This window comes from Nocardia sp. NPDC058633, assembly GCF_042717045.1.
Taxonomy (GTDB): Bacteria; Actinomycetota; Actinomycetes; order Mycobacteriales; family Mycobacteriaceae; genus Nocardia.
In genome coordinates this window covers 57219-114889 of record NZ_JBHXRA010000006.1, presented here as the reverse complement: position 1 = coordinate 114889, position 57671 = coordinate 57219, and the positions used below count along the sequence as shown (strand labels likewise).

The 57671-nt window shown below is 67.2% G+C and carries 51 protein-coding genes and 2 pseudogenes (2 of these 53 cut by a window edge); 33 read left to right on the top strand and 20 right to left on the bottom strand.

What is annotated here, in order from left to right; genetic code table 11:
* The 4 genes in view from ACFWUR_RS09460 to ACFWUR_RS09445 are tightly spaced (at most 38 nt apart) and all read right to left on the bottom strand, a layout consistent with a single transcriptional unit that may run on beyond the window.
* Positions 1-227, bottom strand: the 5' end (the start) of a protein-coding gene (locus ACFWUR_RS09460) for an HAD family hydrolase (protein WP_378905002.1). Its footprint begins 580 nt before the window's first position; 227 of the gene's 807 nt are visible here — the first part of the coding sequence; the start codon lies at positions 225-227; its stop codon lies off the left edge, out of view.
* Between the two features lie 38 nt (positions 228-265).
* Positions 266-2905 (bottom strand): phosphoribosyltransferase, encoded by a 2640-nt coding sequence (locus tag ACFWUR_RS09455; RefSeq protein ID WP_378904465.1) that lies wholly within the window; start codon positions 2903-2905, stop codon positions 266-268.
* Positions 2902-4113, bottom strand: a complete 1212-nt coding sequence (locus ACFWUR_RS09450; protein WP_378904462.1) for an HpcH/HpaI aldolase/citrate lyase family protein — start codon at positions 4111-4113, stop codon at positions 2902-2904. Before ACFWUR_RS09450 ends, ACFWUR_RS09455 begins: the two co-directional genes overlap by 4 nt.
* A gap of 33 nt (positions 4114-4146) precedes the next feature.
* A complete protein-coding gene (locus ACFWUR_RS09445; RefSeq protein ID WP_378904459.1) occupies positions 4147-5229 on the bottom strand; it encodes a hypothetical protein in 1083 nt (360 codons plus the stop codon).
* 322 nt (positions 5230-5551) lie between these two features.
* On the opposite strand from ACFWUR_RS09445, the gene ACFWUR_RS09440 reads away from it, so the two are divergent.
* Both ACFWUR_RS09440 and ACFWUR_RS09435 read left to right on the top strand, forming a co-directional pair.
* Positions 5552-6127 (top strand): TerD family protein, encoded by a 576-nt coding sequence (locus tag ACFWUR_RS09440; RefSeq protein WP_378904456.1) that lies wholly within the window; start codon positions 5552-5554, stop codon positions 6125-6127.
* Positions 6128-6196: 69 nt separating this feature from the next.
* Entirely contained in the window at positions 6197-7306 is a 1110-nt protein-coding gene (locus ACFWUR_RS09435; protein ID WP_378904453.1) for a DUF475 domain-containing protein, read from the top strand.
* A 60-nt stretch (positions 7307-7366) separates the two neighbouring features.
* Here ACFWUR_RS09435 and ACFWUR_RS09430 read toward each other — a convergent pair whose 3' ends face one another.
* On the bottom strand, positions 7367-8743 hold the full coding sequence (locus ACFWUR_RS09430) for a hypothetical protein (protein ID WP_378904450.1): 1377 nt from the start codon (positions 8741-8743) through the stop codon (positions 7367-7369).
* A 170-nt stretch (positions 8744-8913) separates the two neighbouring features.
* Between ACFWUR_RS09430 and rpsF the strand changes: the two genes are divergently transcribed.
* From rpsF to ACFWUR_RS09345, 17 genes and pseudogenes are all read left to right on the top strand, one after another.
* A complete protein-coding gene (rpsF, locus tag ACFWUR_RS09425) occupies positions 8914-9201 on the top strand; it encodes a 30S ribosomal protein S6 (protein WP_056823926.1) in 288 nt (95 codons plus the stop codon).
* An 89-nt stretch (positions 9202-9290) separates the two neighbouring features.
* Positions 9291-9863 carry a single-stranded DNA-binding protein gene (locus ACFWUR_RS09420; RefSeq protein ID WP_378904447.1) on the top strand — a complete coding sequence of 191 codons (573 nt, stop codon included), beginning with the start codon at positions 9291-9293 and terminating at the stop codon, positions 9861-9863.
* A gap of 33 nt (positions 9864-9896) precedes the next feature.
* On the top strand, positions 9897-10148 hold the full coding sequence (gene rpsR / locus ACFWUR_RS09415) for a 30S ribosomal protein S18 (protein WP_056823934.1): 252 nt from the start codon (positions 9897-9899) through the stop codon (positions 10146-10148).
* Between the two features lie 17 nt (positions 10149-10165).
* Entirely contained in the window at positions 10166-10618 is a 453-nt protein-coding gene (rplI, locus tag ACFWUR_RS09410; protein ID WP_378904444.1) for a 50S ribosomal protein L9, read from the top strand.
* A gap of 583 nt (positions 10619-11201) precedes the next feature.
* Positions 11202-12584 carry a replicative DNA helicase gene (gene dnaB, locus ACFWUR_RS09405; RefSeq protein ID WP_266294617.1) on the top strand — a complete coding sequence of 461 codons (1383 nt, stop codon included), beginning with the start codon at positions 11202-11204 and terminating at the stop codon, positions 12582-12584.
* Between the two features lie 242 nt (positions 12585-12826).
* Entirely contained in the window at positions 12827-14191 is a 1365-nt protein-coding gene (locus tag ACFWUR_RS09400; protein WP_378904999.1) for a hemolysin family protein, read from the top strand.
* A complete protein-coding gene (locus ACFWUR_RS09395) occupies positions 14184-15215 on the top strand; it encodes a CNNM domain-containing protein (protein WP_378904441.1) in 1032 nt (343 codons plus the stop codon). The genes ACFWUR_RS09400 and ACFWUR_RS09395 overlap by 8 nt, the downstream gene beginning before the upstream one ends.
* Before the next feature lie 152 nt (positions 15216-15367).
* Positions 15368-15943 (top strand): TerD family protein, encoded by a 576-nt coding sequence (locus ACFWUR_RS09390; protein ID WP_378904438.1) that lies wholly within the window; start codon positions 15368-15370, stop codon positions 15941-15943.
* A 7-nt stretch (positions 15944-15950) separates the two neighbouring features.
* Positions 15951-16679 (top strand): annotated as a pseudogene (locus tag ACFWUR_RS09385) (PP2C family protein-serine/threonine phosphatase); the annotation flags it as partial.
* A gap of 88 nt (positions 16680-16767) precedes the next feature.
* Positions 16768-17238: an RDD family protein gene (locus tag ACFWUR_RS09380; RefSeq protein WP_378904435.1), complete on the top strand. Its 471-nt coding sequence runs from the start codon at positions 16768-16770 to the stop codon at positions 17236-17238.
* A 187-nt stretch (positions 17239-17425) separates the two neighbouring features.
* Positions 17426-17824 carry a MerR family transcriptional regulator gene (locus ACFWUR_RS09375; protein ID WP_378904432.1) on the top strand — a complete coding sequence of 133 codons (399 nt, stop codon included), beginning with the start codon at positions 17426-17428 and terminating at the stop codon, positions 17822-17824.
* A 128-nt stretch (positions 17825-17952) separates the two neighbouring features.
* A complete protein-coding gene (locus ACFWUR_RS09370; protein WP_378904996.1) occupies positions 17953-18330 on the top strand; it encodes a hypothetical protein in 378 nt (125 codons plus the stop codon).
* A gap of 202 nt (positions 18331-18532) precedes the next feature.
* Entirely contained in the window at positions 18533-20206 is a 1674-nt protein-coding gene (locus ACFWUR_RS09365; RefSeq protein ID WP_378904429.1) for a cutinase family protein, read from the top strand.
* A 313-nt stretch (positions 20207-20519) separates the two neighbouring features.
* Positions 20520-21446: a hypothetical protein gene (locus ACFWUR_RS09360; RefSeq protein ID WP_378904426.1), complete on the top strand. Its 927-nt coding sequence runs from the start codon at positions 20520-20522 to the stop codon at positions 21444-21446.
* 250 nt (positions 21447-21696) lie between these two features.
* Complete coding sequence (locus tag ACFWUR_RS09355) at positions 21697-23049, top strand: wax ester/triacylglycerol synthase family O-acyltransferase (protein WP_378904423.1); 1353 nt, start codon at positions 21697-21699, stop codon at positions 23047-23049.
* 44 nt (positions 23050-23093) lie between these two features.
* The gene (locus ACFWUR_RS09350; protein WP_378904420.1) at positions 23094-24212 is read left to right on the top strand and encodes an NAD(P)H-dependent flavin oxidoreductase; all 1119 of its coding nucleotides are present in this window, start codon (positions 23094-23096) and stop codon (positions 24210-24212) included.
* Between the two features lie 190 nt (positions 24213-24402).
* On the top strand, positions 24403-25839 hold the full coding sequence (locus tag ACFWUR_RS09345; protein ID WP_378904417.1) for a threonine/serine exporter ThrE family protein: 1437 nt from the start codon (positions 24403-24405) through the stop codon (positions 25837-25839).
* Here the strand turns inward: ACFWUR_RS09345 and ACFWUR_RS09340 are convergent.
* The gene (locus ACFWUR_RS09340; RefSeq protein WP_378904414.1) at positions 25828-26601 is read right to left on the bottom strand and encodes a GntR family transcriptional regulator; all 774 of its coding nucleotides are present in this window, start codon (positions 26599-26601) and stop codon (positions 25828-25830) included. The two genes, ACFWUR_RS09345 and ACFWUR_RS09340, sit on opposite strands and share 12 nt — an antisense overlap.
* Positions 26602-26901: 300 nt before the next feature.
* Here ACFWUR_RS09340 and ACFWUR_RS09335 point away from each other — a divergent pair, with 300 nt between their 5' ends.
* Entirely contained in the window at positions 26902-27726 is an 825-nt protein-coding gene (locus ACFWUR_RS09335; protein ID WP_378904411.1) for a hypothetical protein, read from the top strand.
* Positions 27727-27877: 151 nt separating this feature from the next.
* On the opposite strand, the gene ACFWUR_RS09330 is transcribed toward ACFWUR_RS09335, so the two are convergent.
* Positions 27878-30250 (bottom strand): YbhN family protein, encoded by a 2373-nt coding sequence (locus ACFWUR_RS09330; protein WP_378904408.1) that lies wholly within the window; start codon positions 30248-30250, stop codon positions 27878-27880.
* A gap of 162 nt (positions 30251-30412) precedes the next feature.
* Between ACFWUR_RS09330 and ACFWUR_RS09325 the strand changes: the two genes are divergently transcribed.
* Complete coding sequence (locus ACFWUR_RS09325) at positions 30413-31339, top strand: NAD-dependent epimerase/dehydratase family protein (RefSeq protein WP_378904405.1); 927 nt, start codon at positions 30413-30415, stop codon at positions 31337-31339.
* 38 nt (positions 31340-31377) lie between these two features.
* On the opposite strand, the gene ACFWUR_RS09320 is transcribed toward ACFWUR_RS09325, so the two are convergent.
* From ACFWUR_RS09320 to ACFWUR_RS09305, 4 genes are all read right to left on the bottom strand, one after another.
* Complete coding sequence (locus ACFWUR_RS09320; RefSeq protein ID WP_378904402.1) at positions 31378-32319, bottom strand: MBL fold metallo-hydrolase; 942 nt, start codon at positions 32317-32319, stop codon at positions 31378-31380.
* 91 nt (positions 32320-32410) lie between these two features.
* Complete coding sequence (locus ACFWUR_RS09315) at positions 32411-32803, bottom strand: RNA-binding S4 domain-containing protein (RefSeq protein ID WP_378904399.1); 393 nt, start codon at positions 32801-32803, stop codon at positions 32411-32413.
* 55 nt (positions 32804-32858) lie between these two features.
* Complete coding sequence (locus tag ACFWUR_RS09310; protein ID WP_378904993.1) at positions 32859-33425, bottom strand: C40 family peptidase; 567 nt, start codon at positions 33423-33425, stop codon at positions 32859-32861.
* Between the two features lie 330 nt (positions 33426-33755).
* Complete coding sequence (locus ACFWUR_RS09305) at positions 33756-34019, bottom strand: hypothetical protein (protein WP_378904396.1); 264 nt, start codon at positions 34017-34019, stop codon at positions 33756-33758.
* Between the two features lie 108 nt (positions 34020-34127).
* On the opposite strand from ACFWUR_RS09305, the gene ACFWUR_RS09300 reads away from it, so the two are divergent.
* From ACFWUR_RS09300 to ACFWUR_RS09290, 3 genes are all read left to right on the top strand, one after another.
* On the top strand, positions 34128-35309 hold the full coding sequence (locus tag ACFWUR_RS09300; RefSeq protein ID WP_378904393.1) for an AAA family ATPase: 1182 nt from the start codon (positions 34128-34130) through the stop codon (positions 35307-35309).
* 262 nt (positions 35310-35571) lie between these two features.
* On the top strand, positions 35572-36522 hold the full coding sequence (locus ACFWUR_RS09295; protein WP_378904390.1) for an alpha/beta fold hydrolase: 951 nt from the start codon (positions 35572-35574) through the stop codon (positions 36520-36522).
* Positions 36523-36712: 190 nt separating this feature from the next.
* Positions 36713-37003 carry a hypothetical protein gene (locus tag ACFWUR_RS09290; RefSeq protein WP_056824003.1) on the top strand — a complete coding sequence of 97 codons (291 nt, stop codon included), beginning with the start codon at positions 36713-36715 and terminating at the stop codon, positions 37001-37003.
* Between the two features lie 76 nt (positions 37004-37079).
* On the opposite strand, the gene ACFWUR_RS09285 is transcribed toward ACFWUR_RS09290, so the two are convergent.
* Positions 37080-38255, bottom strand: coding sequence for an acetyl-CoA acetyltransferase (locus tag ACFWUR_RS09285; RefSeq protein WP_378904388.1), 1176 nt, complete (start codon positions 38253-38255; stop codon positions 37080-37082).
* Between the two features lie 247 nt (positions 38256-38502).
* On the opposite strand from ACFWUR_RS09285, the gene ACFWUR_RS09280 reads away from it, so the two are divergent.
* From ACFWUR_RS09280 to ACFWUR_RS09270, 3 genes are read left to right on the top strand one after another with little or no spacing between them, the layout of a single operon-like run.
* The gene (locus ACFWUR_RS09280) at positions 38503-39342 is read left to right on the top strand and encodes a hypothetical protein (RefSeq protein WP_378904990.1); all 840 of its coding nucleotides are present in this window, start codon (positions 38503-38505) and stop codon (positions 39340-39342) included.
* 29 nt (positions 39343-39371) lie between these two features.
* Positions 39372-41294 (top strand): fumarate reductase/succinate dehydrogenase flavoprotein subunit, encoded by a 1923-nt coding sequence (locus ACFWUR_RS09275; RefSeq protein WP_378904385.1) that lies wholly within the window; start codon positions 39372-39374, stop codon positions 41292-41294.
* 2 nt (positions 41295-41296) lie between these two features.
* Complete coding sequence (locus tag ACFWUR_RS09270) at positions 41297-42043, top strand: succinate dehydrogenase/fumarate reductase iron-sulfur subunit (RefSeq protein WP_378904382.1); 747 nt, start codon at positions 41297-41299, stop codon at positions 42041-42043.
* A 321-nt stretch (positions 42044-42364) separates the two neighbouring features.
* On the opposite strand, the gene ACFWUR_RS09265 is transcribed toward ACFWUR_RS09270, so the two are convergent.
* The 3 genes from ACFWUR_RS09265 to ACFWUR_RS09255 are packed head-to-tail and all read right to left on the bottom strand — an operon-like array spanning position 42365 to position 43682.
* Positions 42365-42574 (bottom strand): DUF397 domain-containing protein, encoded by a 210-nt coding sequence (locus ACFWUR_RS09265; RefSeq protein ID WP_378904379.1) that lies wholly within the window; start codon positions 42572-42574, stop codon positions 42365-42367.
* On the bottom strand, positions 42571-42771 hold the full coding sequence (locus ACFWUR_RS09260) for a DUF397 domain-containing protein (RefSeq protein WP_378904376.1): 201 nt from the start codon (positions 42769-42771) through the stop codon (positions 42571-42573). Before ACFWUR_RS09260 ends, ACFWUR_RS09265 begins: the two co-directional genes overlap by 4 nt.
* The gene (locus ACFWUR_RS09255) at positions 42768-43682 is read right to left on the bottom strand and encodes a helix-turn-helix domain-containing protein (RefSeq protein WP_378904373.1); all 915 of its coding nucleotides are present in this window, start codon (positions 43680-43682) and stop codon (positions 42768-42770) included. The genes ACFWUR_RS09260 and ACFWUR_RS09255 overlap by 4 nt, the downstream gene beginning before the upstream one ends.
* A 182-nt stretch (positions 43683-43864) precedes the next feature.
* Here ACFWUR_RS09255 and ACFWUR_RS09250 point away from each other — a divergent pair, with 182 nt between their 5' ends.
* Positions 43865-44071, top strand: a complete 207-nt coding sequence (locus ACFWUR_RS09250; protein WP_056824023.1) for a hypothetical protein — start codon at positions 43865-43867, stop codon at positions 44069-44071.
* Here the strand turns inward: ACFWUR_RS09250 and ACFWUR_RS09245 are convergent.
* Positions 44068-45015 (bottom strand): DNA-3-methyladenine glycosylase family protein, encoded by a 948-nt coding sequence (locus ACFWUR_RS09245; protein WP_378904370.1) that lies wholly within the window; start codon positions 45013-45015, stop codon positions 44068-44070. The genes ACFWUR_RS09250 and ACFWUR_RS09245 overlap by 4 nt on opposite strands.
* Positions 45016-45042: 27 nt before the next feature.
* Complete coding sequence (locus ACFWUR_RS09240) at positions 45043-47859, bottom strand: FAD-binding and (Fe-S)-binding domain-containing protein (RefSeq protein ID WP_378904367.1); 2817 nt, start codon at positions 47857-47859, stop codon at positions 45043-45045.
* A 257-nt stretch (positions 47860-48116) separates the two neighbouring features.
* Between ACFWUR_RS09240 and ACFWUR_RS09235 the strand changes: the two genes are divergently transcribed.
* Positions 48117-50000, top strand: coding sequence for an ABC transporter ATP-binding protein (locus ACFWUR_RS09235; protein ID WP_378904365.1), 1884 nt, complete (start codon positions 48117-48119; stop codon positions 49998-50000).
* 306 nt (positions 50001-50306) lie between these two features.
* Here ACFWUR_RS09235 and ACFWUR_RS09230 read toward each other — a convergent pair whose 3' ends face one another.
* Both ACFWUR_RS09230 and ACFWUR_RS09225 read right to left on the bottom strand, forming a co-directional pair.
* Positions 50307-51302: an acryloyl-CoA reductase gene (locus tag ACFWUR_RS09230; protein ID WP_378904363.1), complete on the bottom strand. Its 996-nt coding sequence runs from the start codon at positions 51300-51302 to the stop codon at positions 50307-50309.
* A 116-nt stretch (positions 51303-51418) separates the two neighbouring features.
* Positions 51419-52510 (bottom strand): DNA polymerase IV, encoded by a 1092-nt coding sequence (locus ACFWUR_RS09225; protein WP_378904361.1) that lies wholly within the window; start codon positions 52508-52510, stop codon positions 51419-51421.
* A gap of 104 nt (positions 52511-52614) precedes the next feature.
* On the opposite strand from ACFWUR_RS09225, the pseudogene ACFWUR_RS09220 reads away from it, so the two are divergent.
* A pseudogene (locus ACFWUR_RS09220) lies at positions 52615-53022 on the top strand (PaaI family thioesterase); the annotation flags it as partial.
* Between the two features lie 472 nt (positions 53023-53494).
* Here the strand turns inward: ACFWUR_RS09220 and lon are convergent.
* Positions 53495-56035 carry an endopeptidase La gene (lon, locus tag ACFWUR_RS09215; protein WP_378904359.1) on the bottom strand — a complete coding sequence of 847 codons (2541 nt, stop codon included), beginning with the start codon at positions 56033-56035 and terminating at the stop codon, positions 53495-53497.
* A 195-nt stretch (positions 56036-56230) separates the two neighbouring features.
* On the opposite strand from lon, the gene ACFWUR_RS09210 reads away from it, so the two are divergent.
* The 3 genes in view from ACFWUR_RS09210 to ACFWUR_RS09200 are tightly spaced (at most 49 nt apart) and all read left to right on the top strand, a layout consistent with a single transcriptional unit that may run on beyond the window.
* The gene (locus tag ACFWUR_RS09210) at positions 56231-56728 is read left to right on the top strand and encodes a pyridoxamine 5'-phosphate oxidase family protein (protein ID WP_378904357.1); all 498 of its coding nucleotides are present in this window, start codon (positions 56231-56233) and stop codon (positions 56726-56728) included.
* A 49-nt stretch (positions 56729-56777) separates the two neighbouring features.
* Positions 56778-57185: a YciI family protein gene (locus ACFWUR_RS09205; RefSeq protein WP_378904355.1), complete on the top strand. Its 408-nt coding sequence runs from the start codon at positions 56778-56780 to the stop codon at positions 57183-57185.
* Positions 57182-57671, top strand: partial view of an RNA polymerase sigma factor gene (locus ACFWUR_RS09200; protein ID WP_378904353.1) — the start only. The gene runs 665 nt beyond the window's last position; only the first 490 of its 1155 coding nucleotides appear in the window; the start codon lies at positions 57182-57184; its stop codon lies off the right edge, out of view. Before ACFWUR_RS09205 ends, ACFWUR_RS09200 begins: the two co-directional genes overlap by 4 nt.

The following is a 57671-nucleotide window of genomic DNA, read 5'->3' as shown; positions in this document are numbered from 1 at the left end:
CCGTTGCTGGTGATGGCGTAGCGCCAGGGGGCGCCGGGCAGGGTGATGCGCTGGAACTGTTCGATCGTGCGGGTGGTCGTCGGGACCACCGGGGCGACGGCCGCGAGTGCGCGCAGCGCGGCGATCGCGGTGACGGTCATGTAGGAGAGCGGTTCACCCTCGTAGTACTCGACGCACTCCTTCGCCACGGCCTCGGCACCACCGAAGCCGTTGCGGGAGAAGATCATCGTGCGATCCAGATCGGTCGCGAAGAGGGACTCGGCGGTCACCGGGAAAGCTCCTTGATCAGGCCCATACAGGAGTAGGCCAGGTCGGGGACCACTTCCACCGGGACATTGCGCGCCGCGGCGAGCAGGCGGATGTGGGCGTGCTCCGGCGCGTCTGCCTCGCGGACCAGCACCCGCCACGGTACCCGGCGCAACAGCACGCGGGTGGTCTCGCCGACGCCGGGCTTCACGTAATTGACTGTGCTGATGCCGTATTCGGCGCGAACCTTCTCCACCGACGCCCATCCGGACCAGTCGGGAGTACGGTCGGAATCCCGGATCGCGGCGACAGCGGCCGGGACCTGATCGCTGATCGCGTCGAAAGCCGCTGTGACGGTGTCGATCAGCTGATTCGAGACATCGGCGTCGATCAGATCGCGATAGAACTTGGCGCCGTGGAACTCACCGGGGCCGATCAGGGTGTCGTTGAGGACGGTGCGCGAAACCAGGCCGGACACCGTCGAATTGAGACAAGCCGAGGCGATGAGGAAGTCGTCGCGGGTGCCGTAGGTGCGCACACAGTTGGCCGGGTCGGCCAGAACGACGAGCTCGTCGTTGAACCGCGCGCCACCGGCGGCGTGATAGTCGTCCAGGGCCGCGGTGAGTTCGTGGGTGATCGCGCCCTTGCCGGTCCAACCGTCGACGAAGACGATCGAGGACGGATCGTGGTGGCGGGCGAGGTAGTCCAGTGCCACGGCATCGATGCCGCGGTCACGCACGATCGAGACCGCGTAGTGCGGCACGGTCAAGGCTTCGCGGCCGATCCCGCTGACCAGCCACCGGCGCATGAGCACTCCGACGGGAGTGCCCGCCCTGGCCAGCGAGACCAGCACGACGTTCTCACCGCGTTCGGCGACGACGAGCTCGGCCACGGTCGCCACTGCCAGCGCCAGCCGCTCGGCACTGTCGGCCAGTACCCGATCGAAGAGCTCGCGGTACTCGGCGTCGGGCTGGAACTCCACCGGCAACGACTCGGCGTAATGGGCCACTCCGGCCTGGATGCGCCGTTCCCGTTCGGTCACATCGGCTTCGAGGTCGGCGTCCGAGAGATCCTTCAGCAGCCACGAGACATCCTCGGGCGCATAGGAACCGAACTCGGGGCCGCGCAGGGCCACGGGGAGCGGGCGGTCGCCCGGCTCGTTCGAGTCCGCGACAGAGCCGGCGCCGCCACCGTGTTCGGCGTTGCCGTCCCGGTCCGCCGAATCGGTCTGCGGACCCGCCGATTCCGTGCGGCCCGCGGCATCGTTGCGCGGTGCGGACAGTGCTGCTGTCACGGCTGCCGGCGCAGCGGTCCGGTCCGCGTGCAACACACGGGGATCCGCGCCGGGGAGCACCGCGATCAGGACGTCGGCGCCTGATGCGGTGAGGACGTCGACCAGGCCGCCGGGGGCGACCAACTCGGGGGTGTCGGCGGGGGGATCGATGACGACCAGGAGGACAGGGTCGGCATCGGGCCACTGGGCGTTGTACACGTAGCGGTGTGCGGTGGGGTCGGGTTCCGGGGCGGTGAAGCGGAACCCGCGACGGAGGGGATAGCCGGGCTCGTCGAGCACGTATGCCGGTGAGCGAGTAGTGGTTTGGAACCGAGTGGGGGTGCCCGCGTCGGCCAGGTCGGCGGCCAGGCGCAGGGGCAGGTACATGAGTTCTTCGTGGCCGATGACGATGACCGGGCGCCCGGCGAACTCGGCGTCGAGGCGGGTGTTCACCTCGTCGGCGACGGACTTCACCGCGATGTCGAAGGCCGCGATGTCCGAGCGGAGGACGCCGTGCCTGCCGCCCTCGGGAACGTCGGCGGGCCAGGTCAATTCGATGCGACCGTACGAACCCGGCTGGGACGCCGTCGGATTCAACTGCGGATCGGGCAGGGCGGTGACGGTGTCGATCAGTCCCGAGGGCAGCTCCGTGCGACCGGAGGCCAGGCAGACCGTGTCGATCCGCGCGCCGAGTTCGGCTGCGGCGGCTTCGAATCTGATCCGATCGGCAGGGGTGCGCATGTCCACCAGCGAGGCGAGCACGTAGTGCGAACGCGGTGCGAACGCGTGCAGCGCGCGCACCGCGTCGATGGCGGTGTCGCCGGTGGAGATCTCGTCGTCGACCAGCACCAGCGGCAGATCGTTGGCGAAGATCGCCGCGGGCGCGGGCTGCAACAGGTGCGAGGTGGCGTGCGAATGGCCTTCTTCGAAACCGGTCAGCGTGGTGGCGCGCGACTCGTGCCTGCGCGTGGAGTGCAGGTAGCAGCCGGCGTCGATCCGCGCGGCCACACAGTGGCCCAAACCGGTGGCGGTCTCGGCGAATCCGAGCACCACAGCTTCACGATCACCCAGCACCTCGCGCACCAGATCGGCCAGGCGGTTACCCGCGCCGATCACGATGCGCGGATCGGTCGGCAGGTGCTTGCCCAACACCGTGGACACCAACAGATGCGCCCGACGCGGATTACGACGCAGGCCCGGCTGCACCAGCGCGCTGATCGAAAGCTCTCCCGTCAGTACGCTTTCAGCGGACAGAGCTACGAACCCGCCGGCCGCGAGCACCTCACCCGACACGGCATCCTCGGTCGAGCGCGCGGCGAAGGACTCGCCGTGATGCAGCTCGATACCGAGATTCACCGTCGCCCACGGCGTTTCGAACGCACTCATTCGGCGATCATCGCTGTCAGCAGATCCACGAAAGACACTCCCTTGTTCGCGACCCCGAACGCACGGGCCCGAACCAAGGTCTGGCGGGCCCAACTGCGGTGCGGGCGCATCTCGTTCATCTTGTTGCGGTATTCCGAGGCCGCGACGCCACCGACGTCGGCCGCCAAGATATCGAGCGCGTCGGCGTACTCCTCGTGGGTCACCACCTGCAGCGCGTGCACGACGGGCACGTGCGAGGGATGGATCACCGTCTTGCCCTGGATGCCGTTGGCGCGGTCCAAGGTGATCTCGCGCAGCAGGCCGTCGAGGTCGCGGCTCACCAGGTACTGGCGGAACTTCACCGCGTCGGATTCCTCGAAGGGCGCGCTGCGCAGCTGCGGCCGGAACATCCGCTCGTGGTCGGCGAAGTACTCCCACACCGGTCCGGTGATGATGAAACCGGTGCCGTCGACGCGGCCGAAGTAGTTGACGATGTCGGCGATCACGTCGGCGATCACCCGCACGTCGTAGATCGTGAGGTCGCGGTCGCGACGGATGCCGAAGGTCGAGCACATGTCGGTGGCGCCGATCCGCACGGCCAGCAGCTGCTCACGATGCTCAGCGAGCAGTTCGGCGATGCGGGAGAGCTGCTCGTCGCGACTCTGGCGGTGTACCAGATTCGCCGATTCGAGCACCGGCATCGCGTAGACCGGGCGACCGAGCCTGCGGTTCGCGTCGTCGAGCGCGGCCAGGTAGTCGGGCCCGCTGACGGCGTCGAACTTGGGGAACACGAAGCCGGTGAGTACGTCGGCGCCGGGCCCGAGCGCGGAGACCAGTTCGCCGACGGACGCCGCGTCGCGCACCCGGATGAACAGCATCGGGTTCGCGTCCTCGCTGTGTGCGAGTAGGTCGAGGGTGTCCACCGCGTGTTGCTTGGCGGCCTCCACCTGGTGATCGGCAACGGCGTCCTCGAGGTCGATCACCATCGAGCACACCCCGCGCGCGGCACGTCGGCGGATCGTGGCGGCGAGGTCGGGGCGGGTCGCGGGCACGTAAAGCGTCGCGCCGAGCGCGGTCGCCAGCAGCTCCCGGTCGTCGTGGCCCTGGATCGGCTCCGGTTCGACCAGGAACAACTCCCGGCTGCGGGGTCCCCGCAACTGCTGGAAATGGCGCAGCGGTACCTGCTTGCGCAGGCAAACTTCCGGTGCGATGGCGTAGCCCGCGGTCATTCCCCCCACCTCATCTGTCGGCCCATGTCATTTCTACTTTTCGGCAACGTGTTTTCTGATCCGCTCGACCACACCCGCGATAAACTCTGCGACGGTACCCAGCTCGGTAACATACGCCCAGTAGTCTGGATGGCGACCAGTCAGTCCAGCGGTAATGCGGTCGAGGCGTTCGGCTTGTGCATCGAGGACCGAGCCCCACTCGGCGACCAGACCTCGGTCTACCGCGAGCATCTGCGCGTCCCGCAGCCGGAATCGTACGGTGCGCGCCTGAGCTTCGGGGTCGCTACGTACCTGTCGTAACAATTCGAGGCGCCGGGTGACGGCGTCGACCAACTGCTCGGCCTCGGTGAGGTGCTCGCGCGCGGTGGCGGTCAAATCAAGGGCGGTCTCCGGATCACGATCGGCTGCCGCGACGCGCGCGCCGACCAGCGCCTCGTCGGCGGCGTCCATGCCACGACGGCTTTCCCGCTCATTGTTGGTCAAGTCCGCCGAACTCGCAGCACTGAACTCACGCAACAGCGCCGAGTAGGCAGGCCCCAGCGCCTCGGCGCGATTGCGCACGGCGGCCAGCCGGGTGGTCACCGAGGCGATCGCGTTCGCGGCAGCGGTGGCACGAGAAGGTGCCTGCGCCAACGCATTCGACAATTCCGCGGTGGCCTGCTGCACCTGCGCCGCAGCCTCGCGCGCGCCCGCGACCGCCGTCCCTGGATCGACCGAGGAGGCTGTGATCAGCGCCTCGTTCAGCCGCCTTACGCCACCGTCGACCGAGGGGTATTTCCCGAATCCGGACGACGCGGCGGCGGCCAGCGCCTGCTCGGCCTCGGCACGCACGTGCGTCAGCAACTGCGGCACCGACGCCCGCACGGTCGCGGCTTCGGCGAGGCCGTTGCGGTGCGCGTTGTAGAACTCGTCGACTCCACGGGCGGCCTCGTTCAACTGCCGCACCAATACGTCCGCTCTGGCCGGACCGTCCGCGATCGGGGTACCCGCGGCCTCGGCGGCATCGAGCTCTTCGGTGAAGCTCAGGTACGCGCCCGCCGCGGCGTAGCACCGCGCCCGCACCGGCTCCCACATCGCGCCGATCCGGCGGTCGGGGTAGACCTGCTCACTCGCCACCACACCCGCCTCCGCCGCCGTCTGCCTTCGATCCATATCCAGGAAGGCCGCCGATGCCGCGGCGCGCGCCCCGCTGATCCACTCATGATCCGCCCCCGATCTGAACCATCCGCGTCTGCGAGGTGTCACCGGCACATCCCCTTTCCGAACCGCGGCTGCGGTTCGCCCGCTCACTGCCGTCGATGGTAGGAGATTCCCCCCGTTAACCTGGGCTGCAGACGGTTCCTACGCAAGATCCGCGAAACCTATTACTGTCGTAGCGGTACCCGGCGATTCGGACATGCCGGGAAACGACACACCGGACTAACCGAAGGGATCCCGCATGGGTGTCAGTCTGTCCAAGGGCGGCAACGTTTCTCTGACCAAAGAGGCTCCGAACTTGACCGCGGTGTCGGTCGGCCTCGGCTGGGACGTGCGCACGACCACCGGCACCGACTTCGACCTCGACGCGAGCGCCATCGCGACCGGCGCCGACAAGAAGGTCGTCTCCGACAAGCACTTCGTCTTCTTCAACAACCTGAAGTCTCCCGAAGGTGCCATCGAGCACGCGGGCGACAACACCACCGGCGAGGGCGAAGGCGACGACGAGGTCATCAACGTCGACCTCGCCAACACCCCGCCGACGATCGAGAGCATCTTCTTCCCGGTATCGATCTACGATGCCGAGAGCCGCTCGCAGTCGTTCGGCCAGGTGCGCAACGCCTACATTCGTGTGGTCGACCGCGCCAACGGCACCGAGCTCGCCCGCTACGACCTGTCCGAGGACGCCTCGACCGAGACCGCCATGGTCTTCGGCGAGCTGTACCGCAACGGTGCAGAATGGAAGTTCCGCGCTGTCGGTCAGGGCTACGCCTCCGGCCTGTCCGGTATCGCTCGCGACTACGGCGTCAACGTCTAGTCATCATCGCGGACAGGGGGCTCGACACATCGAGTCCCCTGTTCGTGCGAAACAGAAAGGTCCCTCCGCGTGATAACGCGCATCTTCGGCCTGTCCATCGTCATCACGGTGTTCTCGCTGGTCGTGGCCTACCTCTACGGCGGCATGACCGCACTCGCACTGTGCGCCATCCTCGGCATTCTCGAGGTGTCGCTGTCGTTCGACAACGCCGTCATCAACGCCACCGTCCTGGAACGGATGAGCGAGTTCTGGCAGAAGATCTTCCTGACCATCGGCGTGCTGATCGCCGTGTTCGGTATGCGACTGGTGTTCCCGCTCGCCATCGTGTGGGTCACTGCCGGACTCAACCCGGTCGAAGCCTTCGACCTGGCACTCAATCCGCCGGCCAACGACGCCGCCACCTTCGCTGACGGCAGCCCGAGCTACGAGACTTTGCTCACCGACGCGCATCCGCAGATCGCGGCGTTCGGTGGCATGTTCCTGGCGCTGCTGTTCCTGAACTTCATCTTCGCCGAACGCGAGCACACCTGGCTGACCTGGATCGAGAAGCCGCTGGCCAAGGCGGGCAAGCTCGACATGCTGTCGGTGGTCGTCTCCGGTACCGGTCTGGTGCTGGTCGCCGAATTCCTGGCCAAGGACGACGATCGCTCGACCGTGTTGGTCGCCGGTCTGCTCGGCATGATCGTCTACATCCTGGTCGACGGCCTCGGTTCGATGTTCCACACCGAGCAGTTCGAAGAGGGACCGCAGGGTGGCCCGTCCACGCTGGTCAAGGCGACCGGTAAGGCCGCGTTCTTCCTGTTCCTGTACCTGGAAGTGCTCGACGCCTCGTTCTCCTTCGACGGCGTCATCGGCGCGTTCGCCATCACCTCCGACCCGATCATCATCGCGCTCGGCCTCGGCCTGATCGGCGCGATGTTCGTCCGATCGATCACGGTGTACCTGGTTCGCCAGGGCACGCTGTCGGACTACGTGTACCTCGAGCACGGCGCCCACTGGGCGATCGGTGCGCTGGCGACGATCCTGCTGATCTCGATCGGCGTGCACGTCAACGAGCTCATCACCGGTCTGGTCGGCGTGGCGTTCATCGGCGCGGCGCTCATCTCCAGTGTCCTGCGCAACCGTAAGGCCGAGCCCGACCCGGTCGACGACGCGAAGGAATCCGCTCCGGTCGCCTGATCCACGGCCGAAGACCCACAGCGGCGGCGAGTCCCTTTCCGGGATTCGCCGCCGCTGTCGTCATGCCGGTTGGAGTCGGCGTTCGGGGGCCGTGCTCGGTTCGACGCGCGGCCGGCGCATCCTCGCCCGCAGGAAGAGGAAGAACACGACGAGCAAGAGCGCGGTGCGCAACCACACGCCGAACTGCACGATCCCCTCCATCAGGTCGACGCCCTCACCCTCCCCCAGCGCGGCGAAGTACCGGAACACCCCCACGCCCACCGCCGCGTCGGCCACCAGGTATGCCGCGACCAGCGACCACGGCACTTCCAGCAGCACCAGGAACGGAATTATCCACAGGGTGTACTGGGGCGAATGCACCTTGTGGAAAAGCATGAAGGCCGCGAGCATCGCCGCGCTCACCCCCACCCACGGGTAGGCCGAACTCGGGGTCCAGCGCCGCCAGCCCAGCCACATCGCCAGCGCGAACCCGCCGAAGATCAGCGCGGGCGAGGCGATCGCGACCATGTCGTGCCAGGTCTGCGTCGTCTCCGCCGCGCGGCCGAAGACGAGCTGGTGACCCCAGTACCAGATCGAGTTGGTGGTGATGTCGGCCTGGCGCAGCTGCTGGAAGGTGATCGAGGCGCGCCAGCCCTCCACCCCGGCCAGCACGAACGGCAGGTTCACCGCCGCGACCGTGGCCATGGCGGCCAGCAGTGTCTGCGCGGCCCCCGCCACGTCGAGCTCGCGGACCGGGCGTCGACCGCGCGGCGCGCCTTCGGTGAGCACGAACACCGCGAGTGGGAGCACGAAGATGCCCGGATAGAGCTTGAGGCAGAAGCCGAGCGCGAGCAGCACCGCGGCGATGATCCCGCGGGTGCGCACCGACAGGCCGGTCAGCATCGTCATCACGTAGACCGCCGCCACCGCCGTGCACACCACCGGCAGTTCCCAATTGTGGAAGGCGTAGAACACCAGCGGCGGACCGATCGCCCACAGCAGCGCCGCCGGGCCCGCCATTCTGGCCAGCATCCAGGCCGTGAGCAGGGCGAACGGCGCGAGCAGCAGCGCCGAGTGCCACAGGAAGTCGGCGTCGTTGTCCACCCCGATGGCGCCCGCCCACATCAGCACGCCGCTGAGCACCGGGTATTCCACCGCACCGCCGGTCAGCGCGCCGTCGTCGGTGATCGCGCCGTCGACGTACGGGAAGACGTGATTGTCGATATCGCGGCCGAGCCACAGGAACTGGATATCGGAATAACAGACATCCGAATCCTTGCGCTCCTCGAATACCAGACTGCGACCGGATTCATCGATCGCACCGCCCGCGCACCGGGCCTTGTTGGCATAGGCCAGCGCGAGAGTGAGCCCACACAGCAGCATCACCAGAATGCTCAAAGCCGCGGCCCGCGTCGCGCCGCGTCGTGCTGCGCGCTGACGCGGGCCCACTGTGGTCATGGCGACCACATTATGCGGCGGCGCTCCGATCACCCGGGCACACCCGCGGCGGGCATCGATTTCGCTGGTCACCACCCGCTCATGTAGCCTTGGCGGGTTGCTGACGCAACGAACCCTCCTGCCATGGAGAGTCCATGGCCGTTTCCTAGTCCACAGGAGGTGATTGGTCCGTGCGTCAATATGAAGTAATGGTCATCCTCGACCCGAGCCTGGACGAGCGCATCGTCGGGCAGTCCCTGGATACCCTGCTCACGGTCGTCAAGACCGAGGGCGGCAACGTCGACAAGGTCGACATCTGGGGCCGCCGCCGGCTCGCCTACGAAATCGCCAAGCAGGCCGAAGGTATCTACGCGATCGTCAACCTGACCGCGACCCCGGCCACCGTGAGCGAACTCGACCGCCAGCTGGGCCTGAACGAGACGGTGCTGCGCACCAAGGTTCTGCGCAACGACAAGTAGTACGCACCCTCGAATTTGTCAGAGCCTGGCTTTAGGCTCGAGCGCAAATCCCGAGATTGCGGACTGCACCCCCGAGCAGGAGGAACCCCATGGCAGGCGACACGGTCATTACCGTCATCGGAAACTTGACGGCAGACCCGGAGCTTCGTTTCACGCCCGCAGGCGCAGCGGTGGCAAATTTCACCGTCGCGTCGACTCCCCGTGTGTTCGATCGCAATTCGAACGAATGGAAAGACGGCGAGGCTCTGTTCCTGCGCTGCAACATCTGGCGTGAAGCAGCGGAGAACGTCGCCGAAAGCCTGACCCGAGGCGCTCGCGTCATCGTGAGCGGTCGGCTGAAGCAGCGCTCCTACGAAACCCGCGAGGGTGAGAAGCGCACTGTGGTCGAGCTCGAGGTCGACGAAGTCGGTCCCTCGTTGCGTTACGCGACGGCGAAGGTCTCCAAGGCCGGTCGCGGTGGCGGAGGCGGCGGTGGCGGCTTCAGTGGTGGTTCCGGCAATGCCGGTGGTGGATCTAGCGCAGGCGGCTACAACGCCAACAACGGCGGCGGACGTCCGGCCGGCGGCAGCAATGCCGGTGGCGAAGACGATCCGTGGGGTAGCGCGCCCGCGGCCGGCTCCTTCGGGGGCGGCGGCCGCATGGATGACGAACCGCCGTTCTGATCGAACGGCACTCATAGTACGGAGAGAAAAACCATGCCTAAAGCGCCCGCGCGCGAAAAGGTACTGAAGAAGAAGGCCTGTGCTTTCTGCAAGGAAGCAAAGTCCGGAATCGTCAATATCGATTACAAGGACACCACGCTGCTGCGTAAGTACGTCAGCGATCGCGGCAAGATCCGCGCTCGCCGCGTCACCGGCAACTGCGTGCAGCACCAGCGTGACATCGCTGTCGCCGTCAAGAACTCGCGTGAGGTGGCTCTGCTGCCTTACGTGTCGACCGCTCGCTGAGAAAGGGAGTCACACAGATGAAGCTCATCCTCACCGCTGATGTCGACAACCTCGGCGCTCCGGGCGACCTCGTCGAGGTCAAGGACGGCTACGGCCGCAACTTCCTGCTGCCCCGCGGTCTGGCCATCCAGGCCACCCGTGGCGCCCAGAAGCAGGTCGACGGTATCCGTCGCGCCCAGGACGCCCGCAAGGTGCGCGACCTGGATCACGCCAACGAGCTGAAGCAGGCCATCGAGGGCCTCGCCGCGGTCTCGCTGACCGTGAAGACCGCCGGCAGCGGCAAGCTGTTCGGTTCGGTCACCACCACCGACGTGGCTTCGGCCATCAAGGCTGCCGGTGGCCCCGTGGTCGACAAGCGCAGCATCGAGCTGCCGAAGTCGCACATCAAGGCGACCGGCAAGCACGGCATCGTGGTGCACCTGCACCCCGATGTGGCCGCGAAGTTCGACCTCGAGGTTGCTGCGAACTGAGTTCGCCGGAGACCACCCCTGTGCGTGCGCAGGGGTGGTTTCTGCTTGCCTTTTTCAGGGCGAATTCGCGTTAACTGATCGGTAGCCGATATCAAAGTCGGCGGAGGTCGTGTTGCGCGGCTCACGGTCGGTAACCGCCTGACCTCCAGTTATTCAGCCTGTGGATGACCGGGGAAACCGACCGGCAGATTTGTGACTCCAGTCATAGCCTGCACCATCGCTGTTTACCCAACACGCCCGGCTGTTCACCTTGACCGACACGCCGGAACTTCTTTCATCCACAGGGCCGAGGTTGGAAAAACCGGGGCCTAGCAGGGTGTTTTACCGCACTGACCTGGGTTTTCCCCATGTTTTCCACAGGCGCTGCACAACAACGGGTGAACTACCCCCAAGTTATCCACAGTTGTGTGCACATGTCGGGTTGGCGAGTCCCGAAAACGTCGCCTAGGTTCGTCGCATCGCCCTGCGCGCGACCTCGGGAATCACGCAGGCAACCGATTGCTGACATCCGTGTCGGTGTCCGGGAGTACAACGAGAACATCGATGTGAAACCCCGGTTCTGCGGGCAGAGAGGACTCCCCTGGTGACAACCACCGGTGACCGCGCGCAAACGGAATTCACGCCTGAACCCCCCGGCGAGGACTTCGGCCGTCAGCCTCCGCACGATATGGCCGCTGAGCAGTCCGTCCTCGGCGGCATGCTGCTGAGCAAGGACGCCATCGCCGACGTGATCGAGGTGCTGCGCCCCGGCGACTTCTACCGCCCCGCGCACCAGGCCGTCTACGACACCATCCTCGACCTCTACAGCCGCGGCGAACCCGCCGACCCCGTCACCGTGTCCGCGGGCCTCGACCGGCGCGGCGAACTCAAGCGCATCGGCGGCCCGCCCTACCTGGTCACTCTCACCCAGACCGTCCCCACCGCGGCCAACGCCGGCTTCTACGCCGAGATCGTCGCCGAGAAGGCCATCCTGCGCCGCCTCGTCGAAGCGGGCACCCGCATCGTCCAGTTCGGCTACGCCGGCGCCGACGGCCAGGACGTCGCCGAGGTGGTCGACCGCGCCCAGGCCGAAATCTACGAAGTCACCGAACGCCGCACCACCGAAGACTTCACCCCGCTGGAAGAACTGCTCCAGCCCACCATGGACGAAATCGACTCCATCGCCTCCCGCGGCGGCATCTCCCTCGGCGTCCCCACCGGCTTCACCGAACTCGACGAACTCACCAACGGCCTTCACCCAGGTCAGATGATTATTGTGGCCGCCAGACCCGGCGTCGGAAAATCGACCCTTGGCATGGATTTCATGCGGAGCTGCTCGATCAAGCACGGCATGGCGAGCGTCATCTTCTCGCTCGAGATGAGCCGTACCGAGATCGTGATGCGCCTGCTTTCCGCCGAGGCGAAGATCAAGCTCGGTGATATGCGCTCCGGCCGGATGAGCGATGACGACTGGACCAAGCTGGCTCGGCGGATGAGTGAGATCAGTGAGGCGCCGTTGTTCGTCGATGATTCGCCGAACCTGACCATGATGGAGATCAGGGCGAAGGCGCGCAGGCTCAAGCAGCGTCACGACCTGAAACTCGTGGTGGTGGACTACCTCCAGCTGATGAGTTCGGGCAAGAAAGTCGAATCACGCCAGCAGGAAGTCTCGGAATTCTCGCGTCATCTGAAGCTGCTCGCCAAGGAACTCGAGGTTCCGGTGATCGCGATCTCGCAGCTGAACCGTGGTCCGGAACAGCGAACCGACAAACGACCGATGGTCTCCGACCTTCGCGAATCGGGCAGTCTCGAGCAGGATGCCGACATGGTCATCCTGTTGCACCGCCCCGACGCGATCGAACGCGACGACCCCCGCGGCGGCGAGGCCGACCTGATCGTCGGCAAGCACCGTAACGGCCCGACCGCGACGATCACCGTCGCCCACCAGCTGCACTTGAGTCGCTTCGTCGACATGGCGAGGGGCTGACCGTTGTCCGCGCCGCACAATGCGGCGCTCCAAGCGTGAGTGGCTCACGCGTTTCCGAAAGCCCTGAGGCCCACCGTGTTGCGGCGGGCCTCAGCCCTCGGCACTCCACCGCTTCGCTCGGCCGCAAACCCTACAGTGCTACGTGCTACTGTGGCTCGCATGCCTGAAGGTGACGGTGACGACGAAGGTCCGAGTCGATCGATTCGCGGAGCGGCGCGTGGATGCGGTGGCGGGGCGCCGACGTGCTGACCGCGTTCAGTGTCCTTCTCGGAGTAGTGGTAGTTCTGTTGATCACCGCGTTGACCGGGTATTTCGTTGCCCAGGAATTCGCGTACATGGCTGTGGACCGTTCCAGGTTGGCGGCGCGGGCCGAAGCGGGTGACGCGGTCGCTGGTCGCGCGCTGTCGGTGACCCGGCGCACTTCGTTCATGCTCTCGGGCGCCCAACTGGGTATCACCGTGACTGGACTGCTGGTCGGTTATGTGGCCGAACCGCTGATCGGGCGGGGGCTCGGGGAACTGCTCGGCGGCATCGGAATACCGACCGCGGTCGGTATCGGTATCGGCACGGTCCTTGCGATCGTGTTCTCGACCGTCGTGCAGATGCTGTTCGGTGAATTGTTCCCGAAGAACCTCGCCATCGCCCGACCCGAGCCTGTCGCCCGCTGGCTGGCGCGCTCGACCACCGCGTATCTGCGTGTATTCGGTTGGCTGATCTGGCTTTTCGACCAATCATCGAATGTGTTGTTGCGCGCGTTGCGGATCGAACCGGTTCACGATGTGGAGCACTCGGCCACACCGCGCGACCTCGAACACATCGTGGCCGCGTCACGAGACGCGGGCGAACTGCCCCGCGAGCTGTCCACGCTGCTGGATCGCATTCTCGATTTCCCCTCCGCCACAGCCGAACACGCGATGATTCCCCGCGCCCAGGTGGATCTGGTGCACGCCGACGTCGCGGTTGCCGAGGTGATCACCCGGATGAGTACCGGGCATACGCGGTATCCGGTGGTCGGTAGTTCCAGCGACGACCTGCTCGGCGTCATCGAACTGCACGACCTGCTCGGCGGCGACCAGACCGGAACCGCGGGTGACCATATGCGACCTGCGGTCTTGGTACCGGAGTCGTTGGCCTTGCCCGAGGTTGTCGCCCGTCTCAGCGAGACCGGCCAGGAGATGGCGTTGGTCGTCGACGAGTACGGCGGCTTCGCCGGGATCGTGACCGTCGAGGACATCGCCGAGGAACTGGTCGGCGAGATCGCCGACGAACACGACTCAGGCACGACCCCGGAAATCGTCGCCGAAGGCGGTGGTTGGCTCGTTCCGGGCACTGTGCACCTCGACGAGGTCGAGCGGGTGATCGGCGTCGACCTGCCCGCCGGCGATTATGAAACCATCGCAGGCCTGGTCATCAACACCTGTGGGGGTCTGCCCGAGGCAGGTGTCCGCGTCGAGATCGTGGTGCCGCGCAGCGGCGCCGACTACCTCACCGAGCGGCCGGGTCCGGCTTGCACGGTGCTCGCGGAGGTCAGGGCCGTCGGGAAGCATGTGCCGTCGTCGGTGTGGCTGACCGTGCGCACCGAACAGGCAGGGGACGCCGGTGAGTAACCCGTGGGTGGTCGTCGCTGTCACGATCGTGTTGATCGCGGCCAGCGCGTTCTTCGTCGCTGTCGAGTTCGCGTTGATCGCGGCGCGCAAGCATCGCCTGGAGGACGCGGCACCGACGAGTCGGGCGGCGCGGGCCGCCTTGCGTAGCTCCGCGGAGTTGCCGGTACTGCTCGCCGGATCTCAGCTCGGGATCACGGTGTGCACGCTGGCATTGGGCGCGGTGACCAAACCGGCTGTGCACCATTGGATCACCCCGCTCATCGAGCACTTGGGTGCGCCGCTGTGGGTTGCCGATGCCGCTGGGTTCGTGCTCGCGTTGATCGTGGTGACTTTCCTGCATCTGGTGGTCGGTGAGATGGCACCCAAGTCGTGGGCGATCGCGCATCCGGAGAAATCGGCCACCATGCTGGCGGTTCCGATGCGAGCGTTCATGACGGTGACGCGACCGTTGCTGACCGCGTTGAACAACGCCGCGAACTGGTGCCTGCGCAAGGTGGGTGTGACCCCGGTCGACGAGGTCGACGCCGGTCAGGATTCGGCTGCGCTGCGGCATCTGGTCGAACACTCCGCGACCGCAGGCACTCTCGACGAGCGCTACCACGGAAACCTAACCAGCGCACTGGAACTCGAACAGCTCACCGTCGGCGACATCGTCTCACCGAACCCTGCCCCGAGCGCTGTCGCACCCCACGCCGATGTCGGTGAAATCCAGGCTGTTTCGCGCGATACCGGCCACCTGCGCCTGCTCGTACGCACCGGCGACGATGTCATGGGTGTGGTCCATGTCCGCGACAGCCTTGCCGCTGCGGCGCAGTCCACAGCTGCGGATCTCCTGCGACCGGTGCTGCGATTCGACATCGATGTGCCGGTCTATGAGGCGCTGCGCGTGATGCGCGAAACCCGCAACCACCTCGCCCTGGTCGCCGCACCGGACTCCGGTGTCGCGATTGTCGGGCTGGTCACGATCACCGACGTCCTGCATCGGCTGCTCCCGGCCGCCGCGGGCAGCGATCCGACCACGTAGCCACGGGGAAAGGGCGCGACTGTGGACGACAACGGAGGTGACGCGGTCGGCCGCGGCGAAGTTGCGGCACGGCTTCGATTACGAGATTTGGGTCTACCACGCCGAAAGGCTGGTGGCACAAGCGGTTTCACACCACGACGAAAGGACGAATCATGGGTGTCAGTCTGGCCAAGGGCGGCAATGTGTCGCTGTCGAAGCAGGCCCCGAATCTGACTGCGGTCGCGGTCGGGCTCGGCTGGGACGTGCGTTCGACCACGGGAACCGATTTCGATCTCGATGCCAGCGCGATCGCGACCGGTTCGAATCAGAAGGTGCTCTCCGACGGGCATTTCGTGTTCTACAACAACCTGCGCTCGCCCGAGGGCAGCATCGAGCACACCGGTGACAACCTCACCGGTGAAGGCGATGGTGACGACGAGGTGATCAACGTCGACCTCGCCGCCACCCCCCAGACGATTACCAGCGTCTTCTTCCCTGTGTCGATTCACGACGCCGAGGCACGCTCGCAGTCTTTCGGGCAGGTCCGCAACGCCTACATTCGCGTCGTCGACCGCGCTTCCGGAGCCGAGTTGGCCCGCTACGACCTCACCGAGGACGCCTCCAGCGAGACCGCGATGGTCTTCGGCGAGCTCTACCGTAACGGCGCGGAGTGGAAGTTCCGTGCCATCGGGCAGGGCTACGCCTCCGGGTTGGCCGGGATCGCCCGCGACTACGGCGTCAACATCTGATCCGCCGGTGAGTGATGAAAGTGTCGCCGCGACGACACAGCTGATCAGCGCGCAACGCACCCATCGCGGTCTGGTGCGTGCGGCCAACGAGGACAGTGTCCACACCGGGGCCACCGTGCTGGCGCTCGCCGACGGGATGGGTGGGCACGCGGCCGGCGAGGTCGCGTCGGCGTTGATGATCGCCGCACTGGCACCACTGGAACAGCGCGGTGACGGCGAATTGCTGGTGCGGCTGGAACAGGCTGTGCTGGAAGGCAACCTGGCGATCGCCGATCGTGCTCGACGCAGCGCCGAGACCGCGGGGATGGGTACCACACTGACCGCGATCCTGTTCGAGGGCACGCGATTCGGATTGGCTCATGTCGGTGACTCCCGTGCCTATCTGCTGCGCGGTGGGCAGCTGTCACAGCTCACCCACGACGACACTTTCGTCCAATCCTTGGTCGACTCCGGCCATATCACCGCCGAGCAGGCGCGCACGCACCCGCGGCGATCGATGATCCTGCGGGCCTTGACCGGTGCGGCCCTGGCACCCGCCCTTGTCGGTGGGGACGCCGAGATCGGTGACCGGTTCCTGCTGTGTTCGGACGGACTCTCCGATGTCGTCGGCGCCGAGCACATCGAACTGACCCTGGCCCGCGCACGCACCGTCGACGAGTGCGCCGACCAACTGATCGAACTGGCGCTCGACGGTGGTGGACCCGACAACATCTCCGTCGTCGTCGCCGACCTCGTCGCCAGGAACTGAAAGTCGACACAAGCTGCCGCGTATCGGGCGCGGTGACCCGCGATCACGCGGGTCGATTCTCCTGGGAGGAAATATCGTGAGCACAGCAGGATTCGATCCGGCGCTCGGAGCATCTTTCGTGGCGACACCCGGCGGCCTCGGGAGGCGCGCAGGCGCGCGGTTCATCGACTGGATCGTCGCGGGAATCGTCGGGGCGGTGTTGTTCTGGCTACTGAACCGTTCTGGCAACATCCCGGACTGGCTGTCGATTCTGCCGGGCGCCGGGTTCGGGTTCCTCTACTTCGTCGGGTTCGAGGTACTCACCGGATCCACACCCGGCAAGAAGCTGCTCGGCCTGCACGTCAACGGGCCCGCCGGCGCACCGAAGCCGAGCGTCAAGGAATCGGCGCTGCGTAACTGCTACATGCTGCTCAACCTCATCCCCTGGATCGGTGGGGCGCTGTGGTTCGTCGCCGCGCTCGCGATTGCGGTCACCGTCGGGTCGAGCCCGACCAAGCAGGGCTGGCACGACCGACTGGCTGACGGCACCCAGGTCATCGAAGACTGACAGGCGCGCGGCCGAGACAACACACGATCCGATGATCATCACGGCAGCCCGAGCGGACTCGGGCTGCCGTACCCACGGCTGGCGCAGCAGCGACTCGAGCAGTGCCCGTGCTGCTGTGGGCGGGCGCAGCGGCTACGCTGATGGGCGCCCTGACCAGGTGAACGGCAGTTGAGGAGGAGGCGCCGAAATGACAGATGCGCCGATCCGTATCGGCGAGCTGGCCAGTCGTGCCGAGGTCTCGACGCGCACAGTCGACTACTACACCAGCCTCGGGCTGCTGTCTCCGGCCGAACGGACCTCCGGGAACTTCCGGCTCTACTCCCCAGCGGACGCCGAGCGGATCCAGCTCATCAAAAGCCTGGAGTCACAAGGCATTTCGCTCGAAGAGATCGCAGCGGCGCTCACCAACCCCGCCGCGGACATAGGCCCGATCCTCGAACGTATCGACTGCGACCTGAAAACCTTGCAAGCCGTTGTCGAAACCGCGCCGGCGACGATGCAGGGATTGCTCGGCGTCATCACCACCCGGGTCCACACGCTCATCTACATCGCGCTGCAGATTCCCCCGGACATCCCCATACTCTGAGCCGAGTTCCGGCGACCGGCTGAGCCGTCGCGGCGCCGACCACGGCCCGATACCGATCACGCAACCGCTCGACAACAGCGAGCGACCTCCCGGCAAACCGGCCGGATGATGATCCGATGACCGATCCGATTCTGCAGGTGAAATGGAAGTCCGCCCCGGAAGACCACGACTATCCCGCGGCCGCCGATTACCTCGAGCTACTGGGCGACAAGGCGATGGTCGACGCGATCGTGGCCGAGCTCAGGGCCGCGCCGGTGGTCGTCAAGAAGGCGAAGGACATTCTGCGGGCCTCCCAGCTCCCCGCTCTCACGCCCGATAATCCGCACGTGCGCAGAGACCTGCTCAAGGTGAACGAGGGCAAGAAGCTCTCGCCGATCCTGCTGGTGCGCGGTGACTGCCGCGGCAACGTGCCGATGCTGATCGCCGACGGCTATCACCGCGTGTGCGCACTGTACTGGGCTGACGAGAACATCGAGATCCCCGCCAAGATCGCCGCGATGCCGTGACATTCGCCCACCTGGCCCTCGTCAGGTGCGGGAGGTGTTCCAGGACCGCGAAATCTCGCTCGCACCGCGGGTGGCCGACGCGATCGTCGACCGGTTCCTGTTCGCGTCAGTAACGATCTTGCTGGTGGGTACGACATCGTTCGTGACATGCGGCCCGTCGGGGGGCCTGCCCACCTGTAGGTCATTCGAACGGGATCGTGACATGAATCTGCGTGAGTTTCTTGCGAAACATCGCATCGCTTCGGCGGTTGCCGCTCCGGCGGCGTTGGGAGTTGCGGCGATCGTCGCCGCGTCGTTCGCTGTGACATCGCAGCCTGCGTCGCCGAGCTACGAACTGACCACCTCGGTGACCGAGTGCCGCGAGATGGTGACCATCTCGGTGGCCGGACGCAACGACACCCCGGTGCAGGGCACGACGGCGATGCTGCTCGACGCCAACGGCAACCCGCTGCCCGCCGCGCTGTCGGGCGACCACAGCAGTGTGTGGGTGGATCCGGTGGTGAACGCGCCGCGCGACGACGTGGCCGAGGGCCAGTACGCGGCGGTGTACATCGCCTACCCGGCCGATATGTCGACCTATGAGGACGCGGTCAACGCGGGCGTCGCCAACACCCAGCAGGTGATGCGCGAGATCTCGGCGGCCTGCCCGGACACCAAGTTCTCCATCGTCGGCTACAGCGAGGGCGCCGATGTGGTGCGCCGCGTGGCCGAGGGCATCGGCAACGACGACCCCGCCGACGGGTACTCGACCGTGAACCCCGACGACGTTCTCGGTGTGGTGATGTTCGCCGATCCCGGTCGCAAGGCAGGCGACGGCACGTTCCTCGGCGCCGAGGATCCCTTCGCCAACCCGGACAACTTCGACCAGAAGTACCAGAACGGCAACAAGCCGATCTCGGGCCAGGGTGTGACCACCGGTAGCGACTTCGGTGCGCTCAACGGCAAGATCGCCTCGTTCTGCTCCGAGGGCGACCTCACCTGCGCGGCACCGGAGAACATCTCGCTGCTGCAGCTGGCCGCCAATGTCGGTCGCCAGATCAATGTCGACGACCTGCAGCGCGACGGGCTCACCCCGGCGACCGGCCAGGACATGGCTTTCACGCTGGGCCGGATCGCGATGGCCGCCTTCTCCGATATCGGGTCGAACCCGAACTGGATGGCCAGTGACGAGACGTTCCTCGACGTGCTGCTGAAGGTGTCGGACCCCGATTACAAGCCGGGTCAGGCCACCACGCCCGCGAAGGCCGACGTGATCGCCGGTGAGCAGCTCTCGCCGCTGGCGTACCTGCCGCAGAAGATCTTCAACGAGATCGTCGGGCTGATCGTGACGAACCAGAACACCATCCCGGTGGCGATGAGCGATCCGTACCAGCTCACCCTCGGCCCGAACGGGACCGGTCACCACTTCGACTACTGGCGTGACTCCGACGCCGCGAACGGCAAGCCGCTGACCTCGGCGGAGTACGCCGCGGCGTGGCTCACCCACCTGGCCAAGCAGGCGCAGGCGGGCGAGACGGTGGACACCAAGGCCGCCCCGGACGACGCCTCGGTGACAGCCGCGCTGGCAGCTCCGACGAAGCCGGCGACGACCACCACCGCGCCGGCCACCACGTCGAAGTCGACCACCTCGAAGTCGACGACGACCAGCCCCAAGTCGACCACCACGTCGAAGACGGGCACCAGCACCACGACGGTGGCCCCGACCACCACGCCGTCGACCACCACGCCGGAACCGGCGCCCAACCAGGCCGTCGCACCTGCCCCGACCACGACCGTGGACCCCACCACCGTCGCACCGACCACCACGGTGGCTCCCACCACGACTGTCGACCCGACCACCACGGTGGCCCCGACAACCACCCCGTCGGCCAACTAGTCACCGACCACGAATCCCCGGTGGGCAGCGACAACCGCTGCGCACCGGGGATTTTCGTCACCCGGGTCCGCCACAGGTGCGGTGACCGAAACCACGCTCACCGCGAGTAGCCGCGATCGACACCACCAGCGCACCACGCCATCGGCGCATCCGGTGACGCGAACGAGCAGCGGTTCGATGAGAACGAACGCATCGTGGGCGAGTGTCGCGAGCCGGTTTCCCGCACGGGTTTCGGGCCCGAACTGACACGCGACATCGATACCAACGCGCCGATCATGGTGACTGTTGCCGACACCGGTGCAATGATCGCTTGGTGACTCAGTGGCTCCCTCTCCTCGGATCGCTCCCTGTCGCCGGCGCAGTTCTGGTCGGCGTCATCGCCAACAACCGAACCCACCGTGAGGGAATCACGGCCGCCGACGAACGCGGCAGGCAGGCACTCGACGCCGCGCAGCGCAACGTCGAGCTGTCGAATATGGTGGGTGACCAGCGCGATCACGAAGCCTGGCGCCGCGAAGCGGTACTCGCCGCGGTCGCGTCGATCCTGGAGACCTCGGCCTCGGTACGGGCCGATCTGACCACCTGCGGCGAGTGGGATCTGGTCACGGCCGACGAAATCGACAGTGCCGGAGCGCAGATCCACAATGTGATCTGGGATCGCCCCGGCGGCATGCTGACTCGCTTGCGGGTGGTGGCGCATCGCCGGATTCCCAACAAGTGCGAGGACCTGCTGCGCACCCTCACCGTCGCCCAGCACATCACGATGCAGCGACTGAAGCTGCACATCGACGTGGAGGCCACCGTCGAGGAGCTCGAGGAGATGGCGTCGCTGTGGCAGAAGGCGATGCGCCACGCCGCCGAGCAGGAGCGGGCGCTGGTCGAGACCACGCGCATCGAACTCGGTATCGAGATCGCCACCAAAGGCACTGGGGTAGAGCCTGTTCCGGTACCGCAGCCGCCGGTTGCCGAAACCCGCACCGAAGAAGCGGAATTCGAGGAGGCGACCCAGGCGCCGCCCGCGGAGCCGGAGCCGGAGCCGTCGCCCGAGCCGCAACAGTCCGAGCCGCAACAGTCCGAGCCGCAACCGTCCGACCCGCAGCAGTCCGACCCGCGGCAGTCCGAGCCGCAACCGTCCGACCCGCAGCAGTCCGTCGAAACGCAGCGTGTGACCGAGACACCACGGGAAGACGATCCGCGCGACGCTGTCGACCCACGCGAAGCGCAGACCGTGAAGGTCTGACATTCGACAGAACAACCAGGTCGGAATACCTTTTTCCGAGACGCACACGGGATCTTCCCGCACCCTGTTCCGCGAGTCGAGCATCCCCCGGGACACCATGGAGTTCGCGATGGTCTGGGGCGAACAGCTGACGCGGCACCCTACAGGCGGGTAACGTGGAAATACGGCACGCAGGGGTGCCGTACCCGACAGCGTGGTCGATCGTCTGAAGACTTTGTACCGAACCACTCTCGTCAGGGGGCGATCTCTTATGGATTTCATCGCGCCGTTGGATGCGCTGTTCTTGCTCGCGGAATCTCGCGAGCACCCGATGCACGTCGGCTCACTGCAGCTTTTCGAACCGCCCGAAGACGCCGGGCCCGAATATCTGCGCGAGTTCCGCGAAACCTTGTTGGCCGACAAGACCGTTCGGCCGACTTTCAGCAAGCGGCCCGCCACCTGGCTGGGCGCACCGCAGATGGCGTGGACCCAGGACGACGACGTCGACCTGGACTACCACGTCCAGCACAGCGCCCTGCCCGGGCCGGGACATATCGACCAGCTGCTCGACCACGCGTCGGCGTTGCACAGCGGCCTGCTCGACCGGCACCGCCCGATGTGGGAGCTGCACTTCGTCGAGGGCCTGGCCGACGGGCGCTTCGCGCTCTATTCGAAGATGCACCACGCACTGGTAGACGGTGTTTCGGCCCAGCGCCTCATGCGCCGCACGCTGACCACCGATCCGTTCGCCACCGAGCTCATGCGCCCGTGGAATCTGCCGCGCAAGCTCGGCCCGGCCCGCCCCGGCAAATCCCGGCTCGGTGGGCTGATCGATACCGTCACCTCGGCGCGCTCGTCGACCACCGCGCTGGTCAAGGCCACCCGCACCGGCCTGCTGCAACAGCAGCTCACCCTGCCGTTCGAGGCGCCGCGCACGCCGTTCAATGTGCCGATCGGTGGGGCGCGCAAGTGCGCGGTGCGCACCTGGTCGCTGGACCGGGTCAAGCAGGTGAAGAAGGCGACGGGCGCCACCGTCAACGATGTGGTGCTGGCGATGTCGGCGGGCGCGCTGCGGTCCTACCTGTTGGAGCGCAATGCCTTACCGGACAAGCCGATGATCGCGCTGGTGCCGATGTCGTTGCGCGAGGAAGACGACGTCGACAGCCAGGGCGTGAAAGTCGCGGCGCTGCTGTGCAATCTGGGCACCGATGTCGCCGATCCGCTGGAACGGCTCCGGGTGGTGAGCGAATCGACGCGCCGCAACAAGGAGGTGTACAGCTCGCTCTCGCCGACCCAGACGCTGGCGATGGCCGCGGTGATGCTGAGCCCGCTGGCGGCGATGCTGCTGCCCGGGTTCGCCTCGGTGGCGACGCCGCCGTTCAATATCGTCATCTCGAATGTGCCCGGGGCGAACGAGTCGCTGTACTGGAACGGCGCGCGCCTCGATGCCACCTACCCGCTGTCGATCCCGCTCGACGGACAGGCCGTGAACATCACGCTCACCTCCAGCGGCGACAACCTCGATTTCGGACTGGTCGGCTGCCGCCGCACGCTGCCCGACCTGCACCGACTGCTCGATCACCTCGAGGACTCACTGGCCGCGCTGGAGGATGCCGCGCTGTAGAAATTAACCGTTCTCGACCAAACTAGAACGTGTTACAGTTCGGTATGCGTACCGAATTCTGCGAACAGCTCGGCATCGAGTTCCCCCTCTTCGCCTTCACCCACTGCCGCGACGTCGTGGCGGCAGTGAGCAACGCGGGCGGGTTGGGGGTGCTCGGCGCGGTCGGCTTCACCGCCGAACAGCTCGAGGTGGAGCTGGCCTGGCTCGATGAACACGTCACCGGGATCTACGGCGTCGACCTGGTGATCCCGTCGAAATACGAGGGCAAGGGCGTCGACGGACTCTCCCCCGAGCAGTTGGAAAAGCAACTGGCTCAGATGGTTCCGCAGGGCCATCGCGATTTCGCCCAGCAGATCCTCACCGATCACAACGTGCCCGCGCTGCCCGACGGCGAGCACCACAACGAACTGCTCGGCTGGACCGCGACCACCGCGGGTCCGCAGGTCGATGTCATCCTGAACCACCCCAAGGCCAAGCTGGTGGCCAACGCGCTCGGCACCCCGCCCGAGGATGTGGTCAAGCGCATCCAGGATTCCGGCCGGGTGATCGGCGCGCTGTGCGGTTCGGTCAAGCACGCGATGAACCACAAGGCGGCAGGCCTCGACTTCGTGGTGTGCCAGGGCACCGAGGGCGGCGGGCACTGCGGCGAGGTGTCCTCGCTGGTGCTGTGGCCGCAGGTGATCGACGCGATCGGCGATACGCCGGTGTTGGCCGCCGGTGGCATCGGCAACGGCGCGCAGGTCGCGGCGGCGCTGGCGATGGGCGCCGCGGGCGCGTGGACCGGGTCGCTGTGGCTCACCGTCGAGGAGGCCAACGTGCCGCCCGCGCAGATGGACACTTACCTCGAGGCGAGCAGCCACGACACCATCCGCTCGCGGTCCTGGACCGGCAAGCCGTGCCGCATGCTGCGCAACGACTGGACCGACGCCTGGGAATCCACCGAGACCCCCGACCCGCTGCCGATGCCGTTGCAGATGATGGTCGCCCTCGACGGCGTCAAACGCGGACACCGTTACCCCGAGGCCGCCAAGGACGTGAACTTCAACCCGGTCGGCCAGGTGGTCGGCATGATGAACAAGGTCGAACGCAGCGCCGACGTGATCAACCGGCTCGTCGAGGAGTACGTCACCGCCTACGATCGCCTCACCGAACTCAACCGCTGACCCGAGGCATTCGCTCGGTGACCGGCCGATAGCTGTCGGTCGCGCCCGGTCCCCCGCACTCCCCGGCCTTCACCGCGCCCCTCCTCATCGCAGCTGCCCTAGACTCGGCATATCTCACCAGCGATGCGGGAGGGTGTGCGGCGGCGCGCACCGCCCGCGGCCTTGCCCAACGGTTGCGGACGGCGGTGACATGGCTTCGGAGGACTACGCGAGCAAGACCTGGAAGGTGGCCAGGACCGGGGTCACCCACGCCATCGCCATGATCCGCGAGGAATACGCGAAGGCCCCGCCCCGGCCCACCGGGCACGGACCCGTCGACCCGCCCGTGCCCGCCGATCTGCTGAATCTGCTGTGCCGTATCGGTGTAGCGCTGGTCGGCGCGGGCGAGACGTCCGCCCGGGTGCAGGTGATCCTCGACCGGCTGTCGCGGCGCTACGGCACCGACAACATCCACTTCATGGTGTTGCCCACCGCGGTGTTCGTCCGCGTGCGCACCGACGAGAGCTCCGCGGTCGACATGCTCGATGCCCGCGTCGGCACCCTGCCGCTGGACCAGATCGACGGCCTCTATCGGCTCATCGACCAGATCGAGCAGGACGCGCCGCCGCCGAGCCTGGCATCGAAGGATCTCGACAAGATCCTGACCCAGAAGCCCGGAAGTCCGCCATGGCTGATCCTGCTCGGGCAGGTTGTGCTGACCGTCGGCGTCGGCATGATGCTCAATCCGGGCGCGCGGGCGTTGGTCGGCTACGTAGTGCTCGGCCTGGTCGTCGGCGTGCTGACCCAGCTCGCCGACAAGGTGAAGCTGCTGTCGATGGCGTTGCCGGTGGTCGCGTCGGCGGTGGTCGCGATGCTGGCGTACGGCTTTTCCGGCGCGCTCGCCGGTGGGCAGCCACAGCAGTTGTTGATACCGGCGGTGGCGACGCTGCTGCCCGGCGCGATGCTCACCAACGGCACCATCGAACTGGCCACCGGGTCGATGGTGGCAGGCGCCAGCCGCGTCGTTTACGGCATCAACATGCTGTTCCTGCTCGCATTGGGCTCGTATGTGGGGATCAGTGTGCTCGGCCCGCTGTCGGATCCACCGGTGAGCACTGCCCAATTGGGGTGGTGGGCACCGCTGGTCGGGGTGCTGCTGATCGGCTACGGGCATTCGTGGCGGTCGAGCGCGCCCCAGAACACGGTGGGCTGGCTCTTGCTCGTCCTCTACATCACCTATGCGGCCCAGGTCCTCGGCAAGCATGTGTCCGGCCCGCTGACCGGCACATTCCTCGGCGGGCTCGTAGCCGTGAACGCGGCGTACCTGATCCAGAGCCGCAAGCACGCGCCGCCGACGCAGGTGGCGTTCCTGCCCGCCTTCTGGATGCTGGTGCCCGGCGGAATCAGCCTCACCGGCATCTCCGACCTGGTCACGCACTCCATGTCGGGTGTCTCGAGCGGCGGGCTGGAGGTGCTGGTGTCGGCACTGCTCTCGGTGATGGCGATCGCGCTCGGCGTGATGGTCGGATCGGGCCTGGCGACGGCGCATCCGCCGCGGGTCAGCGCGATCGTCGGCACGGTCGTGCCACGTCATCTGCCGTGGCATCGCGCCGCGAACGCGACGAACAAGCCCGACTCAGACAGCTGAACTCAGCGGCACGGTATGGACCGGTGTCTCGCCGACGAGTTGGCCGAAGCGGGCGATCACCTTCTCGTGATAGAGCGCGAACAGGTCCTCGAACAGCGCCAGTTGCGCGTCGCTCGGGGCGGATTCGGCGTCCCACACCGCGAGCAGCGCCCGCCAGACGAGCACATGCAGGTCGGCGGCGACGGCGAAGTAGGCGGCGACCGCCTCGGGCACCTCGACGACCATATCCGCGATCGAATTCAGTACCGCGCGTTGCATACTCATGTCGAGCACGCCGAGCAGCTTGCGCACCAGCGCGATCTCCGCGGTGATGATGCGCGCGTGGTCGGGCACGGCGTGGCGCGCCATCGCCTCCAGTTCGTCGACGTCGGCGGAGAGTTCGGCCGGATCGAGCACCTTTTTCCCGGCGGTGTAGGCGAGCAGTGCCTCGCCCACGATGCCGCGCTCCACCTCGACGATGTCGGTGAACATCTCGGCGGCGACCGCGGGCGCGGTGATCGAGAACCGGAACAGGTGCCGGTAGACGTCCATGCCACCCTCGACGCGGACATCGCGGATGGTGAATCCCTTGCCTCGTCGGGCCTCGACGAATCCGTAGGACTCGAGCCGGCCGAGGATGAGCTGGGCGGTGGCGCGATTCATCCCGAACTCGTCGGCGACCTGGCGTACCGACGGCATCAACTCGCCGGGCCGGTACTCGCCGGTGGCCACCCGGCGTGCCAACTCGTCGGCGACGTCGGCGACCACCGTCCGGGATCCCATCGAAGAAACACCTCTCGGTCATGATCCGACTACGTCCCAGACAGTTTAGGCGGTGGGCCCCGCCCCCGCACGCCCCTGCTTTCGCTGTGGGGCGGTTCACGACGCACGGCTGTTCATCCCGAGCAACCAACCGAACAGCCCGTTCAGCAAGCATTGGGCAATTCGGCAGTAGCCGACCTGCGCGTACCGCGACCGGCGGAAATATCACCGGGCAACGCGCGCACCTGGATCAGACAGCACTGCGCGACACCGTGCTTGAATACGCGGGCAACGGGGCGGCTGAACATCTCGGGAGGAATTGTGCGAACCACGCGACTCGCCACGAGCGCGGTTGCCGCGCTCGCCGTGATCGCAGGCTTGTCGGGCTGCGGCAAGGACGGCGAAGACCACTCGGCCCACACGTCGAGCACCACCCCCGCACCCACGACGGCCGCCGCGACCAGCACCGCGACGAAGCTGACCGGCAGCTCGGCCGCGCCCCTGCCGCCGCCGAGCCCCACGCATCCACCCCAGCCCGCCCTCCAGGACGTGAACTGCGGACCGGTCACCGGCGGCAACGGCGCTTCCGCCGATGTCATCGTGTTCGCCTCCGCCGCGGGCCGGGCAGGCTGTACCGAGGCGATCACCGTCGTCTCCGACTACCTGGGCGCCGCGCGCACCGGTGACGCCGCCGCCGTCGACGGCTGGCTGTGCCAACCCCAGCCCGACAGTTCCGTGCCGCACATCTGCGTCGACCAGGGCCTGACCATCGGCCTGCGAGGCAACGCCGCACCGGCCACACCCCCACCGCCCGCACCCAGCCCGGTCCGCACGGTCAACCCGACCGTGCCCCCGGTCACCACCACCAGCAGCGTCCCGCCCGTCCCGCCCCCGGTCGTGGACGACGTGAACTGCGGACCGGTCACCGACGCGGGCGGCGCCACCCGCACCGTGATCGCGATCGGCACCGCCGACGGGCGCCCCGGCTGCACCGAGGCGATCAACGTGGCCACCGCCTACGTCACCACGATCGCCCCCTCGGATTCGGTCGTCGTCGAAGGCTGGCAGTGCAACTCCCAGCCCGATGCCCAAGTCCCCCAGGTGTGCTCGAAGGACGGCCTCGTGATCGCACTACGAGCCGGCTGACCAACCGACCCGGTCGAGTACACCCGAAGTCTCGTCTTCGCGGCCCGCCCGATTCTGGACTGACCGAAGGGTGCGACGAAGGAGTACCCGTAGGGAGGGAAGAATCGGGGCCCGAAGGGCCGCGACTCGAGCGCGCCAGCGCTCCAGAAATTCAGATCATGTCCTTCTTGTCGAGCCAGCGCATGACCGGCCAGCCCAACGCGACCGGTATCCAACAGGTCAGCACGCGGTAGAGCAGTACCGCGGGGACCGCGATCTCGGCCGGAACGCCGAAGGCGGCCAGACCACCGATCAGCGCGGCCTCGACCGCGCCGACGCCACCGGGTGTCGGCGCGGCCGAGGCCAGCGTGCCGCCGATCATGGTGACGATGGTGACGGCCACGAAATCGGTGCCACCGCCGAAGGCTTCCACGCTCGTCCACAGCGCCAGCGCCTGGCCGAGGGTGATCGCACCGCAGCCACCGACGATGACCACGAAACGCTTCGGGTCCTTCGCGAGGTCGGCGAGTTCGCCCAGCACTTCCTTCACCTGCGGGCGCACCGAATGATTCACCCAGCGACGCAGAGTCGGCACGAACATGAACGCGCCGATCAGCCCGACACCGACGCCCGCGGCCAGATACAGCACCGTCGCGTCGGGCACGATGTGAGCCAGGTTGCTCGACGTGCCGGCCACCACGCTGAACGTCACGAGCAGCACCAGGTGGGTGAGCACCTGCATCGACTGCTGCATCGCCACCGCGGCGGTCGCGCGCAGCGTCGACATGCCCGCCTTCTGCAGGAACCGCACACTCAGCGCCAACCCGCCGACGCCGGCGGGGGTGGTCGTGGCCACGAAGGTGTTGGCCAGCTGCTCCACGACCAGATAGCGGATCTTGATCAGCCCGTCGGCGCAGGCGCCGAGCGCGGCGGCGGCACCGAGATAGGTCAACCCCGACACGGCCAGACCCGCGAGCGCCCACCACCAATTCAGCGTGCGCAGCTGACTGAAGAATGTCGGCACCTGGCTGAAGAACGGGTACGCCACATAGACCAGCGCGACCAGCAGCACGAGCTGAATGAGTTGGTTGCGCGTGAAGCGCGTGATCTGAGTGGACTGGATGCGGTCGTGGCCGGTTTGCCTGCGCACCTCCTCGCGGGCGGTAGCCATCACCTTGGTCCACTGCGGCAACGACTTTCGGATGCCGATCGACATAGACGATTTCGTCAGGCGCCTGGCCGCGTAGGCGACCTTGTCCTCGCCGAGCACCTCGATCGCCGTCGAGACCGCCTCGTGTTTGCCGTAGAGCGAGGTCGAGGTCACCAGTAGCTGGGCGATATCGGTCTGGCGTTGGGCTTCGGCGGCGCCGAATTCGGCGGCGGCGAAACCACCGAACAGGGTGTCGCCCTGGCTGACTCGCACGAAATCGGGTTGCAGATCGCCGAGGCTGATCTGGTTCGCGTGCAGGCGCAGCAGCGAACGCCACACCCCGGGCAGTACCTGTGCCGACAACGACGCGATCTGCGTACCGCGAGGCATGGTGTGCGCGTACAACATCCAGCCACGGCTCAGACCTGCCACCGCGACCTGATGACTGTCGGCCATCCCGAGATCACCGATCGCGATGCCGAGCAGCGCCCGATGTTCCACCGCCCGGTGCATCGACCCGTGCAGTGGCGCGGTCTCGCTGGAACGGAACGTGATCCAGCGCCATACCTGCCGGATCGCGCCGAAGCTGCGCTGGTTCTTGCCGTACAGCTCGACGACGATCTCGTCTTCGGGCCCGTCGACCTCGGTGGCGAGCAGCAGCGGTCCGCGCCCGGCAGGCCGGTCGACCCGAAAGGCTTTCACGGTGTAACCGCGCCCCGCGAGCACTCGAACCGCGCCGTCGAGTGGCACCTCGAGCGCCGGCGTGCCGACGAGCCAGACGATCACCGCGCCGACCAGCCAGCCGACGACCAGGCCGAGCATCGCCCGCGCGGGCACCACCGAACTCACCACCAGGTGGATGGGCGCGAACATCAACAGCAGAAACCACATCCAGCGCCGCGGTCGCACCGGCAGCCATGGGCTCGACACGGTGAGCATGGCCGCGAGCATCGCGATCCAGCGCGGGTCGTCGAGGAATTGCGACAGGAAGGTATCGAAGCGGTCCGGGACCGGCAGGTGCCATTTCGGCGTGGAGATGCCCGCGCCGGTGATCGACAGGGCGAGCGCGGCGAGCAGGCCCGCCGCCGCGTACCCGGCGAGCAGCTTCCACTGCCTGCGCAGCACGAGTTCGATGAAGATGGCGAACGGCAGTGCCAGGATGAGCATCCCGTAGATCAGGTACACCATGGTCGACTGGTCCCGGCTGAGGAACCCGACGATATTGGCGACCGAGCGTTCCAGCGCCAGCCACTCCGGTCGGGTGATCAGCGAGCCCGCGACCACCACGGCAACGCCAAGCCCAGCCAGCACCACCCGGACGATGTCACTGGTACGCCGGATCAGCGGTTGCAGGAGTTTTCCCGTGACCGGGATCTCCCGACCGTCGACTCGCATGAGCCGCACGATACACACCGACACGCCGCGGACAGGCCGTGACATGACCCAATCGGTACGGTCGTTCCCCGGTGGCGTGAGGCCGATCACAGGGCGTCACAAAGACAGGCTGTACCCCGTCCAGAGAGTAGGTGAACACCTACTCGACCGGAAGGAACGACCATGCAGGTTCTGCTCGCCGGCGCCACCGGGGCCATCGGCCGCCCGCTGATCCGCGCGTTGATCGCGAACGGGCATACGGTCTCGGCGCTCGTGCGCACCCCGAGTTCGCACTCGATCGCACGCGAGCTCGGCGCCACCCCGCTCACCGCCGATGTGCTCGACCGCGACGCCCTGCTGCGCGCTGTCGACGGCACCCGTGCCGACGCCGTGATCCATCAGACCACCGCCTTGCGCGAGGTGAAGGTAGCGCGCCGAATTCCGGCCGACGACCCGACCGGGCTGCTGCGGACGGTGGGCACAGCCAACCTGCTCGGTGCCGCGGAGGTGGTCGGCGCCCGGCGGTTTCTCACCCAATCGCTGATCCTCGGCTACGGGTACCACGACCATGGCGACCGGCTCGTCACCGAGCGCGATCGGTTCGGGGTCTTCGACGGTGGGGTGGCCGACGAGGTGGTTCGCGCGTGCGTTTCGGGCGAGCGCCAGGTGTTCGACGCGTCCGGTGTCGATGCCATCGCGTTGCGGTACGGGCTGTTCTACGGTCCCGGCGCGTTCAGCGATCTGTTCGCGGACATGATGCGCAAGCACAGGCCGGTCGGACCGTGGGGCGCCGGCGGTGTCAACACCTGGGTCCACGTCGATGACGCGGCCGCCGCGACTGTCGCCGCACTCGAACGCGGTATACCCGGTCGCGCCTACAACATCGCCGACGACAACCCGATCACCTGGCAGGAGTTCTTCGCGCAGGTGTCCCGCAGTCGGCGCACCCCGCGCCCGATCCGTTTGCCCGCGTGGATGATCCGGCTGGCTGTCCCCTATATCGGCGCGCTCATGTCCGACACCTCGATGCGCATCTCGAGCCGGCTCGCACAGGACGAATTAGCTTGGCGCCCCAGGTATTCCAGTGTCGCCGCCGGTCTGGCGGGCTGACCTTCCGATCGGATGCCACGCCGATCGGCGGCCGAAGATCATGGGGCCACGCGCGCGATGACCGCGGCACGGTCGTGGCCGGGAATCACTTCGATATCGGCGGGCAGGGCGTGCAGGCGGTGGATGGCCTCGAAGGCCAGGTCGCGGTCGGCGTCGAGTAGTTCGCCCACGAGCGGGGCCTTTTCGCGCAGGAGGTCGATCTGCAAGGTGCTCCAGACCGCGTCGCCCGCGAGCAGGACGCGGGAGCCGTCGTCGACGGCGAGGAGGATGCCCACGCTGCCCGGGGTATGGCCGGACAGGTCCACGATCAGGACGGACCCGTCACCGAAGAGGTCGTGGCTGCGGGCGAAGGTGAGAACCGGCGGTCCGTCGAGTTCGTAGAGGTCGAAGGTGCGCCCGCGCAAGGGCCCCCGGGCGACGCCGAGCGGTGCGTGCGAACCGCCCATGGCCCAGCGGTATTCGACGCTGGGCACCCGGATCGGAACCAGGCCGGGTATTTCGTACAGCCCGGCGACGTGGTCCCAGTGCAGATGCGTCGGCAGCACGAAGTCGATGTCGTTACCGGTGAGATCGTGAGCGGCCAGCACCTCGCTCAACCCCCGCACCGGGCTGTCGGGGCCGACCACCAGCGGCACCGGGAACGGCAGCTCGGGCAGGACCCGCTGGTGCACGCCCGCACAGATCGCCGGGTCGACCAGGAACGTGGCGTCCGGGTGGCGGATCAGGAACGTCGACATGGTCAGCCGCGTTGACCGCAGCGTCCGCACCCCCTCGGCGACGATCGCCGTCGGCGCGGACAGATCGGCCTGCACGAGGGCGGTCAGGCCCACGGTGTTGTGCGCGGGTGGGACGGGCGCGACCTCGAGTCCGTCCAGGAATGCGGTGTCGGCACCGCGCGGCCAGAGCAACCGCGGCCCCGTCGCGACGACAGCGACACAGCAGGCGAGAACAGTCGATAACATCGTCGTGCGCTCACCCATACGTGCCACCGTAGGCGATCGCCCACACCCCGACCACCGGGCCACGTCGAGCCACTGCCGCGCGCGGCTAACGCCCGACAACATTCAGGGTCTAGTCGGTGCGGCCCATCAGCCGATCTGTTTCGCGCCGTTCGCGTTTCGTCGGCCGACCCGCACCACGCTCGCGCTGCGGCAGGGTGGCCAGCACTTCCTTCGGAGGCGGCGGCGGGCTGCGGTCGATCAGACACTGGGCGGCGACCGGCGGGCCGACCCGCTTGTGAATGATCCGCTCGACGATCACGATCCGCTCGACGCCCGCGTGCCGGATCCTGATCTCGTCACCGGGGCGGACGGTCAGCGCCGGTTTCGCTGCTACCCCGTTGACGCGCACATGCCCGGCGCGGCAAGCTTCTGCCGCGACCGAGCGTGTTTTGAACAGGCGCACCGCCCAGGTCCACGCGTCGACGCGAGCCTGGGTGTCGGAGCGCTGCTGCGCTGGAGTCATCGGGCGCTACCGCGCCGAGTCATCGAGCGAGCGCTACCGCGTGGGGGGTCACCCCTTAGACGATACGGCGAGCCGTGACGACGTCGTCGGCGCTGAGTTGGGTGTAGGACACCGGGGTGCCCGACTGCACGGCGTTGAGGAGCTGACCGTTGCCCGCGTAGATACCGACGTGGCCACCACCGTTGGTGATGACGATGTCACCGGCCTGCAGGTTGTCGAACGAGACGGGAGCGCCGACATGCGACTGCTCGAAGCTGGTGCGCGGCAGTTCGACACCGGCCTGGCGGTATGCCCACTGCACGAGACCGGAGCAGTCGAAGCTCGACGGACCGGCGGCGCCCCAGTTGTACTGCGCGCCCACCTTGGCGCGAGCGGCGTCGAGGGCGATGTTGCCCGCGGACTGCTGTTGCTGCTGCTGGAAGGGGTTTTCGAAGTTCACGCTCGGGAGCTGCGGTGCGGCCTGACCCTGGGGGGCGACCATTGCCTGCAGCTGCTTCTCGACCTGCTGTGCCGGCTGCTCGAGCTCTGGCGGCAGATCGAAGTTACCGAGACCGGGGATGTTGATCGTGGCAGCCTGCGAAATCGCGGGCATCGCACCGGTTGTAGCGGCCACCGCGCCCATGACAAGGGCGCCCTTGACGGAATTCGGCAGACGAGAATCCCGCTGCAAGCTGTGTTTACCCACCGAGACGAGTCTCCGATCTTGCTACTCTCCCGCCGCTTCATCGCGAATCGCTTGGCGATGAGGACTATTCGACGGTGACCCAATGGCGCCGCTTCTCTGACGAACCGACAGACTCCACTAAGTCACGAGAAGATTACGGCCTGTGATGAGCGCTGTCCAGCGAAGCACGCAAGTTGTTTTCCACCGACCGGAAAAGCCCAGAACAAGGGCCCCGTCACCGGCGTGTCGGCGCGAGTAACGATTTCATCGTCGCCGCCGCGCGGTCTGTTACCGATCGCGCAGCGCGCGCTCGAGTTCGTCGATGCGGGTGCGGGCATCGGCCAGGTCGACCTCGAGCCTGCCCAGCATGATCACCAGTGGTCCGATCGCGAGGTCGGCGAGCGCCTCCGGGGGCAGTTCGCCATAGCCTTGCTCGAACGTCGCCTCGAGCGTCGCCAGCAGGTTGCGCCGGACCGTGTCGGCCAGATGCGCCCCCTGGGGCAGCGGCCAAGCGGCGACTATTTCGGCAGCGGACATCGGTTGCTCGGACATCGCCCTCCATCTCGGATCCACGGACAGTCTGGTGTTCGCTAGCAGTATCTAGGACACAGCCCAGAGTTACCGAGATTCTCCCGTGCGGACGCGCTACGGTTATCCGGCATGGACCCCGTGCGCAATCCGTATGCACCCGGCGCCGGCCAGCGTCCGCCCGAATTGGCCGGGCGCGACAAACAACTCGCGGCCTTCGACATCGTGCTCGAGCGCATCGCCCGCGGTCGGCCGGAACGCAGCGTGATGCTCACCGGCCTGCGTGGTGTCGGCAAGACCGTGCTGCTCAACCAACTTCGCTCCGCCGCCGTCTCACGCGGCTGGGGAACGGGCAAGATCGAGGCCCGGCCCGACCAGGATCTGCGCAGACCGCTGTCCTCGGCACTGCACATGGCGGTGCGCGCGATCGCGATGTCGCACCGCAATCCAGAGCACGTCGACGATTTCCTCGGCATCCTCAAGGCCTTCGCACTGCGCGCCACCGCGGACAAGGGCATGCGCGAACGCTGGCAGCCGGGCATCGATGTGCCCGCGGTGACCGGCCGCGCCGACTCGGGCGATATCGAGATCGATCTGATCGAGCTGTTCAGGGAGGCGGCGGCCCTCGCCGCCGATATCGGTGTGGGCATCGGCATTTTCATCGACGAAATGCAAGACCTCGGCCCCGCCGACGTCTCGGCCATCTGCGGTGCCTGCCACGAGCTGAGCCAGGACGGCGCCCCGCTGATCGTCGTCGGCGCGGGCCTGCCCCATCTGCCCGCGGTGCTGTCCGCCTCGAAAAGCTACTCGGAGCGACTTTTCAGTTATCACCGCATCGACCGCCTCGACCGCGAGTCAGCCGACCTCGCCCTCATCGCGCCCGCCGAGCGCGAGGATGTGAAGTTCACCGAATCCGCGCTCGATTCGCTCTACCGAAGAGCCGACGGCTACCCGTATTTCGTCCAGGCCTACGGCAAGGCCGCCTGGGATCAGGCACCCGAGAGTCCGATCACCGCGCAGGACGTCGCGGTGGCCTCGCCCGCCGCCGAGGAGGAGCTGGCGGTCGGCTTCTTCGGCTCCCGCTACGAACGCGCGACCCCCGCCGAACGCGAGTACATGCGCGCGATGGCCGACCTGGCGGGCGACGACGCCCCGGTCGCCACGTCGGCCGTCGCCGCCGAGCTGGGCCGCAAGCCCGCCTCGGTATCCCCCGCGCGCGACGGCCTGATCAAGAAGGGTCTCATCTACTCGGCCGAACGCGGCACCATCGGTTTCACCGTCCCGCACTTCGGCCGCTATCTGCGGAGCGTATGAATTTCTTCCACTCTCTAGGGCTCCATCTAGAGAGCCGCAGAATTTCCTCCTCGACACCACTCGACCAGAATCTACAAAGTTCTAGCACAAGCACTAGATTAGGGAATATTTTCCTGGGTAACGGTGCAAACCTGCCCGGGATCGTTTGCGCATCGGGTGCGTAACGCGAGGGTTGAGCAGCTAACACGCTGGAAACCTTCTCCGAAACACCAGCAGGAACGCCCTTTCCGGGGGCATCCCGCCGGAGACGGAGGAGGCTGCAATGTCGAAGACCTTCCCTATCACCGACACCGATGGTCGCCGCTGCACCGTGGTCGCCGACGACGGCGTTCCGATCGCGGTCCGCGGTTTCGGCGCCGCCGACGCGGCCCTGACCGTCGTCTTCGTCCACGGCCACTGCCTGCACACCGAATACTGGGCTTTCCTGCGCGAACACCTGCTGCGGGACTGGGGTGCCGACACCCGCATGGTCTTCTACGACCACCGCGGCCACGGCGAATCCGGGCACGCACACCACGCCACCTACACGATCGACCAACTCGCCACCGATCTCGACGCGGTGCTGCGCGCCGTGGCGCCGACCGGTCCCGTGGTCCTGGTCGGCCATTCGATGGGCGCGATGGTGGTGCTGGCCTATGCCCGCCTCTACCCGGCGGCCATCGGTCACCGGGTCGCCGGGATCGGCCTGATCGCCGGCGCCGCGGGCGGCATCACCGAAGTCGGCCTCGGCAGGCTGCTCAATCGGCACGCCGTCGCCTCGCTGCAACACGCCGTCGTACACGCGCCCCGGGTGATGCAGGCCTCGAAGCGCCTCTCCCGCTGGATGTTCGGGCCGCTGATCCGCGAGGCGAGCACCGGCACCCGGCGCCTGAATCCCCGTGTCGCGGCCATCGCCACCGCCGTGCTCAACGAGACCGCACTGCTCACCATGTCGGGCTTTCTGACCTCGTTGCTCGACTTCGACGAGGCGCTCACCCTGCCCCGCTTCGGCGATCTCCCCGCCCTGGTGTTGGCGGGCTCGGCCGACCTCATGATGCCGTTCGCGCACTCGGTGGTGCTGGCCTCGCAGCTGGCGGGCGCCGAGTTGGTGCGGATCGAGGGCGCCGGTCACAGCGTTGTCCTCGACTGCGCCGAGGAGGTGGCCCGCTCCCTCACCGCGCTGGTCGATCGAGCGAGCGCCGGTGTCCGCGCCCGCTACGCCGTGGCGGGGTGAGGCAACAGTTATCCGACGGCAATCCTGTGATCGCCGACAACTTCGGGCGTAAACCGAAAAGTTCCGTTATTGTGGTGGAGATCACGTTGTGTGGTGAGTCACACGGCTCGGTGCAGCGCGGCCCGGGGCTTCTCGGGCGTACCCGTGATCCGGCGAGTCGGTATGCCCGCCATATACACAGGAGGTAACGATGACACGCAGCGATATCGCGGAACTGCGCTACGCGGTCGGCCAACTCCGGCAATCGATCGGTGCACTGCGTTCCAACTACGGCGACGCGGCCACCATCCGCCGTCTGGAGAACGATCTCGAGCGGCTCGTCATCGACGCCGAGGACTTCGAGCAGGCACCCCCGCCGGAATTGGCAGTCCCCCGCAGGTCGGAGCCGATCTACGTCCCCGACAGCAAGTCCGACGAAGCGGCATGGATGGGCGCCCAGGACGAAGGTCTGGGCTTCCACTCCCGCCCCAGAACAAAGTAGAACCTGATCACCGGCGCGGCGGCCCTGTCAACAGGGTCGCCGCGCCGACCCGTTCCCGGTCCGGCCCGATTCGCGCTCAAGCCCGGTGTCGACCGAACCTGCGCGCCCGCGACCCATGGAACCGAGCCCCTCGTGGCACTTCGACCAGCTCGTCCGCCTCGGCGGATTCGAACAGGGCCGCGATCCCGTGGTCGTGGCCGAGGGCGATGGCCTCGAGTCCGTAGCGGCCACCGGTACGGCCGAGTTCGTGCAGCATCGTCGTCATGATCCGCAGTCCCGTGGCGCCGACCGGATGGCCGAGGGCGATGTCGGAGCCGTTCACGTTCAGGCGATCCAGGGGGTCCAGTTCCCATTCGGTGGCGAGCGCGAGCACCTCGACCGCATAGCCCTCGTTGATCTCCAGCAGGTCGATCTCGTCGAGGGCGCACCCGGTGCGGCCGAGCAGCTTCGACACCGCGGGCGCCGCCCCGAGACCGGGCCCGTCACTGTCACATCCGGCCGCGGCCCACCCCGCGAGGAAAGCCATCGGGGTCAAACCCAGCTCGCCGAGTCGATCCTCGGCCACGACCAGGCACGCGGACGCCCCGAGTCGGTGCGCACTCATGTTCCCGACCGTCACCACACCGTCGGCGAGCAGCGGACGCAAGCCGGCCAGGGTGTGCGTCGACAAGTCGTCGCGCACACCTTCGTCGCGGGTGATCTGGTGATCGCCGTACCCGGCGGCCACCCCGACCACCTCGGCCGCGAACGCACCCTGCCGCCAGGCGCGGGCGGCCTTGCGATGACTGGCCACCGCGAACTCATCGGCGGCATTGCGGTCGATCCCGTAGTAGTAGGCCAGCCGCTCGGCGTTGTGCAATCCCGCGGTCCCACCGGGTAGCCCCGGATGGGTCGTCGCGCATTCCACCCCGCCCGCGACCACCACATCGGCGGCGCCGGTCTGCACCATCATCGCCGCGGTGATCACCGCCTGCAGGCCGCTGCCCCCGTGTTTGTCGGTCACGAAACCGGGGACCGCGAACGGCAATCCGGCTCCGCGGGCGGCGAGCGAGCCCACCGCGGGTACGTCGGAGAGGCCACCGTCGATACAGGCCATCGCCACGTCGTCGATGCGTAGCGGGTCGATCCCCGAGCGCTCGATCACGGCGGACAACACCGTGGTCGCCAGCCATTCGGCCGGCATACCCGACAGCGCCCCACCCTCGACGCCACTGGGCGTGCGAACAGGTGCCACGATCGCGGCTCTTCTCATTGGGCGTCACGCTCCTCTCCCCGGTCCGGGGATTACCTGTCACAGGGCACCACAGGTTTGTTGCACGGGCGTGACGGGTCGTCACCGCCGTCACGGCTGTGATCGAGATCACCGGCATGTAGGGCGACCGAGTGGGTGAGACCCACCGCGAGCGGCTCGAACACAGGCGTATGGTGCTCCACATCACAATCCATCGCGGTGGGTAATGATCACTACCGCAGACCCGAAGATCAGCGAGGCATCCACCGTGAGTGCCGCACCGACCGCCTCCCCCGCTTCGCACTCCGCGGGGACCGGCGTCTTCAGCAGAACGCGTGCCCGTATCTCCGCGCGCACCCTCCGCACCGACCGCTGGTGGCTACCACCACTGTTCACCGCGCTCGGGCTCGGCGCCTTCGTCGTCTACGCGACGATCAGATCCTTTGCGCGCACGGCCTATTGGGTGCCGGAGTTCCACTATCTGACCCCGTTCTATTCGCCGTGTCTGAGCGACTCGTGCGTACCGGGATCGTCGCACTTCGGTACCCCGTTCCCCGAGCTCCCGATGTGGATCCCGCTGGGTTTCGTGGTCCTGCCGTTCCTGCTCGGCTTCCGGCTGACCTGTTACTACTACCGCAAGGCCTACTACCGCTCGGTGTGGCTCTCCCCGCCCGCCTGCGCGGTGGCCGAGCCGCACGCGCGCTACACGGGCGAGTCGCGGTTGCCGTTGATCATCCAGAACTCACACCGCTACTTCTTCTACGTGGCGTTGGTGGTGTCGCTGATCAACACCTACGACGCGATCACCGCCTTCCACGGCAGCGGTGGCGGTTTCGGTTTCGGCCTCGGCAATATCGTCCTGCTGGTCAACGTGACCCTGCTGTGGGCCTACACCCTGTCGTGTCACTCGTGCAGGCACATCGCGGGCGGACGTCTCAAGAATTTCTCCGCCCACCCGGTGCGGTACTGGTACTGGACCCAGATCTCCAAGCTCAACACCCGCCACATGGCGCTGGCCTGGACCACTCTCGGCACCCTCGCGCTCACCGACTTCTACGTGATGTTGGTTGCGAGCGAGACCATTTCGGACCTGCGGTTCGTCAACTAGCCGCGACAACGCGAGGAGCTTGTATTTCAATGCCAGACGTGGAACGGCACGACTACGACGTCGTGGTGATCGGGGCGGGCGGCGCGGGTCTGCGAGCCGTGATCGAGGCACGCGAACAAGGGCTTTCGGTGGCGGTGGTGTGTAAGTCGTTGTTCGGCAAGGCACATACCGTGATGGCCGAGGGCGGCTGCGCGGCGTCGATGGGCAATGCCAACGACAAGGACAACTGGCAGACGCACTTCAAAGACACCATGCGCGGCGGCAAGTTCCTCAACAACTGGCGCATGGCCGAACTGCATGCCCAGGAGGCGCCCGATCGAGTGTGGGAGCTGGAAACCTATGGGGCGCTGTTCGATCGAACACCCGATGGCCGCATCAGCCAGCGCAATTTCGGCGGCCACACCTACCCTCGCCTCGCGCACGTCGGCGACCGGACCGGCCTCGAACTGATCCGCACGATGCAGCAGAAGATCGTCTCGTTGCAGCAGGAGGACTACGCGCAGACCGGCGACTACGAGGCCAGGATCAAGGTCTTCGCCGAATGCACCGTCACCGAATTGCTCACCGACGCGGGCGCTGTTGCCGGCGCGTTCGGCTACTGGCGTGAATCCGGTGGCTTCGTGCTGTTCAAGGCGCCGGCGATCGTGCTGGCCACCGGCGGAATCGGCAAGTCCTACACGGTGACGTCGAACTCCTGGGAGTACACCGGCGACGGCCACGCACTGGCACTGCGTTCGGGCGCGACGCTGATCAATATGGAGTTCCTCCAGTTCCATCCCACCGGCATGGTCTGGCCGCCGAGTGTGAAGGGCATCCTGGTCACCGAGGGTGTGCGCGGCGACGGTGGCGTGTTGAAGAACTCCGACGGCAAGCGGTTCATGTTCGACTACATCCCGCCGGTGTTCAAGGGCCAGTACGCCGAAACCGAGGAAGAGGCCGATCAGTGGTTGCGCGACAACGATTCCGCGCGCCGCACCCCCGACCTACTCCCCCGTGACGAGGTGGCCAGGGCGATCAACGAGGAGGTCAAGGCGGGCCGTGGCACCGAGCACGGCGGCGTGTACCTCGATATCGCCTCCCGCATGCCCGCCGAGGAAATCGTGCGCAGGCTGCCGTCGATGCACCATCAGTTCAAGGAACTGGCCGATGTCGACATCACGGCCGAACCGATGGAGGTCGGCCCCACCTGCCACTACGTGATGGGCGGGATCGAGGTGGATCCCGATACCGGCGCGGCGGTCGTGCCCGGATTGTTCGCCGCCGGTGAGTGTTCCGGCGGTATGCACGGCTCGAACCGGCTCGGCGGGAACTCACTGTCGGACCTGCTGGTGTTCGGCCGCCGGGCCGGGCTCGGCGCGTCGGCGTATGTCCAGCAGCTGACCGACAAGCCGACACCGACCGAGGACGACGTCGAGGCCGCCACGAAAACCGCTCTCGCACTGTTCGATCCGCCCACCGGCGGCACCGCGGAGAACCCCTATACCCTGCACGCCGAGCTCCAGCAGACGATGAACGACCTGGTCGGCATCATCCGCAAGGAGCACGAGGTGCGTGCGGCGATCGACAAACTGAACGAGCTGCGCGCCCGCTACGCCAACGTACGGGTGGAGGGCAAGCGAGCGTTCAACCCCGGCTGGCACCTGGCCCTCGACCTGGCCAACATGCTGATCGTGAGCGAATGTGTGGCCCGGGCAGCGCTGTTGCGCACGGAGAGCCGTGGCGGCCATACCCGCGACGATCATCCCGGCATGAACCCGGACTGGCGCAACACGCTGCTGGTGTGCGCGGTCGACGCGGCCTCCGAATCCCGGATTCCCGACGTCACCGTCACACCGGCCGATCAGACGCCGATGCGCGCGGACCTACTCGCCCTGTTCGAACTGAGCGAGCTCGAAAAGTACTACACCGAGCAAGAATTGGCTGCGCACCCGGCAGCCGAGGGAAAGGCGTAACCATGGGATACGACGCCCGGTTCCGGGTCTGGCGTGGCGACATCGACGGCGGCAGCCTCGAGGACTACACGGTGGCGGTGAACGAAGGCGAAGTGGTGCTCGACATCATCCACCGCCTGCAGGCCACCCAGACTCCCGACCTCGCCGTGCGCTGGAATTGCAAAGCGGGCAAGTGTGGTTCGTGTTCGGCGGAGGTGAACGGGCGTCCGCGACTGCTGTGCATGACGCGGATGTCGACGTTCACACCGGAGGAAGTCATCACCGTCACCCCGATGCGAGCCTTCCCGATCATCAAGGATCTGGTCACCGATGTCTCGTTCAACTACGAGAAAGCAAGGGAGATACCGTCGTTCACGCCTCCGGCGGGCCTCGCGCCCGGCGACTACCGGATGAAGCAGGTCGACGTGGAGCGCTCGCAGGAGTTCCGCAAATGTATCGAGTGCTTCCTGTGCCAGGACACCTGCCACGTGGTGCGTGATCACGAGGAGAACAAGCCGAGCTTCGCGGGCCCGCGCTATCTCATGCGGATCGCCGAGTTGGAAATGCATCCCCTCGACACCCACGATCGGCGCGAAATGGCCCAGGAGGAAGCAGGTTTGGGCTACTGCAATATCACCAAGTGCTGCAGCGATGTGTGCCCCGAGCACATCAAGATCACCGACAACGCGCTGATTCCGCTGAAAGAACGGGTCGTGGATCGTAGATACGACCCGATTGTCTGGCTCGGCAACAAGTTGTTCAGGCGGTAGGAACTGTTGACGCTGCGGGGTGCGAAACCCCGCAGCGACAGCGGTCTATAAGACAGCTACAGTCCCCACAGCGACTAATCCGACCAGTAATCCGATGAACAGCGCCGACAGCAAGGAACTGGTGAGTACGTAGATTCCGATCGCCGATACCGCGAACAGCAGGATCACGATCAGGCGTTCCACCCCGTCCTCAGGCGCTAGCCTCCGGTACCGGGGTGGCATTTTCTTCAACCCTCGGTCCATATACCCCGGTTACCCGTTCCGACACCGCAGCAAACCTCGGCCTATGCCGAAAATCTATCGTTCTGTGATCTGGCGTGATCAGGGACGATCGAACTCGCCGTCGTGCACGCCGGCTGTGAACGCGGTCCATTCACTCGGGGTGAAGATCAGCACCGGACCGTCGGGATTCTTGCTGTCACGCAGGGCGACGTACCCCTCGGCCAGCATGGCGACCTCCACGCTGCCTTCGGCGGCACCCGCGCGCAGCCAGGTGGCCCCCGAGGTGTCGATGTCGCGCTTGATGTTCACGCGAAGACGCCGGTGTCGATGCCGCGGGTGAAGGCATCCCAGCTCGCGCCGTCGAAGACGAGGGCGGGGCCGGCGGGATTCTTGCTGTCGCGCACCCCGACGTGCCCACCGAACAGAAAAGCGACTTCGACACAATCCTTGCCCGCGCCACTGCGGGTGCTCTTGAACCAATGTGCGTCGACGAGATCGAAACTCATGCCACATACTCCTTCGCGACCTGCCGCAGCAGGTGTCTACTAGGTTGGATATCCAGCGCATGACGCTGGAGGCATTCGTGAGCCCGGTCGTACCTTCGAACATCCGCGCGTCGTTCCAGGTAGAGATCGCCGGTAAAGCCTTCGGCGTACACCACCGGTGGTTCGACCGGTTGCCCCTTGCTGTCGGTACCGAACTCGAGAACCGTGAAAGGCCCGGTAGAGACTCCGAGTGGAACACCGGCGGCAAACGGCAGGATGCGCAATGCCACATTACTTCGGGTACTCGCGTCGGCGAGGTGTCGCAACTGCGCAGCCATCACCTTTGCATCACCGACGATGCTACGCAATACCGATTCGTGCAGAACCACATCGATCTCGGCGGGCGAGTGCTTACGCGTGATCAATGCCTGGCGTTGCAGCCGTAGCGCGACCCGCCGATCGAGCTCGTCGACCGAATCCTGGGGAAAACCCAAATGATTCAGTGCCCGTGCGTATTCCGCGGTCTGCAACAGGCCGGGGATCAGCTCGGACTGAAAGGCGCGCAACCGGTGCGCCGATGCCTCCAAACCCACATAGATATCGAAGTTCTCCGGAATCAGATCGCCGTAGGCGTGCCACCAACTCTTCACCGCGGCCTGCTGAGCGAGCCCGGTGAGTCCGTCGGTGAGATGGTCGGGAATGCCGTAGATCCGGCACAGTTCGTGGATGTCGATGGTCCGAATACGGTCGGCCTGGCCTTTTTCCAGGCGCTGCAGGGTGCTGGCGCCCCACTCCATCAGCCGGGCGGCCTCGGCGATGGTGAGTCCGGCCTGGGTGCGCCAATCACGCAGGTAGCGCCCGAGTTGGCGGCGCGGCAGAGTCGAGGAAACACCGGCCTGCCCGCCTGTTCCGTTCGATGGGTTCGATGCCACAGCCCCACTCCTTCGGTGTCGCGCACCGTCACCCGCTCCGAGCCCCGCGGTGACGGTGGAATTCGTCCACTGTGGGGAATCCTGCACTCCCCGTTGGATGTTGTGCTGGGAATTCGTGGTAAATCCCGTTTGTCGCGCGTGTACTCACCGTTAGCCGGGTATTTGCGTGCTGTGCTGTTGGCATGCAATTGAGCGAAGTGAACATGCGCGTCGCCACAGCACTGCTGAGTTGCTCCACCGACCCGGGCCCGATGGAACCCGAACAAGCCCATGCCGCAATGCAATTGCACCTCGACTGCACGGTCGAGGAGTGCCGGGTGCGCAGGCGGGCGCGCAACACCCTCGTCGAAGCGGGCCGCTGCGTGCTGGACGCGCGCGCGACGCGTTAGTGGTGTCGGTGGTCGGTGATCGGGTCGCGCGGGCCGAACTTCGGTTTGCGCGCCTGCCCGCTCAGTCCCAGCAGTCGCACCGCGCGGTAGCGGTGGGGTTGTAGCGGTCGCAGGTAGTCGATCATCGCCTCGTCGTCGATCGGGTGGCCGAGCAGGCTCCAGCCGACCACGGCGGCGAGGTGGTAGTCGCCCACCGAGAGGGCATCGGCGTCGCCGAAGGCGCGTTGAGCGGTCTCGGCCACCGTCCAGACGCCGATGCCGGGCAGGCTGCGCAGACGGCGCGCGGCCTCGATCGGGTCGAGTGCAGCGGTGCGTTCGATCGAATCGGCGACTCTGGCGGCGCGCACGATGGTCTGCGCGCGCTGCGGACCGACATTGGCTCGGTGATACTTCCACGACGGGATCAGTCGCCAGGTCTCGGCGTCCGGGGCCACCATCAGCCCGGCCGGGGCCGGGCCAGGCGCCTTCGTGCCGAATTCGCGCACCAGCGTGCGCCACGCCGCGAACGAGGACCTCGTGTGCACCTTCTGTTCGAGGACGGCGGGAACCAGCGACTCCATCACCAGGCCCGTCCTCAGCATCCGCAGGCCCGGGACCCTGCGATGGGCTTCGACCAGCTTGGGGTGTTCGGGGCGGAAGTCGTCGAGGTCTTCCTCGAGGCAGAGCATGCGATCGAGGCCGGCCAGGAATTCCTCGGCGCCCGGACCCCAGGCGCGCGCGATGGCGCCGTCGCGCCCGTCCTGGGTCAGGCGGTAGGTGACCACACCGGTGGGCAGGCGCGAGGCGTGCCAGTGGGCGCCGTCGAGGCCGACATGGTGGCAGGGGTCGCCGCCGCCGCGGCGCAGGGGTGAGACGGTGATGCCGACGTCGAAGGGTCTGCTCGACCGGACGGTCCTGGACAGACCGGCCGAGGCCAGGTCCGGGTCCAGGGTCTGGTCACGCATTCGACCATTGTGCGCCTGTGATCGGGTTCAGCCGACAGCCGGTCCGGTCGAGCAATCGAGCAGGTAGGTGGCCAGATGCAGGCCAGGGGTGTGCGCGAGTTGGTCGGCCTGGGTTCGGCAGGAGAAGCCGTCGGCCAGGAAGACGGCGTTCGGTGGGGCCTCGCGCAGCGCCGGGAGCAGGGCGTTCTCGGCGACCGCCACCGAGACGTCGTAGTGGCCGCGTTGCATGCCGAAGTTGCCCGCCAAGCCGCAGCACCCGGCCAGTTCCGCGACGGTGACGCCCATCGCGGCCAAGATTCGGCGTTCGGCGTCGAAGCCACCGACGGCGTGCTGGTGACAATGCGGTTGGACGACGACGGTGTCATGCGGTCGCCGGGGTGGTTGCCAGGTGGGATGTTCGAGGAGGAATTCGGCGAGGGTCCGGACGGCGGCGGCGACCTGTTTCGCGCGGGGATCGTCGGGGAGTAGTTCGGGCAGGTCGGCGCGTAGGGCAGCGGTGCAGGAGGGCTCGAGGCCCACGATCGGGCCGCCTGCCGCCGCGTGGTCGGCCAGTACGTCGAGGGTGGCGCGCAGTCGGGTGCGGGCGCCGTCGAGTTGACCGGTGCTGATCCAGGTGAGGCCGCAGCAGACTCGATCTTTCGGGATACGGACGCGATGGCCGAGCTGTTCGATCAATTGCCTCGCGGCTGTCGCGATCTCGGGGTCGAACGTATCGGTGAAGGTATCGATCCACAGCATGACCTCAGGCGTCGATGTCTCGTCGGCCTCGGTGGGGTCGTTGTTGTCGGACCATGTGCGGCGCAACGACTTCGGGGCGAGTCGCGGCACGTCTCGCCGTGGGTCGATGCCGACCAGGCGCATGCCCGCCCGGCGCAGGCGGGGGCGGGCGGCGAGGGCGTTGGCGAGGCGTGGGAAGTGTTGGGCGATGGCGAGCCAGTGGGGGAGCCGGCCGAGGACATAGTGATCCAGGGGGCGTAGTCGTGCGCGGTAGCGGCGGTACAGCGCCTCGGATTTGTAGGTGGCCATGTCGACGCCGGCGGGGCAGTCGGACGCGCACGCCTTGCACGACAGGCAGAGGTCGAGGGATTGCTCGACTGCTGGTGCGCGCCAGTCGAGTTCGCCGCGAACTACTTCCTGGAGCACTCTGGCGCGGGCCCGCGTGGAGTCCTTCTCGTCGGCGGTGGCCAGATACGAGGGACACATGAAGCCGCCGGCGCCGTGAGTATCCGCGCGGCACTTGCCGATTCCTACACACCTGTGCACAGCTGTGGATAAATCGCCGGAGTCTGTGGACAGGGCGAAGCCCAGGGAGGGGACCGGCGACAGACCCGCAACGCGCAGGTCGTCGTCGACGGGTCTCGGTGCCACGAGCACACCGGGATTGAGGATGTTCTCGGGATCGAACAGGGACTTGAAGCCCGCGAAGGCCGCCCGGGCCGCCGGTGAGTACATGACTTCGAGCAGTTCGGATCTGGCGCGACCGTCGCCGTGTTCGCCGGAGAGCGATCCACCGTGACGCACAACGAGTTGCGCGGCATCGAACAGGAAGGAGCGAAAACGCCGGGGCGCGTCGGTGATCGGGAAGTCGAGGCGGACATGGATGCAGCCGTCGCCGATGTGTCCGTACAGCAGGCCCCTCACATCGTAATCGCTGGTGAGCGAGGCGAATTCACGAAGATAGGTACCCAGGTTCTCCGGCGGGACAGCGGCATCCTCCCAACCGGGCCACGCCGGTTTTCCGTCGGGAGTTCGCCCGGCCAACCCCGCGCCGTCGGCACGGATACGCCAGAGTGCCGCGGTAGCAGCGGGATCGGTGACGATCCGGTGGTCGTCGGCGTTGCTCTGCGCGCACAGTCGCCGGGCCGCGGCCAGCGCCTGTGCCGGGCTCGCTCCCGCGGTTTCGACGAACAGCCATCCGCGACCTCGCGGCAACTCGGGCACCGTGCCCCGATGGGCGCGGACCACATCGACGAGTCCGGCATCGATACCCTCCACCGCGATCGGCGCGCATCCGGTCACCGCGGCGATATCGTCGGCGGCCGAGGCGATATCGGGGTAGCCGAGCACCGTGAGCACGGTCGCCGCGGGTATCGGCGTGAGCGCGACCTCCGCTTCCAGGAGTAGGCCACAGCTGCCTTCGGACCCGACGAACGCCTTCGCCACCGACGAACCACGTTCCGGCAGTAGATGTTCCAGACCGTAGCCGGATGCCTGACGATCGAACCGGCCCAGTTCGGTGCGCAGCACAGCCAGATTCGCGGTGGTGAACTTCGCCAGGCCGGGCACCGCCGCCAGGTCGGCGCCCAGTGTTCGATGCTGCCCCGTGCCGTCGAGAACGCACAGCTCGCGAACGGTATCGGCGGTGCGGCCCCAGGCCAGCGCGTGCGGTCCGCACGCGTTGTTGCCGATCATCCCGCCCAGCGTGCAGCGGTCCTGCGTCGACGGATCCGGCCCGAATCGCAACCCGTGCGGGCGCAGCCGCCGTTGCAGATCCGACAGCACCACCCCCGGCTGCACGGTCGCCGTTCGCGCTTCGACGTCGACCGCGCGCACCGCGTGCATGTGCCTGCTGAAATCCACCACGATGCCGGGACCGATGGCATTGCCGGCGACCGAGGTGCCCGCGCCGCGAGCGGTGACCGACAGCCCGTTCTCGTGCGCGAAGGTCATCGTGGCGGCGACGTCGTCCTCGCCGCGGGGAAACACGACCATGGCTGGTCGAACGCGGTAGTTGGAGGCGTCGGAGGAGTACTCGACGCGTCTGCGCACCGACGCGTCGACCGAGCCGTCGAGCCGCGTTCGCAGTTCGCCTGCCAGCTTTTCCGAGCTCCGGTCGTGGTCCACCCGACCAGCCTATTCCGGCCATCGGGGTGCCATCGGCCGGCCGTATCGCGCGCTCGTCACGATCCCCGCCACCGACGTATCCGGGTTTTCGAACCGATCCGCACGCGCCCGACCGGCGGTTTCGGGCACAAAGAGCGGCCGGTTTCGCTGTGCGCTGAACAGGGAGCCTGCGGAAAGTATTTGCAGTCAACCTTTGTTGAGGTTTTAGTGTCGGTGGGCAGGAGTTCAATGGGCGGGGAAGCCTTGAGGAGAGTGCAGTGAGTATCGAATCCGTGGCCTACAGCCAGATGTATCGGCGCGCTAACGCGCCCGAAGAACAGCGCCCGTTCAGCACGGCGACGGCGCGCCGGATCGTGCGGTTCGCCGAGGGGCATCGGCGGCGGATCAGCGGATTCCTGATGCTCAGCGTGCTGGCCGCGGTGCTCGGCGTGGCTACGCCGGTGTTGGCGGGGCGCGTCGTCAACGGGATCGTCGACGGTTCGGCGCCGCGGACCGTGGTGCTGCTCGCCCTCGCCATCGCGGGGCTGGCCGTCCTCGACGCGGGACTCGGCATCGCCATCCGCTGGCTGTCGGCCCGGATCGGCGAGGGCCTGATCCTCGATCTGCGCACCGCGGTGTTCGATCACGTGCAGAAGATGCCGGTCGCCTTCTTCACCCGCACCCGCACCGGCGCGCTGGTGAGCAGGCTCAACAGCGACGTAATCGGCGCGCAGCGCGCGTTCAGCGACACTCTCTCCGGCGTGATCACCAACCTCGTCACGCTGCTGCTCACGCTCGCCGTGATGCTCAGCATCTCCTGGCAGATCACGCTGCTCGCACTGGTGCTGCTGCCCGTCTTCGTCGTCCCGGCCCGGCGCGCCGGCAACAAACTCGCCGCGATGCAGCGTGAAGCCGCCCAGCTCAACGCCGCCATGAGCACCCAGATGACCGAACGCTTCTCCGCGCCGGGCGCCACCCTGGTGAAGCTGTTCGGCAGGCCGAAGCAGGAATCGTCGGAGTTCGCGGTGCGCGCCACTCGCGTGCGTGACATCGGGGTGCGCACCGCCATGCTGCAGACCACCTTCGTCACCTCGCTCACCCTGGTCTCCGCGCTCGCCCTGGCCCTGGTCTACGGCCTCGGCGGCTGGTACGCGCTGCAGGGCAGTCTCGACGCGGGTTCGGTGGTCGCGCTCTCGCTGCTGCTCACCCGCCTCTACACCCCGCTCACCGCGCTGGCCAGCGCCCGCCTGGAGATCATGTCGGCGTTGGTGAGTTTCGAGCGTGTCTTCGAGGTGCTCGACCTGAAGCCGCTGATCGAGGACGCTGCGCACGCCACCCCGGTGCCCGACGGCCCGGTCGCGGTGGAACTGGACGCGGTGAACTTCGGTTACCCGTCGGCCGACAAGGTCTCGCTCGCGTCGCTGGAAGACGTCGCGACGCTGGACAGCCGTGGCGGCGTCGAGGTGCTGCACGAGGTGTCGCTGCGCGCCGAGCCCGGGCAGCTCATCGCCCTGGTCGGCTCCTCCGGAGCGGGCAAATCGACTATCGCCCAATTGGTTTCGCGTCTCTACGATGTCGACTCCGGCGCGGTCCGGCTCAACGGTTCCGACGTGCGCGACCTGACCACCGAATCCATCCAGCGCACCGTCGGCCTGGTCACCCAGGACGGCCACCTCTTCCACGACACCATCCGCGCCAACCTCCTGCTCGCCCGGCCGGAAGCCACGGAGGACGAGCTGTGGGACGCCCTGCGTCGGGCCCGTCTCGGGGACCTGGTCGACTCGCTCACCGACGGACTGGACACCGTCGTCGGTGAACGCGGTTACCGCCTCTCCGGCGGCGAACGCCAACGCCTCACCATCGCCCGCCTGCTCCTCAAGCAGCCGAGGGTGGTGATCCTGGACGAGGCCACCGCGTCTCTGGACTCCACCTCCGAAGCCGCCGTCCAGGAGGCTCTCACCGAAGCACTGAGCGGCCGCACCGCCCTGGTCATCGCCCACCGACTGTCCACGATCCGCGCCGCCGACCAGATCCTGGTCCTCGAAGACGGCCGCATCATCGAACGAGGCACCCACGCCACCCTGCTCAACGCCGACGGTCGCTACGCCGAGCTCTACCGAACCCAGTTCGCCGACGACCCGGTGGTCCCGGCCGTCGTTTGACGCAACACCCGCTCGAGCCCGGTCCCCCAGCTGCTGTCGTTCCCGGCACATGGGGGACCGGGTTCGGGCTGCGCCACGGCCACTACCGAAACCGGAGCGCTGACGGCACTTCGCGACCCACGCCGGGAGCGCGAAGGTCGCGTCGAGCGGCACGATGCGAACACCGCGCAGCCAGGTGGTCGCCGGATCGGTGCGAAGTGTTCGAGTACGGCGATGTGGCCATCCATCACCGCACGGACGCCGACTTCGCGGGCGCGGATCGACGCGATCGCGGAGTTGTCGGTGATCGTTGCGTCCCGGTATCGCTCAGAACTCGCCCGCCACGCCGATCACAGTGCGACCGGAGTGGACGCCGCCCTTGATCGCCCGCAGGACGGCACCCACTTCGGCGATCGGCGAGAACGACTCGATGGTCGAAAGGTGTTGCGGGCGCAGTTCTTTGCCCAGGGCGGTCCACAGCGCACGGCGCTTCTGGATCGGGAGCTGCACCGAGTCGATGCCGAGCAGGCTGACCCCGCGCAGGATGAACGGGAGCACGGTGGTGGGCAGTTCGGCGCCGCCGGTGAGGCCGCTCGCCGCGACCGCGCCGCCGTAGCCGATGGCGCTGAGGACGTGGGCGAGCGAGGCGCCACCGACACTGTCGACCGCGGCGGCCCAGTTGGCCTTGTTGAGCGGGCGCGGCTTGGCATCGGGATCGAGGGGGAGTCGGCCGATCACCTCGTTGGCGCCGATCTCGGCGAGCAGGTCGCCCGCGTCGGTCTTGCCGGTGGAGGCGATGACCTCGAAGCCCAGACCGGAGAGGATGTCGATGGCGACCGTGCCGACGCCGCCGGTCGCCCCGGTGACCAGGACCGCACCGTCGTCGGGAGTCAGGCCGTGGTCGAGCAGGGCCTGCACGCTCATGGCTGCGGTGAACCCCGCGGTGCCGATGGTGGCGGCGTCGCGGGTGTCGAGACCGTCGAGCTTCACCACCCACTCGGCGGGCACCCTGGTGTACTCGGCGAAGCCGCCGTTGCGGGAGACGCCCAGCTCGTAGCCGTGGGCGATCACCTGGTCGCCGGCGGCGAAGTCCTCGGTGTCGGAGGCGATCACCTCGCCGGTGAGGTCGATGCCGGGCACGATCGGATAGTTGCGCACCACCCCGCCACGTGGCGTAATGGCCAGCAGGTCCTTGTAATTCGCACTCGAGTAATGGACCTTGATCGTCACCTCGCCGGCGCCGAGGAAATCGTCCCCCACCGTTTCGCGGGCGAGAACGATCTCACCGTCGGACTCACGGGCCACCATCGCTGAGAACTCCATGAGCCGAGCATACGAGTTCGGAGCCCCGAGGTGGAGGGGCCGCGCTCTCGGACAGTTGATCACCAGGCCACCACGGAGGCATCGGCGGAGAAGCAAAATCCACCAGCGCCTGGTGATCATTCGTCCAGATGTGGCTGTCCGGTCGGTGGGAGGAGTTCGAGGCGGACGCCGAGGAGGCGGACCGGGCGGTCGAGGTCGAAGCGGTCGATGATCGCCAGGGCGGTGTCGGTGATGGTGGGGATGTCGTCGGTGGGGGAGGGGAGTTTTTGCTGTTTGCTGCGGGTGTAGAAGGTTTTGGTGCGGACGGTGACCGACACCCGGGTGCTGATCCGGTGGTGTTCGCGCATTTCCTCGGCGACTTCGGTGGCGATGCGGGCGACCTCACGGCGGATCTCCTCGGGTTCGGTGAGGTCGTGCGGGAACGTTTCGGATTTGCTGCGGCCCACGGGGATCCGTGGGGTGGTCGAGAGTTCGGTGTCGCCTTTGCCGTGACCGAGCACCCACAGGTAGGGGCCGGTGCTCGGGCCGAATTCGGCGGCCAGGCGGTCGCGGTCGGCGGACATGAGGTCGGCGACCGTGGCGATGTCGAGATCGGCCATGCGTTTGGCGATGCGAGCGCCCACGCCCCAGAGCGCGTCGGTGGGGCGGTGGCCCATGAGTTCGGTCCAGTTGGCCGCGGTCAGTTCGAAGATGCCGGTGGCGGCGCCGGGGTCGTGTTCGGGTTCGGCGGAGGTCTTTCCGGTGGACTTGGCGAAACCGGTGGCGAGTTTCGCGGTGAGTTTGTTGTCGCCGATCCCGACCGCGCAGGTGAGTCCGAGTTCGATGATGGCAGTGCGGATTTCGGCGGCGAGCCGCCATGGATCGGCGTCGGTGGCGACGAAGGCCTCGTCCATCCCCCACACCTCGACCGCGCCCGCCACCCGGGCCAGCGTCGCCATGATCTCCTCGGAGGCCGCCTCGTACGCGGCCATGTCGACCGGCAGGAAAACGCCCTCCGGGCACTTGCGCTGCGCCATCTTCAACGCCATCCCCGCACGCACGCCGTAGGCCCTCGCGGGATAAGACGCGCAGGTCACGACCTTGCGGGGCTGTGCGGGATCACCTTCACCGCCGACGATGACCGGCTGACCGCGCAGCTCGGGGCGACGCCGGAATTCCACCGCCGCCTGGAATTGGTCGAGATCCACATGCAGGAGCCACCGGGGCACTGTTCCGTCATACCCCATGGCACCGGGAATCCGGCGTAACCGGGCGTGGCAATATCCGTACCGCGCCAACCGATCACGACTGAGCTCGAAGAACGGAACACCCGATGCCGACCGAAGCCACCACCCTCGACCTCGACCTGGCGCGCCAGGTGCTCGCCGCGCAGCCTTTCGCCCGTCTGGTCGGCACCGAGCTCACCGAATTCGGCGATGGCGCGGCCACTCTCGTCATCGATATCCAGCCCGAACACGGCCAGCAGTTCGGCTTCGTGCACGGCGGGGTGCTCGCCTACGCCGCCGACAACGCCCTCACCTTCGCCGCGGGCACCGTCCTTGGCCCCAACGTCCTCACCGGCGGCTTCACCATCACCTACCTGCGTCCCGCCCAGGGCGAACGCCTGCGCGTGCACGCCACCGTCCTCGGCGCCACCCGCCGCCAAGCGGTCACCCACTGCGACGTGTACGCCGAGATCGAGGGCGAGGAACCCGTCCTCTGCGCGGTCGCCCAGGGCACCACCCGCCGCGTCGAGAAGGACCTCGCCCCCTCTACCGAGGAGGACGCCGAATTCGACGACGATGTCGAGTTCGACGACGACCAGGACAACTACGACACCGACCAACTGGCCGTGGTCACCATCGAAGGCCCGGTGCTGCCCCCAGCCGTCAGCCGCTGACACCACCGAGCACTGAACGTTCGAACCGACGAGGCGATGGAGAAGGCCATCGACGTCCGCACCAGTGAGGGCCGCTCCAGGTCCGAGGCAGTTCGCTGTGCACTGCTGCGAACCTACAAGGAACTCCTGCTCGAACAGGCCACCGCCGACGCCGAGCGGCTCGAAAACGATCCGAAAGACTCGGCGAATTCAAGGGGTCGCTGGAGGGCGGCGAGTCGAGGGGTCTGGACCGGGCGTTGATGCTGAAACTCGGATCGCCCTGGATACGGCGAACGGGCCGTGCGCAATGCGCACGGCCCGTCGACGGTTCGGATCAGGCGCTGACGGCGAAGGTCTTGCCGTCGGCGGCGGGTTCGGCGATGGGTTCGATGGCGTAGGCCAGGATGTCTGCCACGTCGGCGACGGGGCGGACGTCCAGTGCGGCGAGGACTTCGGCCGGGACCTCGTCGAGGTCCGGTTCGTTGCGGGCCGGGATGAAGACGGTCTTCAGGCCGGCGCGCTGGGCGGCGAGCAGCTTCTGCTTCACGCCGCCGATCGGCAGGACACTGCCGTTGAGGGTGACCTCGCCGGTCATGCCCACATCGCCGCGAACCGGACGACCCAGGGCCAGTGACACCAGGGCGGTGACCATGGTGACGCCCGCCGACGGGCCGTCCTTCGGGACCGCGCCCGCGGGGAAGTGGATGTGGATGTTGCGGTCGAGGACCTTGGGTTCGATGCCGATCTCCTCCAGGTGCGAGCGCACGTAGGTGAGCGCGATCTGCGCGGACTCCTTCATGACGTCGCCGAGTTGGCCGGTGAGAGTGAGCGAACGCTCGCCCTCGGCGCCGTTGGCCTCGATGTAGAGGACATCGCCGCCCGCCCCGGTTACCGCAAGGCCCGTCGCCACGCCGGGGACCGAGGTGCGTTCCATCGAATCCGGGGTGAAGCGGGGGCGGCCGAGGTAGTCGGTGAGGTTGTCGACGTCGACGGTCAAGCTCGTCACCTGGGTGGTCGGCCGCGGACCGGATTCGAGGTCGATGACGTTGTCGTACCCGAGTTCCGGGTCGTAACCGAGCACCGCATCAGCACCGAGCGAGCCTTTGTCGACCAGCGCGGTCGCACCGCCGACGTTGCCGAGTCCGGCATCGTCGCCGAGCCCGGCACCGTTGCCGGGCGCGATGCCCTCGCCTACGCGAGCGACGTCACCGGTGACCAGACGAGTTGCCGCCTTGCGCAGGGCCTTCGCGACGAGGCGCTCCATCTGACGCACCCCGGCCTCGCGGGTGTAGTTCGCCGCGATCTCGCGCAGCGCCGCGTCGGTGATCGAGACCTCTTCGGCGGTCAGCGCATTGCGTTCCAGCTGGCGGGGGACCAGGAAGTCGCGGGCGATGGCCACCTTGTCGGCCTCGGTGTAGCCGTCGACGGTGATGAGCTCCATGCGGTCGAGCAGGGGACCGGGGATGGTGTCCATGACGTTGGCGGTCGCGATGAACAGCACGTTCGACAGGTCGAGGTCCAGGTCGAGGTAGTGGTCGCGGAAGGTGTGGTTCTGCGCGGGGTCGAGGACCTCGAGCAGGGCAGCCGCCGGATCACCGCGGAAGTCGGAGCCGACCTTGTCGATCTCGTCCAGCAGGACAACGGGATTCATCGAACCCGCCTCCTTCACCGCACGCACGATCCGGCCGGGCAGCGCGCCCACGTAGGTGCGACGGTGGCCACGGATCTCGGCCTCGTCGCGCACGCCGCTCAGGGCGACGCGAACGAACTTGCGGCCCAGGGCCTTTGCGACCGACTCGCCCAGCGAGGTCTTGCCGACACCGGGCGGACCCACCAGCACGAGCACCGCGCCGGAACCACGTCCACCGACGACCTCGAGACCCCGCGCGGCCCGACGTGAGCGCACCGCCAGGTACTCGACCATCCGGTCCTTGACCTCTTCCAGGCCGTGGTGATCGGCGTCGAGCACCGCGCGGGCGGCCGAAACATCGGTGCTGTCTTCGGTTTTCACCGACCACGGCAGGTCCAGCACGGTGTCGAGCCAGGTGCGGATCCAGCCGGATTCCGGGCTCTGGTCGCTGGCGCGCTCCAACCGGCCGACCTCGCGCAGTGCCTCCGCGCGCACGTTCTCGGGCAGGTCCGCGTTCTCCACGCGGGTGCGGTAGTCGTCGGCGCCGTCGGGTTCGTCCTCGCCGAGTTCCTTGCGGATAGCGTTGAGCTGCTGGCGCAGCAGGAACTCGCGCTGGCTCTTCTCCATGCCGTCGCGGACGTCTTCGGAGATCTTGTCGGTGACCTCGACCTCGGCGATATGGGCTTTGATCCAGTCGATCTGCTTGGTGAGCCGCACCGTGACATCAGGGGTCTCGAGCAGCTCGCGCTTCTGGTCGTCGGACAGGTACGGCGCGTAGCCCGCGGTGTCGGCGATGGCCTCGACGTCGTCGAGCTGGTTGACGATGTCGATGATCTGCCAGGCCTCACGCCGCTGCAGCACAGCGACGACCAGCTTCTTGTACTCGGCGGCCAGTTCGGTGGTGCGCTCGTCGGGCTCGACCGCCTCGACGAGTTCGGCCTCCACCCACAGCGCGGCACCGGGGCCGGTGACACCATGCCCGATCCGCGCGCGACGCTCGGCCTTCAACACGGCCGCGGGCGCGCCACCGCGCATCCGGCCGACCTGTTCGATGGTGGCGACGACGCCGTAGGAGGCGTATCCCTCGTCCAGGCGCGGCGCGACCAACACCGAGCCGGTCTTGGCTGCCTGAGCGGCGTCGATGGCGGCCTGCGCGGATTCGTCCAATTCGATGGGCACGACCATGCCCGGCAGCACGATCGGATCGGTCAGGAACAGCACCGGCAGGTTCTGAGCTGAAGTCATGTCGACCCTTCCAAAGTTGAGCTTTGCTGACTCAACATGGACCCCCGGGTGTTTGTTCCTGCAGGTGGCGCCGTTCACTCACGGCGAAAAATTCTCCGAAGTTCTTTTGCCGGGGATGTCGAGAACTCGGGGGCGGCTCCGTCCCAGGGGTACGAGCAGCCGAACGGGCCTCGATGACGCGGAGGAGCGAACGCCATGGAACCGAACGAGATCACCGCGATTCTGAATCGCCCGCTCAGCCAGGAACTGCTGGCCCGCGACCTGGTGCGGATGGCCTACGTGGCCAAGGACGGCACGCCGCGCAATGTACCGGTCGGCTTCGCCTGGAACGGCGCGCAGATCGTCGTGTGCACCTCGACGAACGCGCCGAAGCTGGCTTCGCTGCGACACAACCCGGCGGTCGCGCTGACGATCGACACGGAGGTACACCCGCCGAAGATGCTGCTCATCCGTGGACAGGCGGAGCTGGACGTGGTGGACGGTATCCCGGCGGAGTACCTGGAGATGAACGGCAGCTACGAGATGACCGCCGAGCAGCGCGTCGAATGGGAGGCCGGGGTCCGCTCGCTCTACGACAGCATGGTCCGGATCGTCATCACGCCGACCTGGGTCAAGCTCATCGACTTCGACACCACCCTGCCCTCCGCCGTCGAGGAACTGATCCAGCAGCGGGCCGCACGCCAGAACGCCTGAAACCGACCGATCACGGCCAGAATGGCCGAAACGAACCGAGGAGAACATCATGGCCAAGTACCTGCTGCTCAAGCACTACCGTGGCGCGCCCGCCGCGGTCAACGACGTGCCGATGGATCGGTGGACGCCCGAGGAGGTGACCGCCCATGTGCAGTACATGGAGGATTTCGCCGCGCGACTGCGATCGAGCGGGGAGTACGTGGACAGTCAGGCGCTGTCCGCGCAGGGCACGTTCGTTCGCTCGGACGGCGAGGGGCGCCCACCGGTCACCGACGGGCCCTTCGCGGAAACCAAGGACCTGATCGCCGGATGGATGGTCATCGATGTCGACACCTACGAGCGGGCGCTCGAGCTGGCGGGGGAGCTGTCCGCGGCGCCGGGCGCGGGCGGGAAGCCGGTTCAGGAGTGGCTCGAACTGCGGCCGTTCTACACGGAATTGCCCACGGTGACCGAATGAACGAGGCGCTACTGCGCGAACTCGTCCCCGCGGTGATCGCGATCCTGGTCCGTCGTGGGGCCGAGTTCACCGCGGCCGAGGACGCGGTGCAGGAGGCGCTGATCCGGGCGCTGGAAACGTGGCCCGAGGATCCCCCGCGCGAGGCGAAGGGCTGGCTCGTCGCTGTCGCCTGGCGCAAGTTCCTCGATGCGGCTCGGGCCGAAACATCGAGGCGAGGTAGGGAATTCGCTGTCGAGATCGAACCCGAAGCCGGTCCGGTGGCAGCCACCGACGAGACGCTGTGGCTGTACTTCCTGTGCGCGCACCCCTCGTTGTCCCCGGGATCTGCTGTCGCCTTGACCTTGCGCGCGGTCGGCGGCCTGACGACCCGGCAGATCGCGGCGGCCTACCTCGTCCCGGAAGCGACCATGGCGCAACGGATCAGCCGAGCCAAGCGGCGAATCGCCGGCTTGCCGCTGGACCGCCCCAGCGATTCGACGACTGTGC

Excerpts from the sequence above, each read along its gene's own strand:
- ACFWUR_RS09390 (WP_378904438.1), top strand. The coding sequence starts at position 15,368 with ATGGGTGTCAGTCTGGCCAAGGGCGGCAATGTGTCGCTGTCGAAGCAG.
- ACFWUR_RS09305 (WP_378904396.1), bottom strand. The coding sequence starts at position 34,019 with ATGTCCGAGCAACCGATGTCCGCTGCCGAAATAGTCGCCGCTTGGCCG.
- ACFWUR_RS09340 (WP_378904414.1), bottom strand. The coding sequence starts at position 26,601 with ATGGGATCCCGGACGGTGGTCGCCGACGTCGCCGACGAGTTGGCACGC.
- ACFWUR_RS09330 (WP_378904408.1), bottom strand. The coding sequence starts at position 30,250 with ATGCGAGTCGACGGTCGGGAGATCCCGGTCACGGGAAAACTCCTGCAA.
- ACFWUR_RS09430 (WP_378904450.1), bottom strand. The coding sequence starts at position 8,743 with ATGACCACAGTGGGCCCGCGTCAGCGCGCAGCACGACGCGGCGCGACG.
- ACFWUR_RS09230 (WP_378904363.1), bottom strand. The coding sequence starts at position 51,302 with ATGGAGTTCTCAGCGATGGTGGCCCGTGAGTCCGACGGTGAGATCGTT.
- ACFWUR_RS09260 (WP_378904376.1), bottom strand. The coding sequence starts at position 42,771 with ATGAGTTTCGATCTCGTCGACGCACATTGGTTCAAGAGCACCCGCAGT.
- ACFWUR_RS09210 (WP_378904357.1), top strand. The coding sequence starts at position 56,231 with ATGGAACCGAACGAGATCACCGCGATTCTGAATCGCCCGCTCAGCCAG.
- ACFWUR_RS09205 (WP_378904355.1), top strand. The coding sequence starts at position 56,778 with ATGGCCAAGTACCTGCTGCTCAAGCACTACCGTGGCGCGCCCGCCGCG.
- ACFWUR_RS09290 (WP_056824003.1), top strand. The coding sequence starts at position 36,713 with ATGACACGCAGCGATATCGCGGAACTGCGCTACGCGGTCGGCCAACTC.
- ACFWUR_RS09285 (WP_378904388.1), bottom strand. The coding sequence starts at position 38,255 with ATGAGAAGAGCCGCGATCGTGGCACCTGTTCGCACGCCCAGTGGCGTC.
- rplI (WP_378904444.1), top strand. The coding sequence starts at position 10,166 with ATGAAGCTCATCCTCACCGCTGATGTCGACAACCTCGGCGCTCCGGGC.
- ACFWUR_RS09320 (WP_378904402.1), bottom strand. The coding sequence starts at position 32,319 with ATGGGTGAGCGCACGACGATGTTATCGACTGTTCTCGCCTGCTGTGTC.
- ACFWUR_RS09455 (WP_378904465.1), bottom strand. The coding sequence starts at position 2,905 with ATGAGTGCGTTCGAAACGCCGTGGGCGACGGTGAATCTCGGTATCGAG.
- ACFWUR_RS09355 (WP_378904423.1), top strand. The coding sequence starts at position 21,697 with ATGGATTTCATCGCGCCGTTGGATGCGCTGTTCTTGCTCGCGGAATCT.
- ACFWUR_RS09440 (WP_378904456.1), top strand. The coding sequence starts at position 5,552 with ATGGGTGTCAGTCTGTCCAAGGGCGGCAACGTTTCTCTGACCAAAGAG.
- ACFWUR_RS09300 (WP_378904393.1), top strand. The coding sequence starts at position 34,128 with ATGGACCCCGTGCGCAATCCGTATGCACCCGGCGCCGGCCAGCGTCCG.
- ACFWUR_RS09315 (WP_378904399.1), bottom strand. The coding sequence starts at position 32,803 with ATGACTCCAGCGCAGCAGCGCTCCGACACCCAGGCTCGCGTCGACGCG.
- ACFWUR_RS09270 (WP_378904382.1), top strand. The coding sequence starts at position 41,297 with ATGGGATACGACGCCCGGTTCCGGGTCTGGCGTGGCGACATCGACGGC.
- ACFWUR_RS09310 (WP_378904993.1), bottom strand. The coding sequence starts at position 33,425 with ATGGGCGCGGTGGCCGCTACAACCGGTGCGATGCCCGCGATTTCGCAG.
- ACFWUR_RS09275 (WP_378904385.1), top strand. The coding sequence starts at position 39,372 with ATGCCAGACGTGGAACGGCACGACTACGACGTCGTGGTGATCGGGGCG.
- ACFWUR_RS09295 (WP_378904390.1), top strand. The coding sequence starts at position 35,572 with ATGTCGAAGACCTTCCCTATCACCGACACCGATGGTCGCCGCTGCACC.
- ACFWUR_RS09250 (WP_056824023.1), top strand. The coding sequence starts at position 43,865 with ATGCAATTGAGCGAAGTGAACATGCGCGTCGCCACAGCACTGCTGAGT.
- ACFWUR_RS09325 (WP_378904405.1), top strand. The coding sequence starts at position 30,413 with ATGCAGGTTCTGCTCGCCGGCGCCACCGGGGCCATCGGCCGCCCGCTG.
- ACFWUR_RS09420 (WP_378904447.1), top strand. The coding sequence starts at position 9,291 with ATGGCAGGCGACACGGTCATTACCGTCATCGGAAACTTGACGGCAGAC.
- rpsR (WP_056823934.1), top strand. The coding sequence starts at position 9,897 with ATGCCTAAAGCGCCCGCGCGCGAAAAGGTACTGAAGAAGAAGGCCTGT.
- ACFWUR_RS09375 (WP_378904432.1), top strand. The coding sequence starts at position 17,426 with ATGACAGATGCGCCGATCCGTATCGGCGAGCTGGCCAGTCGTGCCGAG.
- lon (WP_378904359.1), bottom strand. The coding sequence starts at position 56,035 with ATGACTTCAGCTCAGAACCTGCCGGTGCTGTTCCTGACCGATCCGATC.
- ACFWUR_RS09345 (WP_378904417.1), top strand. The coding sequence starts at position 24,403 with ATGGCTTCGGAGGACTACGCGAGCAAGACCTGGAAGGTGGCCAGGACC.
- ACFWUR_RS09245 (WP_378904370.1), bottom strand. The coding sequence starts at position 45,015 with ATGCGTGACCAGACCCTGGACCCGGACCTGGCCTCGGCCGGTCTGTCC.
- ACFWUR_RS09365 (WP_378904429.1), top strand. The coding sequence starts at position 18,533 with ATGAATCTGCGTGAGTTTCTTGCGAAACATCGCATCGCTTCGGCGGTT.
- ACFWUR_RS09350 (WP_378904420.1), top strand. The coding sequence starts at position 23,094 with ATGCGTACCGAATTCTGCGAACAGCTCGGCATCGAGTTCCCCCTCTTC.
- ACFWUR_RS09450 (WP_378904462.1), bottom strand. The coding sequence starts at position 4,113 with ATGACCGCGGGCTACGCCATCGCACCGGAAGTTTGCCTGCGCAAGCAG.